The following is a 57270-nucleotide window of genomic DNA, read 5'->3' on the forward strand; positions in this document are numbered from 1 at the left end:
CCATCATCGTCTTCTCCGGCGACCACGGCGACATGCTCGGCGAGCGCGGCCTCTGGTACAAAATGCACTGGTATGAAATGGCCGCACGGGTGCCGCTGCTGATCAGCGCACCGGGGCAATTCGGTGCCGGTCGGGTCAGCGCCAGCGTTTCGACCGCCGACCTGTTGCCGACCTTCGTTGAACTGGCCGGCGGCTCGCTGGAGCCGGACTTGCCGCTGGATGGCCGTTCGCTGGTGCCGCACCTGCAAGGGCAGGGTGGTCACGACGAAGTATTCGGCGAATACATGGCCGAAGGCACCATCAGCCCGTTGATGATGATCCGCCGGGGCGCCTACAAATTTATCTATAGCGAAGACGACCCTTGCCTGCTCTTCGACGTACACAACGACCCTGGCGAACAGGAAGAACTCAGTAATTCTCCGCAACATCGCCAGCTGTTCGACGATTTTCTCGCCGAAGCGCGGGCCAAATGGAACATCCCGGCGATTCACCAGCAGGTGCTTGCCAGCCAGCGGCGCCGGCGTTTCGTGGCCGAGGCGCTAACCCTCGGCAAGCTGAAGAGCTGGGATCACCAGCCACTGGTGGACGCCAGTCAGCAATACATGCGCAACCACATCGACCTCGACGATCTGGAACGTAAAGCACGTTATCCATAACCCTGCCAAAACCAATAAAGTTAAGGGGAAGTCCATGCAAAGGTTATCCACAGTACTGACGGTCGGGCTCCTGGCTCTGGGCAGTGCATCGGCGTTTGCCGATCAGAGTTGCGAAACGGTGAAGATGGCCGACCCGGGCTGGAGCGACATTGCCGCGACCAATGCCATCACCGGGTTTCTGCTGGACGGCATGGGCTACAAGGCCAAGGTCGACACCCTCGCGGTGCCGATCACCTTTGGCGGGCTCAAGGATGGCCAGGTCGATGTGTTCCTGGGTAACTGGATGCCGGCGCAGCAGGGCTTCTACGACAAATTCGTCGCCAGCGGCGATGTCACGCAACTGGCGAAGAACCTCGACGGCACCGAATTCACCCTCGCCGTCCCGGACTACGTGTGGGACGCGGGTGTGCATGACTTTGCCGACCTGAACAAATACGCCGACAAGTTCGACCGCAAGGTCTACGGCATCGGCTCCGGGGCGCCGGCGAACATCTCGCTGCAAGAGATCATCAAGAAAAACGATTTCGACATGGGCCAGTGGAAACTGATCGAGTCCAGCGAGCAGGCAATGCTGGCGGAAGTGTCCCGCGCGGTGAAAAAACAGAAGTTCGTGACCTTCCTCGGCTGGACTCCGCACCCGATGAACGTGCAGCTGAAAATGCACTATCTGAAGGGTGGCGAGAAATACTTCGGCGACACCGGCAGCGTTCACACCCTGACCCGCAAAGGTTATGCACAGGCCTGCCCGAACGTTGGCAAACTGCTGACCAACCTGAGTTTCACCCAGGACATGGAGAACAGCATCATGGCCGAGGTGGTGAACAAGAAAGTCAGCAATGCCGACGCGGCCAAGGCATGGATCAAGGCCAACCCCGCGGTACTGGACAAGTGGCTCGATGGGGTGAAGACCGTGGATGGGCAGGATGCGTTGCCGGCGGTGAAAGCCAAGTTGTAACCAATACTTGTGGGAGCGGGCTTGCTCGCGAAGGCGGTGGGTCAGTCGACATTAATGTTGTCTGACCCACCGCCTTCGCGAGCAAGCCCGCTCCCACAGATCATGTCCTGCTACCCTTGCGCAAAATTCCCGACCGAGAGGCCCCATGGCCCTGCCAAGCCGCCATTCACTCTTCCCGTTTCTCAGCTGGCTACCCCGGCAAACCCGCGCCAGCGTCGGTCGTGACCTGATCGTCGGCCTCAGCGGCGCGATTCTGGCGTTGCCGCAATCCATTGCCTACGCACTGATTGCCGGCCTGCCGCCAGAATACGGCCTGTATGCCGCAATCATTCCGGTGCTGATCGCCTGCCTGTGGGGTTCATCATGGCATTTGATCTGCGGTCCTACGGCGGCCATCTCGATTGTCCTGTACGCCAGCGTCAGTCCTCTGGCCGTGCCGGCCTCGCAGGACTACGTCATGTTGATCCTGTTGCTGACGTTTCTTGCCGGCATCTTCCAGTGGCTGCTGGGGTTGCTGCGGTTTGGCGCGCTGGTGAATTTCGTCTCGCACTCGGTGGTACTCGGTTTCACCCTGGGGGCTGCCGTGGTGATTGCCATTGGTCAATTGCCTAACCTGCTGGGGCTCGACTTGCCCAGCCAAACCACCGCACTGGATAGTTTCATCACGTTGTTGCGCCATCTCGACGAAATGGACAAACCTTCGCTGGCGCTGGGGCTGGCGACGGTGGTGGTGGGCGTGATCCTCAAACTGCTGCTGCCACGCTGGCCGACGCTCCTGATCACTCTGGTTCTCGGCGGATTGCTGGTCTGGCTCTGGCCATCGATGTTCGGGCACGTGCAACTGGTCAGCGCCTTCACCGGCAAGCTACCGCCTTTCAGTCCGTTGCCGCTGGATCTCGATCTGATCCTGCGCCTGCTGCCCAGCGCCGTGGCAGTGGGCATGCTCGGGCTGGTCACAAGCCTGTCGATTGCCCGCTCGATCTCCGCACGTTCGCAGCAATTGCTCGACGCTAACCAGGAAGTTCGCGCCCAGGGCTTGTCGAACATCGTCGGCGCGTTTTTTTCCGGATCGTTGTCTGCCGGTTCTTTTACCCGCTCTGGACTGAGCTACGAGGCCGGAGCCTGTTCACCGCTGGCGGGAATTTTTTCGGCACTGTGGGTGGCGCTGTTCGCCATATTCGGCGCGAGCCTGATCGCGCACATCCCGATTCCGGCCATGGCCGGGAGCATTCTGTTGATCGCCTGGGGACTGGTGGACCATCGCGGCATTCGCGCGTTGTTGCGGGTCAGCCGCGCCGAATTTGTGGTCATGGCGCTGACCTGCGTCGCCACGCTGCTGCTGGAATTGCAAACAGCGATCTACGCGGGCGTGCTGGCCTCGCTGTTCTTCTACCTAAAACGCACATCGCAGCCACGGGTGCAGCATGTGCGAGATGGCGAGGAGGACATTCTGCGGGTGGGCGGTTCGATCTTTTTCGGTGCCAGCCATTACCTGCAAGTACGCCTGCAGCGCATGCACGGCACGCGCGTGGTGATCGAGGCGCAGCAGATCAACTTCATCGATTATTCAGGGGTGGAGATGCTGCATCAGGAAGCGCGGCGCCTGTTGCGTCAGGATCGCAGCCTGACCTTGCGCCGGGCACGGCCGCAGGTGGTGGAAGAACTGAGGAAGCTCGAAGGGGCGGAGAAATGCCCGATCCGGTTTGAAGACTGACCCGACTTCACTCTGATCACTGTGGGCGAGCTTGCTCGCGATAGCGGTATGTCTGGCACATCAATGCTGGATGTACCGCCGTCATCGCGAGCAAGCCCGCTCCCACATTGGTTTTGTGCATGACACAGATCCCGTGTGGGAGCGGGCTTGCTCGCGAAGCTTTTAAAGAGCCAACTGCCGCCGCAATTCAGCCAGGACTGGCGCCGTATCCGGTCGCACCCCACGCCACAGGAAGAACGCTTCCGCCGCTTGCTCGGCCAGCATCCCCAGGCCATCCATTGCCACCGCCGCGCCGTGTTCGCTGGCCCAGCGGCAAAACGAGGTCGGTTCCTTACCGTACATCATGTCGTAACACACCGTTTTGCCCGGTTCGATCAGGCTGGGTGCAATCGGCGGCACATCGCCCGTCAGGCTCGCCGACGTCGCGTTGATGATCAGGTCCACCGACTCCTGCAACCAGTCGTAACCACTGGCCGATACCGGCCCCAGATCGCCGAACAATTCCGCCAGCAGCTCGGCCTTGTCTACCGTGCGGTTGGCGATGATCACCGACGCCGGTTGCTCGGCCAGCAACGGCTCCAAAGCACCGCGCACCGCACCGCCGGCACCGAGCAGCAGGATGCGTTTGCCCTTGAGGCTGAACCCGGCGTTGACCGTCAGGTCGCGCACCAGCCCGGCACCATCGGTGTTGTCGCCCAGCAGACTGCCATCGGCCAGTTTGCTCAGGGTATTGACCGCACCCGCCCGCTGCGCCCGTGCCGTCAGGCTGTTCGCCAGCCGATAGGCCTCTTCCTTGAACGGCACCGTCACATTGGCGCCGCGTCCCTCGAGGAAAAACGTCCGGGCACAAGTGGAAAAGTCGTCGAGTGGCGCCAGCAGTGTGTTGTAGTCCAGTTTCTGCGCAGTCTGCTCTGCAAACAGGCGATGGATCAGCGGCGACTTGCTGTGGCCAATCGGGTTACCGAATACGACATAACGGTCCATCAGGATTCCTCGTTCAGGCTTCGGCCAACCAATCGCGGTCTTGCAGGAAGTACTCGGTCAGGCGCGCTTCTTCGCTGCCAGGCGTAGCCTTCCAGTCGTAACTCCAGCGCACTTGTGGTGGCAGCGACATCAAGATCGACTCGGTACGCCCGCCCGATTGCAGGCCAAACAGCGTGCCGCGGTCATAGACCAGGTTGAATTCAACGTAGCGACCACGGCGGAATTCCTGGAATTCACGCTGCTGGGCGGTGAACGCATCGTTCTTGCGGCGCTGCACGATGGGCAGGTAGGCGTCGATGTACGCATCGCCGATGGCGCGCATGAAAGCGAAGCTGGTGTCGAAATCCCACTCGTTCAGGTCGTCGAAAAACAGCCCGCCGATGCCACGCGGCTCGTGGCGATGCTTGATGTGGAAGTAGCTGTCGCACCAAGCCTTGAAACGCGGGTAAACGTCAGGACCGAACGGCGCGCAGGCCTGCTCGGCGACGCGGTGCCAGTGGATGCAATCTTCTTCGTTACCGTAATAAGGGGTCAGGTCAAAGCCACCGCCGAACCACCAGACCGGCTCTTCGCCTTCTTTTTCGGCGATGAAAAAACGCACGTTGGCGTGGGAAGTCGGCACATGCGGATTGTGCGGGTGGATCACCAGCGACACGCCCAGGGCTTCGAAGCCACGACCGGCCAGTTCCGGTCGATGGGCGCTGGCAGAGGGTGGGAGACCGCTGCCAAAGACGTGGGAAAAGTTGACGCCGCCCTTTTCAATCACCGCGCCGTTTTCAATCACGCGGGTGCGACCGCCACCGCCGGCAGGCCGGGTCCAGGCGTCTTCGACGAATTGCGTACCACCGTCTTCGGCTTCCAGGGCAGCGCAAATACGCTCTTGCAGGTCGAGCAGGTAGGCTTTTACAGCCTCGGTGCGGGTCGTCATGTCTTCACCTTGAATCGGGCAAAACTACGCGGCGCTCCATTGGAGCTCAGCCTGCGCAAATGGGCTCGTAGCATAACATCGCAAGTTACCCCTTCGCAGTTGACGACGATCAAGCTTAGGAGTCCGATAGGGCGCTTGGTAAAACGATCTATGGAGAGTTCTGATGGCAAAGCGTATCCAGTTCCGCGCCCATGGCGGTCCCGAAGTGCTCGAATATGTGGATTACCAGCCCGCCGAGCCAGGTCCGAAGGAAGTGCGCGTGACCAACAAGGCCATCGGCCTGAACTTCATCGACACCTATTACCGCAGCGGTCTGTACCCGCCGCCGTCCCTGCCATCGGGTGTCGGCTCCGAAGGCGCGGGCGTGGTCGACGCGGTGGGCAGCGACGTGACCCGCTTCAAGGTCGGTGATCGCGTGGCCTATGGCAGCGGCCCTCTGGGCGCCTACAGCGATGTTCACGTCTTGCCCGAGGCCAATCTGGTGAAACTGCCGGACGCCATCAGCTTCGAACAAGCCGCCGGCGTGATGCTCAAGGGCCTGACCGTGCAGTACCTGCTGCGTCAGACCTATGAACTCAAAGGCGGCGAAACCATCCTGTTCCACGCCGCGGCCGGTGGTGTCGGTTCCCTGGCTTGCCAATGGGCCAGGGCCTTGGGCGTGAAGCTGATCGGCACGGTCAGCTCGGCAGAGAAAGCCGCACTGGCCAAGGCCAACGGTGCCTGGGCGACCATCGACTACAGCCATGAAAACGTCGCACAACGTGTGCTGGAGTTGACTGACGGTAAAAAAGTCCCGGTGGTGTACGACGGCGTCGGCAAGGACACCTGGCTGACCTCACTCGACAGTGTGGCGCCGCGAGGGCTGGTGGTGAGCTTCGGCAATGCATCCGGCGCAGTGGACGGCGTGAACCTGGGGATTCTCGCGGGCAAAGGTTCGCTGTACGTGACCCGGCCAACCCTGGGCACTTATGCGAACAACGCCGAGAACCTGCAACGAATGGCCGACGAACTGTTCGAGATGATCATCAGCGGCAAGCTGACGGTGGACATCAGCCAGCGCTATCCACTGGCTGAAGCGGCGAAAGCGCAGACCGAGTTGTCGGCGCGGCGCACAACGGGTTCGGTTGTGCTGTTGCCCTGAATGGGTAGTTGACTGGTAGGGCCCCTTCGCGAGCAAGCCCGCTCCCACACTGGATTTGTGTCGTGTGGGAGCGGGCTTGCTCGCGAATGAGGTCAACCCGGTCTCAATCCGGGCGCACAACCTTGCCGGTCGCCAGATCGCGAATCACGCTCGGGTTCTTGCGCCCGCCCAGATTGCCACCCAGCACCAGATCCACTTGGCCACGGAAATACTGCTCGACGCGAATCCGCGTACGCGCCGCCGGACGTCCCTGCGGGTTGGCCGACGTCGACACCAGCGGCCCGACCAGCGCGCACAAGTCCCGCACCAGAGGGTGATCGCTGACCCGCAGCGCCACGGTTTCATGCACGCCGGTAATCCACTGCGGCAGCAGGTTCTGGTGCGGCACCAGCCAGGTGTTCGGTCCCGGCCAGGTACTGGCCATGCGGTCCATCCACAACTCGGGGAAGTCTTCGAAAAGGAAATCGAACTGACGGATGTTGTCGGCGACCAGGATCAGGCCCTTGTCCACAGACCGGCCCTTGATCAGCAGCAAACGTTCGACCGCTTCTTCGTCCCACGGGTCGCAACCCAGCCCCCAGACTGCTTCGGTTGGGTAGGCAATCACCGCCCCGGCGCGAATTGCTTGCGCGGCTTGTTGCACACGCCAACTGTTGACCATGAAAAACACTCCAGAATAAGGCTCTGCGCAGTTTACCGATCTTGTTTATAAAACCTAGCTCACCCGCGCAAACCAGCGCCCGCTTTCGCAAACGGCGCGACCGTCCATTTCCAGTTCCGTCAACGCCGCCAGCACTTTGGGCAAGGCCCAGCCACTTGCCTCGGCCAGCGCTTCACTGGTGTGAGGCGCGGCATGCAATAACTTCAACAGCGGGTGAGTCGTTGCAGGGGTGCAGGTTTCTGTGGATAACGACAGCCGTTGCCAGCCACGCAAGGCCTCGAGGATATGTTCGATGGTTTCCACCAGCACCGCACCGTCACGGATCAACTGATGGCAGCCCCGGGCGCCGGGATGATGGATCGAACCGGGCATCGCAAACACCTCGCGCCCCTGTTCCGCCGCGAGCCTCGCGGTGATCAGTGAACCGCTGGCGACACTGGCTTCGACCACCAGCACCCCAAGGGACAAACCACTGATAATCCGGTTACGTCGAGGGAAGTTGCCGGCGCTGGGGCCTGCATCCAGCGGAAACTCCGAAAGCACCGCGCTGCCCGAAGCAATCATGGCGTCCGCCAGGCGTCGATTGCGCTGTGGATAAAACTTCTCAAGCCCCGTGCCGAGCACACCGACCGTTTGCCCGCCGACGTCCAGCGCGGCCTGATGCGCGGCGGCGTCAATGCCCAGGGCCAGGCCGCTGGTAATGACAAAACCGGCGCCCGCCAGGCTGCGGGAAAACGCGGCAGCGGTGTCCATCCCCGGCCGGGACGCGCGACGGCTGCCGACCATCGCCAGTTGTGGTTTTTCCAGAATGCCCGGATCGCCCGCGACAAATAACAGCGGTGGCGCATCGCTGATTTGCGCCAGCAGTGCCGGATAGTCCGGCTGGTCCCACATCAATAAATGCTGGGCCGGGCGCTCCAGCCATGCCAATGCGTGGCTCGCGCCATCGCGAATGTCAGCGCAACGGCGAGCCTGCGAGCACGCCGGCGGCAGGCCCAGTGCACGCCAGGCACTGGCCGGCGCGCTGATGGCTTTGGACGCCGAACCGAAGGCCTCGAGCAACCTCTTGAAACGCACCGGGCCGAGTTCCGGCAAACGGTGCAGGCGTAAACGAGCTTCCAGTTCCGCGGGGGAAACCGGTGTAACAGCAGACAGCGACATGGATCATCCTTGATCGTTATGAGCACCCATACAAATGGGAATAAGCTGTGGATAAGTCTGTTGGTAACTTGTGAAGCACACTCAGGGATTTCGCACCTTGTCCAAGACCGCCAGCGAGCGCGATGCATTGAGCACCAGCCCGTAGCTGAGTTTGTCGTAAGTACGGAAAACCAGCAGCAGACCGGCGCGCTCATCGGGAATTTTCAACGGCTGGCCGGTGATCCGGTCCCGCACGGTTTCGCCGGTTTTCATCACCGCCAGCAGATTGCCTTCGGCCAGACCGTCGCGCCGCCCCTTGTTCAGCGTGACCACGTCCAGTGCGCCGATCTGCGTCACCCCGCGCGGCACATCGATGATCAAGCCGTTGATCTCGGTGCCCGGCGTGCTGGGCGTGAAGGTCGAATTGATCGGGCGCTCTTCGCCGCTGAACAGGCGGTCGCCGAGGCGGACCTCCTGGGTCGTGCGTTGCAGCACCAGGGTGGCGACGTCGCCTTCGGTGGCCACGACCTCGCCGCCGCCGATGTCGTCGGCGTTAATCCCCAGGAACTCTTTGCTCTGCGGATCGGTGTAGACCTTGCCCTGACGGAAGATGCCGTACGCCGTTTGCGCCGGATCGAAATGGCCGCGGGCAAAGATCCGGTCACCCGCGCCGCTGAGTACGCGTTCGGCATCGCCAGCGACGATGTAGGGCGCCGTGTCGAAATCCTCGGCCTTGTCGACGATGCGGTTGCTCAGCAAAAAACTATTGATCGTTTTCAGCGCAATGTTCGGGATGGTCTCGATCACCGGGCTGCTGCGCACCTGAGGCGACAGCTTTATGGTGGGAATATCTTCCTTGAGCGGCACTTGCCCGTGGGCCAAACCGGCCGAGGCCAGGAGTAGCAGGGCGAGTAGTGATTTCCTCATGCGGTGAATCCCTTTATTATGTACGTTCGCGTGAAACGCCAGAGCCGTCAGTGGCTCGCTCCCGGCTTGCTTATGAAGAGAAGGGAGCTACGTTTTACAACGGTGGCCTGCATCTTCGGACTCGCCAGACCACCGGCCCGACCTTACTTCACACGTGCAGTCATCAAGCTTATGGCCATTTTGAACATCCTCGAATTTCCTGACCCGCGCCTGCGTACTATCGCCAAACCAGTGGCCGTAGTGGACGACGAAGTGCGTCAGTTGGTCGATGACATGTTTGAAACAATGTATGAAGCACCGGGCATCGGCCTCGCCGCGACCCAGGTCAACGTGCACAAACGTATCGTCGTGATGGACCTCTCCGAGGACCGCACCGAACCTCGAGTGTTCATCAACCCCGAGTTCGAACCGCTGACCGACGAGATGGGTCAGTATCAGGAAGGCTGCCTGTCGGTGCCAGGCTTCTACGAAAACGTCGATCGCCCGCAACGGGTCAAGGTCAAGGCGCTGGACCGCGACGGCCAACCTTACGAACTGATCGCCGAAGATTTGCTCGCGGTGTGCATCCAGCATGAATGCGACCACCTCAACGGCAAATTGTTCGTCGATTACCTGTCCACGCTCAAACGCGACCGCATCAAGAAGAAACTGGAAAAGCTTCATCGCCAGAACGCCTGATGCCCATCTTCAAAGGCTTGCTGCGGCAAGCCTTTTTCTTTTCAGATGCTTTGCAATAGAGAATCACCCATGACTGAGCCACTGCGCATTGTCTTTGCCGGCACCCCGGAATTCGCCGCCGAACACCTCAAGGCCCTGCTGAGCAGCCCTTACGAGATTGTCGCGGTCTACACCCAACCGGATCGTCCGGCCGGTCGCGGGCAAAAACTGATGCCGAGCCCGGTCAAGCAGCTGGCGCTGGAAAACAATATCCCGGTGCTGCAACCGCCGACCCTGCGCAACGAAGATGCTCAGGCTGAACTGGCCGCACTGAAGCCGGACTTGATGGTGGTGGTCGCCTACGGCCTGATCCTGCCGCAAGTGGTGCTGGACATTCCGCGCCTGGGTTGCATCAACAGTCACGCCTCGCTACTGCCGCGCTGGCGTGGTGCGGCACCGATCCAGCGTGCCGTGGAAGCGGGCGACGCCGAAAGCGGCGTGACCGTGATGCGCATGGAAGCCGGCCTCGACACCGGGCCGATGCTGCTCAAGGTCACCACCCCGATCAGCGCCGAAGACACCGGCGGCAGCCTTCACGACCGTCTGGCCGAAATGGGTCCACCGGCCGTGATCCAAGCGATTGCCGGCCTCGCCAATGGCACGCTGGAAGGCGAAGTGCAGGACGATAGTCTGGCCACCTACGCGCACAAATTGAACAAGGACGAAGCACGCATCGACTGGAATCGCCCGGCGATTGAGCTGGAGCGTCTGGTCCGTGCCTTCAACCCGTGGCCGATCACCCACAGCACCTTGAATGGCGAAGCACTGAAGGTGCTGGCCGCCAACCTCGCCGAAGGCAAAGGCGCCCCGGGTGAAATCCTCGGCGCCAGCAAGGACGGTCTGATCGTCGCTTGCGGTGAGCAGGCCCTGTGCCTGACCCGCCTGCAATTGCCCGGCGGCAAGGCGCTGAACTTCAGCGATCTGTTCAACAGCCGTCGCGAGAAATTCGCCACCGGCACTGTCCTCGGTCAAACGGCGGACGCTCAATGAATCCGCGTCTGGCCGCCGCCAAGGCACTCGCTGCCGTCCTGAACGGAAAAGCCTCGCTGAACAGTTCGCTGCCTACGCAGATGGACAAGGTCGAGGACCGTGATCGCGGCTTCACCCAGGACCTGGCGTTCGGCACCGCACGCTGGCAGCCACGCCTGTCAGCGCTGGCGGCCAAGCTGCTGCAGAAACCGTTCAAGGCCGCCGACGCCGATGTCGAGGCGCTGCTGCTGGTCGGCCTCTATCAGTTGCTCTACACCCGCGTCCCGGCCCATGCCGCCATTGGTGAAACCGTCGGTTGCGCCGACAAGCTGAAAAAGCCTTGGGCCAAGGCGTTGCTCAACGCTGTGTTACGCAACGCACAGCGCGAAAGCGCAACGATTTTCGCCGAACTGGAACGCGATCCAGTGGTGCGAACCGCCCACCCACGCTGGTTGCAGAAATCCCTGAAGGCGTTCTGGCCAGAGCAGTGGGAAGCCATCTGCGCCGCCAACAATGCACATCCGCCGATGATTTTGCGGGTCAATCGTCGCCACCACACCCGGGATGCCTACCTCGGTCTATTGACTGACGCGGGTATCGCCGCCACGCCGTGTGTCTACAGCCGCGACGGTATCGTGCTCGAAGCCGCCGCCGACGTGCGCAGCCTGCCGGGTTTCGCCGAGGGCTGGATCAGCGTGCAGGACGAAGCCGCGCAACTGGCAGCTGATCTGCTCGACCTGGCCCCCGGTCAACGGGTTTTGGACGCCTGCTGCGCACCGGGTGGCAAGACCTGCCATATTCTCGAAGCCGAGCCAAAACTGGCCGGCGTCGTGGCGGTAGACCTCGAAGCCAAGCGGCTGGTGCGGGTGCGGGAAAACCTCGAACGTCTGAAGCTGAACGCCGAACTGATTGCCGCCGACGGCCGCGACACTCAGGCGTGGTGGGACGGCAAGCCATTCCAGCGCATCCTGCTGGACGCGCCATGCTCGGCCACCGGCGTGATTCGTCGTCACCCGGACATCAAGCTGACTCGCCAACCCGACGACATCGCCGCGCTGGCGGTGCTGCAAGGCGAGCTACTCGACGCCATGTGGAACACGCTGGAAGTGGGCGGCATCCTGCTGTACGCCACCTGTTCCACGCTGCCGACCGAGAACACCGAAGTCATTGAAGCCTTCCTCGCCCGCACGCCGGGCGCCCGTGAGCTGGACCTCGCCACAGCGGCCGGCATCAAGCAGCCCCATGGTCGCCAGTTGTTGGCCCAGGAAGGCGGCCACGACGGGTTCTACTACGCCAAGCTGATCAAGATCGCCGCCGCTCGCGGTTAAATGGATTCAATGGAGTGACTGGATGAAAATCATCATCCTCGGAGCAGGGCAGGTCGGCGGTTCGCTGGCGGAACACCTGGCCAGCGAAGCCAACGACATCACCGTAGTCGACACCGATGGCGAACGCCTGCGCGACCTTGGCGACCGCCTGGACATCCGCACGGTGCAGGGTCGCGGTTCATTCCCGACCGTGTTGCGTCAGGCCGGGGCCGATGACGCCGACATGCTGGTCGCCGTGACCAACAGCGATGAAACCAACATGGTTGCCTGCCAGGTCGCCCACACGCTGTTCCACACACCGACAAAAATCGCCCGGGTGCGCGAAGCGGCGTACCTGACTCGCGAGGAGCAGTTGTTCCAGAACGAAGCGATTCCGGTGGACGTGCTGATCAGCCCCGAGCAGGTGGTCACCAACTACATCAAGCGCCTGATCCAGCATCCCGGTGCCTTGCAGGTGATCGACTTCGCCGAAGGCAAGGCGCAACTGGTGGCCGTGCGGGCTTATTACGGCGGGCCGCTGGTGGGCCAGCAACTGCGGCAGTTACGTGAACACATGCCGAACGTGGAAACCCGCGTCGCGGCGATTTTCCGTCGTGACCGGCCGATCCTGCCCCAGGGCGACACGGTGATCGAGGCCGACGACGAGGTATTTTTCATCGCTGCCAAAGCGAATATTCGCGCAGTGATGAGCGAAATGCGCCGTCTCGACGAGACTTACAAACGCATCGTCATTGCCGGTGGCGGGCAGATCGGCGAGCGCCTGGCCGAGGCCATCGAAAGCCGTTATCAGGTAAAGGTTATCGAGATGAATCCGGCACGCTGCCGCCATCTCTCGGACCACCTCGACAGCACCGTGGTGTTGCAGGGCAGCGCCTCGGACCGTGACCTGCTGCTGGAAGAAAACATTGCCGATGCGGACCTGTTCCTCGCCCTGACCAACGACGACGAAGCCAACATCATGTCGTCGCTGCTGGCCAAGCGCCTGGGTGCGAAGAAAGTGATGACCATCATCAACAACCCGGCCTACGTCGACCTGATCCAGGGCGGCGACATCGACATCGCCATCAGCCCGCAACTGGCGACCATCGGCACCTTGCTGGCCCACGTGCGCCGCGGCGACATCGTCAGCGTGCACTCACTGCGCCGGGGCGCAGCGGAAGCCATCGAGGCGATTGCCCATGGCGATGCGAAATCGAGCAAGGTGATCGGCAGAGCCATCGAGAACATCGGCCTGCCACCGGGCACCACCATCGGCGCGATCATCCGCGATGAAGAAGTGATCATCGCCCATGACGACACCGTGATCGAAACGGGCGACCATGTGATCCTGTTCCTTGTGGATAAAAAGCATATTCGCGATGTGGAGAAGTTGTTCCATGTGGGGTTGAGCTTCTTCTGATCCGGACTTTTCGTTGATCAGACTGGCCTCTTCGCGGGCAAGCCCGCTCCCACAGGAGTTTCGGTCGTACACCAGATGTATGTTCACTTCAATTACTGTGGGAGCGGGCTTGCCCGCGAAGGCAATCTCACAACCACCACATAAGCCAAGGCACAAAAGATGATCGAATCCCTGGAAAAAATGCTCGCCAAGGGTGTGGATAACGCTTTGCTGCGCTTCGGCCTGGGCAAGGGCTATCTGGATCTGGGGGAGAACGCCAAGGCTGTGGAGCATTTTCAGCGCTGCGTCGAATTCGATCCGAAGTATTCGGCGGCGTGGAAACTACTGGGCAAGGCCCATCTGGCGCTGGCGGACTTTGCGGCCGCGCGGCTGGCTTGGGAACAAGGCCTGGAAGCTGCTCGCGGCCATGGCGACAAGCAGGCAGAGAAGGAAATGACAGTGTTCCTGAAGAAGCTTGAGCGTCAGGCGCACTGATCAGAGATAACGCAAACCGATGCCCTCGGCATCCACCAGCACCACTTCCATGCGCACCCGCGGCGCGCCTGTGGGTAAGTCCTGCACCTGCCCGTAGACCACCGCGCCCCGGGGCAGCGCCGACAGGTGCGGATGCTTGACGTAAACGCCGGTGGTCGACAGGTTGCGCGTCTGGCCCAGGCAATCGCCAATGCTTTCGTGACTGATCTTGATGCGGAATGACTTGCGGTGTTCGGACATCTTTTTGCGCCCTGATGAACGGTTGTGGATAACCCCGAATCCAGGGTTATCCACAGATCATGCCATTTGAATCAATACCAACGCTCTTCACCCGGTGGACGCTTCTTGAAGCGCTTCATGCTCCACATGTATTGGCTCGGATACGCCCGAACATAGCGCTCGACCACCTGGCTCATGGCCGCGCAGGACTGCGCGGTATCGGTGCTGTACATGGCCTCGGGCGCAGCTTCCAGGATGACCTTGTAACCGGAACCGTCGGGCAAGCGCAGTGCATGCAGGAACACGCCGACCGCTTTGCCGCCGGCAAGCATGTTCGGAACGAATTTGCTGGTCAGTGCCTGGGTGGCGAAGAATGGCACGAAGATCCCGGCGGATTCGGCCGGTTCCGGGTCAGCGGGAATACCCACTGCACCACCTTTACGCACTTCCTTGATGACACTGAGGATGCCTTCCTTGGTGGAAGCAGCGACCTTGTTGCCCAACTGCACCCGCTGCTTTTGCAGCAACTCATCCACTGCCTTCAACTTCGGTGGACGATAGAAAATGATCGGTTTGCACTGGCTGCAATAGAAGTGGTTGAGCACTTCCCAGTTGCCCAGGTGGCTGGTGATGCCGACCACGCCTTTGCCGGAGGCGAGGGCGTCTTTCAACACATCGAGGCCTTCGACCTCGCGCACCAGGTCGATGGAACGCTGGGCCGGCCAGATCCACGCGCAGGCGCTTTCGGTGAGAGACTTGCCGATGTCTTTCAGGCTCTGGCCCACCAGACGCTCACGCTCGACGGGGTCCATCTCCGGAAAGCACTTGGACAGATTGATCCGTACCACGTCGCGGGAACGGTTCGGGGTTTTCCACATGACCCAGCCAATCGCCGAGCCCACAGCCTGCACCGCCCACCACGGAAGCAGGGCAAACAGCCGCAGAGCGCCTACCAGCAAGGCGCCTTTCAACTTATCCACAGTTCACTCCTGATCTTGTGCTGTGCGCGAGGCGGCCATTCTAACCGCCGTTCGCCAACTGCGCGTAGCGGTCGCAGTCCCGGGTGTGATCCATGACCATGCCCGAGGCCTGCATCAGCGCGTAGCAAATGGTCGGCCCGACGAACGTGAAGCCGGCTTTTTTCAGGCCTTTGCTCATTTCCACGGCGGTCGGCGTGACGGCCGGCACTTCGCTGCGATCCCTGAAATGATTGATCACAGGCGTGCCACCGACAAACGACCAGAGAAATTCCACCGGGTCCTCCAGCGCCAGCCAGGCCTGGGCATTGCGCCGGGCCGCATTGAGCTTGAGGCGATTGCGGATGATGCCCGGATCGAGCATCAATTCGTCGATTTCGGCATCGCTCATCTGCGCCACGCGCTGGACCTCAAAACCGAACATCACCTGACGATAATGCTCGCGTTTGCGCAGCACGGTGATCCAGGAAAGCCCGGCCTGGAACCCTTCGAGCAAAAGCAACTCGAACAATCCCTGCGCATCGCGTAGCGGCGTGCCCCACTCCTGATCGTGATAAGCCATGTACAGCGGATCTTCGGAACACCAAAAGCAGCGTGGCATAAGGCTCCAGGGGGCGTGCGCAGCAATGAATCGGGTATACTCCCGCTCTTTAAATCGCAGCCCAAGAAACAGGTGAATTTCGTGAGCCAGCCTACGCCAGCCGTGCGTACCTTCCAAGACTTGATCCTCGCCCTCCAGCAATACTGGGCCGAGCAAGGTTGTGTGGTACTTCAGCCCTACGATATGGAAGTAGGCGCCGGCACTTTCCACACAGCAACATTCCTGCGCGCCATCGGCCCGGAAACCTGGAACGCCGCCTACGTGCAGCCAAGCCGCCGTCCGACTGACGGCCGCTACGGCGAAAACCCGAACCGTCTGCAGCATTACTACCAGTTCCAGGTCGTCCTGAAGCCGAACCCGGACAACTTCCAGGAGCTGTACCTGGGCTCGCTCAAGCACGTGGGCCTGGACCCATTGGTGCACGACATCCGTTTCGTCGAAGACAACTGGGAATCGCCGACCCTCGGCGCCTGGGGTCTGGGCTGGGAAGTCTGGCTCAACGGCATGGAAGTGACCCAGTTCACCTACTTCCAGCAAGCGGGCGGCATCGAGTGCTACCCGGTAACCGGCGAGATCACCTATGGTCTTGAGCGTCTGGCCATGTACCTGCAAGGCGTGGACTCGGTCTACGACCTGGTCTGGGCTGATGGTCCGTTCGGCAAGGTGACCTACGGCGACGTGTTCCACCAGAACGAAGTGGAGCAGTCGACCTACAACTTCGAACACGCCAACGTCGAGAAGCTGTTCGAATTGTTCGATTTCTACGAAAGCGAAGCCAAGCGCCTGATCGAGCTCGACCAGCCGCTGCCGTTGCCGAGCTACGAAATGGTGTTGAAGGCCTCCCATACCTTCAACCTGCTGGATGCGCGCCGGGCAATCTCGGTGACTGCGCGTCAGCAATACATCCTGCGTGTACGCACCCTGGCGCGTTCCGTTGCGCAAGCCTACCTGCTGGCTCGCGCCAAGCTGGGCTTCCCGATGGCGACCCCGGACCTGCGTGATGAAGTACTGGCCAAGCTGGAGGCTGCACAATGAGTGCTCTGGATTTTCTGGTTGAACTGGGCACTGAAGAACTGCCACCCAAAGCCCTGAACACCCTGGCCGAGGCGTTCCTCGCCGGTATCGACAAGGGCCTGCAAGCTGCCGGCCTGAACTACGAAACTAAAACCGTTTATGCCGCCCCGCGCCGCCTGGCCGTGCTGATCACCGCACTGGCCACCCAGCAGCCGGATCGCAGCATCAACCTTGACGGCCCGCCACGTCAGGCCGCGTTCGATGCCGAAGGCAACCCGACCCAGGCAGCCCTGGGCTTCGCCAAGAAGTGCGGCGTCGAGCTGAGCGAAATCGATCAGAGCGGCCCGAAACTGCGCTACAGCCAAAGCATCGCCGGCAAGCCTACCGCGAGCCTGCTGCCGACCATCGTCGAAGATTCCCTGAACGACTTGCCGATCCCGAAACGCATGCGTTGGGGTGCGCGCAAGGAAGAGTTCGTGCGTCCGACCCAATGGCTGGTGATGCTGCTCGGTGACCAGGTCATCGATTGCACCATCCTCGCCCAGAAGGCCGGTCGCGATTCCCGTGGTCACCGCTTCCATCACCCGGAAAGCGTGCGCATCGGTTCGCCGTCCAGCTACCTGGCCGACCTGCGTGCCGCCTACGTTTTGGCCGACGCCAATGAGCGTCGCGACATCATCAGCAAGCGCACCGAAGAACTGGCCACCCGTCAGGAAGGCACGGCAATCGTTCCGCCGGCCCTGCTCGATGAAGTGACCGCGCTGGTTGAATGGCCGGTGCCGCTGGTGTGCTCGTTCGAGGAACGCTTCCTCGACGTGCCGCAAGAAGCCCTGATCACCACCATGCAGGACAACCAGAAGTATTTCTGCCTGCTGGACGCCGACGGCAAGTTGCTGCCACGTTTCATTACCGTGGCCAACATCGAAAGCAAAGACCCGCAGCAGATCATCGCCGGTAACGAGAAAGTCGTTCGCCCACGCCTGACCGACGCCGAGTTCTTCTTCAAGCAGGACAAGAAGCAGAAACTCGAAGACTTCAACCAGCGCCTGCAAAACGTGGTGTTCCAGGAAAAACTCGGCAGCGTCTACGACAAGGCCGAGCGCGTTTCCAGACTGGCCGCGTTCATCGCTCAGCGCATCGGCGGCAACGCTGCGTGGGCCGCTCGTGCAGGCCTGCTGTCGAAGTGCGACCTGGCGACCGAAATGGTCGGCGAGTTCCCGGAGATGCAAGGTGTCGCCGGTTACTACTACGCCCTCAACGATGGCGAGCCGGAAGACGTCGCCCTGGCCCTGAACGAGCAGTACATGCCGCGCGGTGCTGGCGCTGAACTGCCGTCCACCCTGACCGGTGCGGCCGTGGCCATTGCCGACAAACTGGACACCCTCGTGGGTATCTTCGGTATCGGCATGCTGCCAACCGGCAGCAAAGACCCGTATGCCCTGCGCCGTGCCGCACTGGGCGTGTTGCGCATCCTGATCGAGAAGCAACTGGACCTGGACCTGACCGACGCCGTGGCCTTCGCCGTGGATGCGTTCGGTGCCAAGGTCAAGGCTGCCGGCCTCAACGACTCGGTGCTGGAATTCATCTTCGACCGTCTGCGTGCCCGTTACGAAGACGAAGGCGTCGACGTCGCCACCTACCTGTCGGTACGTGCCCTGAAGCCAGGCTCGGCCCTGGACTTCGACCAGCGCGTGCAAGCGGTAGAGGCCTTCCGCAAATTGCCGGAAGCCGCTGCCCTGGCCGCGGTGAACAAGCGTGTATCGAACCTGCTGAGCAAACTCGAAGGTTCGGTGCCTACCGTCGTGGAAGCCAAGTACTTCGACAATGCCAACGAGTTCTCCCTGTACTCGGCGATCCAGCAGGCTGACCAGGCTGTACAGCCAATGGCCGCCTCGCGTCAGTACAGCGAATCGCTGGCACGCCTGGCTGCCTTGCGCGAGCCGGTGGATGCGTTCTTCGAAGCCGTGATGGTCAACGCGGAGGACGCAAAAGTCCGCGCCAACCGTTATGCGTTGCTGGCGCGTCTGCGTGGGTTGTTCCTCGGCGTCGCCGACATTTCACTGCTGGGTTGAGGGATTGCTGTTGAAACTGCTGATTCTCGATCGGGACGGAGTGATCAATTACGACTCCGACGCCTACATCAAGTCGGTGGAGGAGTGGATTCCACTCCCCGGTTCGATCGAAGCCATCGCGCAGTTGAGCAAGGCCGGCTGGACGGTAGCGGTCGCTACCAACCAGTCGGGCATCGCTCGCGGCTATTACGACCTCGCCACCCTGGACGCCATGCACGAGCGCTTGCGCGCGCTGGTGGCGGAGCAGGGCGGTGAAGTCGGCCTGATCGTCTACTGCCCGCACGGGCCGGACGAAGGCTGCGACTGCCGCAAGCCGAAACCCGGGATGCTGAAAACCATCGCCGCTCATTACAACGTGTCGCTGACCAATCTATGGTTCGTCGGCGACAGCCTTGGTGACCTGGAAGCCGCCAAAGCCGTCGATTCACAACCAGTTTTGGTAAAGACCGGGAAAGGCGAAAAGACTCAGGGCTTGACCCTTCCGGTAGGCACATTGATTTTTGACGATCTGGCGGCGATTGCCGCAGAACTTGTGCACAAATGCACTTAACCAAGTGTGCGCTTCTGAAATTCCTGGCATAGGATGATAGGGAAGTGCGCTTTACATAGGCGGGTATTTCCCGCAACGGTAAACGTCACCATGTCGATACTGCAGGCCATCAGAACCTTCCTCTTTTACCTGCTGCTGGGCACCAGCTCCTTGCTGTGGTGCAGCCTGAGCTTTTTTATCGCGCCGTTTCTGCCCTTCAAGGCACGTTATCGCTTTATCAACGTGTACTGGTGCCGCTGCGCCTTATGGCTGAGCAAAGTGTTTCTGGGTATCCGCTACGAAGTGAAGGGTGCCGAGAACGTACCTGAACAGCCTTGCGTCATTCAGTCGAACCACCAGAGCACATGGGAGACGTTCTTTCTCTCTGCCTACTTCTCGCCACTGAGCCAGGTGCTCAAACGTGAATTGCTCTATGTGCCGTTCTTCGGTTGGGCCATGGCCATGCTGCGACCGATCGCTATCGATCGCGACAACCCGAAAGCCGCACTCAAGCATGTCGCGAAGAAGGGCGATGAACTGCTCAAGGACAATGTCTGGGTGCTTATCTTCCCCGAAGGCACGCGTGTTCCTTTCGGCACCGTCGGAAAGTTCTCGCGCGGCGGCAGCGCATTGGCGGTCAACGCCGAATTGCCGGTGCTGCCGATTGCGCACAACGCCGGCAAATTCTGGCCGAAAACCGGTTGGGCGAAGAAGCAGGGCGTCATCACTGTGATCATCGGCGCACCGATGTATGCCGAAGGCACAGGGCCGCGAGCCATTGCTGAATTGAACGATCGGGTTCAGGCATGGAATGAGCAAATGCAACGGGAAATGGGCTCGCTGCCTCCGGCTCCGCAAGCGCCGGTTTCAAACGATCAGTTGGCTGTCTGAGATTCTGTGGATAACCTGTGTACCGTTTCATTGAAAAGCGTTGTTTTTTGTACGTAACTTTATGATTTTTTTACATATTTAATAAAATGATAAAAGCCATAAAAACGTGCATAAGTTTTTTTTGGACGTAAAAAAACCGGCCGATATAGCCGGTTTTTTTATGCCCGGAGCAATCGCTGACTGTCGACCTGGATCGATTGCTTTCAATCTATAAGCAGTGGAAATTGCAGCCTGAATGTCGTGCCAAAACCCACTTCGCTCCGACACTCGATTCGCCCGCCATGTCGATCCACAACGGCTTTGACCATCGACAAACCCAATCCCACCCCGTCGATGCCCTGGGCGGAAGAAAAGCGCCGGTACTGGCTGAACAATTCGGGTAACTCCTCAGGGGCGATGCCTTTACCCTGATCGATGAGCTCGCAGATCAGCCAGCCGCCGCTTTGACTGACGCGCAAACGGATGCGAGTGCCTGAAACACTGTACTTGATGGCATTTTCCAACAGGTTGAACAATGCCCGGGTCAACAGTGCCTGATCCGCCATGACCAGGCTTTCCTGTGCCTCTTCTTCCACTTGATGAACCAGTTCGATCTGTTTCAACTGCGCGATGGGCACCGCCTGATCGAACACATCCAGCACCAGCATCGCAAACAGGCTCGGCTGAAACTGATAAGCCTCGGACTCGGCCCTCGCCAGTTGGGCGAAGCCATCGGTCAGCTCCAGTGCCCGGCGCACCTGCCGTTCGATTTGATCGAAGAGTTGCAGATCACCACCCACCTGATGGCGATGCACATCGAGTAGCGCGAGGATGGCCGAGTGGGGCGCCCGTAGGTCATGGGACAGAAAACGCAACAGGACAGCGCGCTGCTCTTGCGCATCACGCTCGACACTCAGGTCCGTCAGGCTCCACAACCAGCCGACGTAGGTTTCCCCGTTTACCGGTAACAACTCGGCGCGCTCCAGTCGCAGGCTGCGTTCCTTGAGGTCGCGAAACTCCATCAGTGGCAGCGTCGACAAAGGCGACCCGCGCTCGCGAGTCAAATCCGGGTAGCCAAGCTGCACCAGGCGCTGAAGCACATCATCGCCGACCAATTCTCCGCCAAACAGGTCCCGGGCCTTACGGTTGCCCAGCAAAATCTGTCCGTGAGGATCGCTGATCATCGTGGCCACCGGCAGGTACTCCAGGCCGTCGGAGATGAACCGATGTGTATCGCGAGCCCGGCTCATGGCTTGTTCGAGGGCCATGATCTGCCTTTGCAGGCGATCGCCACCGGGAAACGGAACACGACGACGCTCCGGAAAAACCTTTGGCTCACTGTCCAGGCGCGCGAGCTCCCAACCGAAATAGGTCAGCACCACACTAAGGCGACGCCAGCTCCAGATCAGATAACCGAACAGCATGCCCAACGCCGCCGGTGTTGGCGACCACCATCTCTGCAGCTCCGCGAGGCCAGCGCTGATCAGCAACGTACAAGCGATGCCAGTCAATGTCAGCCAGAGCGCCAATCGCGGGCGCCACAGCAGCAGCCCGAGAACGCACGTCAGCAAGCCAATCGACAGCAACGCGCTCAAGCCTGGCGAGGCGTCATGCAGATTGACCTGAGCGCGGTAGGACAACAGCGCAGCCAGTGGCAACAGCACCAGGCTTATCCACAACCATTCACGCACCAATTGCCGAAACAACCGCTCAACCTGGCTTGGCTCGCGACTTTCAGGGTGGCGTAGGTTATCCATGGGAAACAGGGCAAGGTGGGATAAAGGGGTTCATAGATCGCCGGCTTGAGGACGTAGACCCCAAAAAGCATAGCGGAGGTCGACCAACGGCGAGCCGCTTACTTTCACTGTGCCGATTGAGCCGCTATCGTCGATAAAGAGCTGCCCAAGCGACAAGGAATCACCGTGTATGCGCGTTGCGATTCTGGACGATGAGCCCGCCGAACTGCGCCGGGTCGAACAAACCCTGCAACAGATGGCCGAAGCCGGGGAACAGCCGTGGTCGCTGCACAGCTTCGAACGCGCCGAAGACCTGTTGCACCAACTGCGTCGTGAAACCTTCGACCTGCTGATCCTCGACTGGCAATTGCCCGAGCTCACGGGTTTGTCATTGCTGCTATGGACCCGCCAACACATGGAAGCGCCGCCTGCGGCCATCATGCTCACCAGTCGCGATGGCGAGAGCGATATCGTTCAGGCCCTGAATGCCGGCGCCGACGACTACGTCAGCAAACCGTTCCGCCCCAATGAACTCAAAGCCCGTGTGGGCGCGGTACTGCGCCGACATGGCCAGCAGCGCACGGCTGCCGAAGGGTTGAGCTTCAATGATCTGGTATTCGACGACGCCGAACTGACCGTCACTCGCGACGGCAAACCAATCGTCATGACCGAACGCGAATACCGCCTGGCGCATTGCCTGTTCAGCAACCTCGGTCGACCGCTGTCGCGGGATTACCTGTACGAACGACTCTGGCCCCATGAAGAAATGTCGTCGTCACGACCGCTGGACACGCACATCTATCGCCTGCGCAACAAACTTGGGCTGACGGCGGATCGTGGTTGGCAATTGCTGACGATTTATGGGTATGGGTATCGGTTGGAGAGTGTCACATCGGCAAGCGAGTGAATCGCAGGCAATAAAAAAGGCCAATGCAAATGCATTGGCCTTTTCGTTGGCGCCGACCGGGATCAGAAGTCCAGGTTGGACACCGCCAGGGCGTTGCTTTCGATGAAGTCACGGCGAGGTTCGACCGCATCACCCATCAGAGTGTTGAAGATCTGGTCCGCGCCAATGGCGTCTTCGATGGTTACTTTGAGCATGCGGCGCGAGCCCGGGTCCATGGTGGTTTCCCACAGCTGATCCGGGTTCATCTCGCCCAGACCTTTGTATCGCTGGATGGTGTGGCGCTTGGTGCTTTCGGCCATCAACCACTCAAGGGCTTCCTTGAACTCGGTGACCGATTTACGGCGTTCGCCACGCTGGATGTACGCGCCGTCGTCCAGCAAGGTGCTCAGTTGAGCGCCCAGGGAAACCACGGTCTTGTAATCGTTGCTGCCGAAGAAGTCGCGGTTAAAGGTGACGTAGTTCGACAGGCCGTGGGAGATCAGTTCGACCTCTGGCAACCAGACGTTACGCTCACGGTCTTCACGCAGGCTGGCCTTGTAGACCAGACCCGACTTTTCGACGGTACGCAGACGCACTTCGTACTGGGCCAGCCAATCCTGCATCGCTGCGTGATCGGACAGTTGATCCATGCTGACCGCCGGCAGGTAGATGAAGTGCTCGGTCAGCTCCTGTGGGTACAGGCGCGACAGGCGCTTGAGGGTCTTCATTACCAGACGGAAGTCATTCACCAGACGTTCAAGGGCTTCGCCGGAGATACCCGGTGCTTCCTCGTTCAGGTGCAGGCTCGCATCTTCCAGGGCCGACTGCGTCATGTACTCTTCCATGGCGTCGTCGTCTTTGATGTATTGCTCTTGCTTGCCTTTCTTCACTTTGTACAGTGGCGGCTGAGCGATGTAGATGTAGCCACGCTCGATCAGCTCCGGCAACTGACGGAAGAAGAAGGTCAGCAGCAGGGTACGGATGTGCGAACCGTCGACGTCAGCATCGGTCATGATGATGATGTTGTGATAACGCAGCTTGTCGATGTTGTACTCTTCGCGACCGATGCCGCAACCCAGCGCGGTGATCAAGGTGCCCACTTCCTGGGAAGAGATCATCTTGTCGAAGCGTGCCTTCTCGACGTTCAGGATCTTGCCCTTGAGGGGCAGAATCGCCTGGGTCTTGCGGTTACGTCCCTGCTTGGCAGAGCCGCCCGCGGAGTCACCTTCCACGAGGTACAGTTCGGACAGGGCAGGGTCCTTTTCCTGGCAGTCGGCCAGTTTGCCCGGCAGGCCGGCGATATCCAGCGCGCCTTTGCGGCGAGTCATCTCGCGGGCTTTACGTGCTGCTTCACGGGCACGGGCTGCGTCGATCATCTTGCCGACGACCAGTTTGGCTTCGTTCGGGTTTTCCAGCAGGAAGTCGGAGAAGTACTTGCCCATTTCCTGTTCGACCGCGGTCTTCACTTCGGAAGAAACCAGCTTGTCTTTGGTCTGGGAGCTGAACTTCGGATCCGGCACCTTCACCGAAATGATCGCGGTCAGGCCTTCACGGGCATCGTCACCGGTGGTGGCGACTTTGTGCTTCTTCGCCAGGCCTTCTGCTTCGATGTAGGTGTTGAGGTTACGCGTCAGTGCGGAACGGAAACCCACCAGGTGAGTACCGCCGTCGCGCTGTGGAATGTTGTTGGTGAAGCACAACAGATTCTCGTTGAAGCTGTCGTTCCACTGCAGGGCGATTTCCACGCCGATGCCGTCTTCACGCTGGATGTTGAAGTGGAACACCTGGTTGACCGGAGTCTTGTTGGTGTTCAGGTATTCAACGAACGCACGCAGGCCGCCTTCGTACTTGAACAGCTCTTCCTTGCCGCTGCGCTCGTCCTTGAGGACGATGCCGACACCGGAGTTGAGGAAGGACAGTTCACGAATCCGCTTGGCCAGGATGTCCCAGCTGAAGTGGATGTTCTTGAAGGTTTCGCTGGAAGCCTTGAAGTGAATTTGGGTACCGGTGGTTTCGGAGTCGCCAACGATTTTCATCGGCTCTTGCGGAACACCGTGGACGTAAGTCTGTTCCCAGATCTTGCCGCTACGGCGCACAGTGAGAACAAGCTGTTCCGACAGGGCGTTAACGACCGACACACCCACACCGTGCAGACCACCGGAAACCTTGTAGGAGTTGTCGTCGAATTTACCGCCGGCGTGCAGCACGGTCATGATGACCTCGGCTGCCGAAACGCCTTCTTCTTTATGCACGTCTACCGGGATGCCACGGCCGTTGTCGCGAACGGTGATGGACTCATCCGGGTGGATGATGATGCTGATGTCGTCGCAGTAGCCGGCGAGCGCTTCGTCGATCGAGTTATCGACCACCTCGAAAACCATGTGGTGCAGACCGCTGCCATCGTCGGTGTCACCAATATACATACCGGGACGTTTGCGTACGGCATCCAGGCCTTTCAGCACTTTAATGCTCGTTGAGTCGTACGTATTTTCTTCGCTCAATGCCTTCACTCCCGATGGTCGTGGGTCTGGGTGATACGGCCCTGTTCCACGTGGAACAGAGCAACTGGCGTTTCCGTCTGCCAGCCTTCCCTCAATAATTCGTGATCTACACAGGTGATAAAGACCTGGCAGCGTAAGTCTTCCAACAAGCGGCAAAGGGCGCGACGGTGGTGCTCGTCCAGCTCGGACGGCAAGTCATCCACCAGATAAATACACTGACCGCGTCGAGCCTGACTGACCAAGTGCCCTTGGGCAATCCGCAATGCGCAAACCACCAACTTCTGCTGGCCACGGGACAAGATGTCCGCAGCGTTGTGCGCGCCAAGTCTGAGACGCAAATCAGCACGTTGTGGTCCGGCCTGGGTGTGCCCCATTTGCTGGTCCCGCTGCAAAGACCCGGCGAGCACAGCACTCAGTTCACGATCCTTGTCCCAGCCGCGGTAATAGCTGAGCGTCAAGCCTTCAAGCTCAACCAGATCGCTCAAGGTTTGTTCAAAGACTGGTTTCAAGGCTTTGATATAAGCGCGGCGGTATTCATCAATTTCAGCGCTGGCCTGGCACAGTTCCCTGTCCCAAACCGCTTGCGAAACGGCGTCAAGTGTACCATGCCGCAGCCAAGAGTTTCTCTGGCGCAGGGCCTTCTGCAAGCGCTGCCAAGTTGACATGAAGCGTGGTTCCACGTGGAACACGCCCCAGTCGAGAAACTGTCGGCGAATCTTCGGCGCACCTTCCAGCAATCGAAAACTGTCCGGATTGATTAGTTGCAGCGGCAAGATTTCGGCCAGTTGCGCAGCGCTGCGGGCATTCTGGCCATCGATACGGATCTGAAATTCGCCTTGGCGATCCCGCGAAATGCCCAAGGCGCTATGCCCACCCTCCGCCAGCTCAACCTGGCCAAAGACTGTGCACGCCAGTTGTTCGTATTGAATGACCGGCAACAGGCGTGTACTGCGAAACGAACGGGCAAGCCCCAGCAGATGGATGGCTTCCAGAACACTGGTTTTGCCGCTGCCGTTGGCGCCGTAAAGAATATTGATGCGGGGGGAAGGGGAGAAGGTCACCGGGTGCAGATTGCGCACCGCGGTGACCGAGACGCGACTTAAGGACATCTAGCTTCTGCTGAACATGATTACAGACGCATCGGCATGACAACGTAGGCCGAGTCATCGTTGTCCGATTCCTGCACCAGCGCACTGCTGTTGGAGTCGGACAGGATCAGGCGAACCTGCTCGGTGGTCATCACGCCCAGCACGTCGAGCAGGTAACTCACGTTGAAACCGATTTCCAGAGAGCCACCGTTGTATTCAACGCCCACTTCTTCTTCCGCTTCTTCCTGCTCCGGGTTGTTCGCCTGGATCTTCAGCTGACCGCTAGCCAGTTGCAGACGGATACCGCGGTACTTCTCGTTGGACAGAATCGCGGTACGGCTGAATGCTTCGCGCAGCGCCTGGCGATCACCCAGAACCAGCTTGTCGCCACCTTTAGGCAGAACACGCTCGTAGTCCGGGAATTTGCCGTCGACCAGTTTCGAGGTGAAGGTGAACTCACCGGTGGTGGCGCGGATGTGGTGCTGACCCAGCACGATGCTGACATTGCCGTCTGGCTCGGTGAGCAGGCGTGCCAGCTCAAGAATGCCTTTGCGCGGCACGATGACCTGGTGACGATCCGGTTGGCCGATATCGGCCTGCATCGAGCACATGGCCAGACGGTGACCGTCGGTGGCTACGGCGCGGATCACGCCAGCGGACACTTCCAGCAGCATGCCGTTGAGGTAGTAACGCACGTCCTGCTGGGCCATGGCGAAGCTGGTGCGTTCAATCAGACGACGCAGCTTGCTTTGCTCCAGGCTGCAGGTCAGCGAGCCCGGGCCTTCTTCCACGGTAGGGAAGTCGTTGGCCGGCAGTGTGGACAGGGTAAAGCGGCTACGGCCGGCTTTGACCACAAGCTTCTGCTCATCGACCTTGATGTCGATCAGCGCATCGTTCGGCAGGCTTTTGCAGATGTCCATCAGCTTGCGTGCCGGCACGGTGATGGAACCCGGATCTGCCGGCTCTTCGAGTTGAACACGACCAACCAGCTCGACTTCCAGGTCGGTACCGGTCAGCGACAATTGCTGGCCTTCGACAACCAGCAGCACGTTGGAGAGCACCGGCAAGGTCTGGCGGCGTTCGACGACGCCTGCGACCAGTTGCAGGGGTTTCAACAGGGCTTCGCGTTGAATGGTGAAATGCATGGTCTAGTCCCTTGCCTTAATTAGCTGCGCTGGTGTTCATCAAGTGGTCAGTGTACGCAGCAGGTTCTTGTAGTCCTCGCGGATGTCCGCGTCGGATTCCTTAAGTTCGTTGATCTTGCGGCAGGCGTGCAAAACAGTCGTATGGTCGCGGCCGCCAAACACGTCGCCGATTTCCGGCAGGCTGTGGTTAGTCAACTCCTTGGACAAGGCCATTGCAACCTGACGCGGACGTGCGACCGAACGCGAACGGCGTTTGGACAGCAAGTCGGAGATCTTGATCTTGTAGTACTCGGCGACGGTGCGCTGAATGTTATCCACAGAGACCAGTTTATCCTGCAACGCCAACAAGTCCTTCAGGGATTCGCGAATCAGCTCGATGGTGATATCGCGGCCCATGAAGTGCGAGTGGGCGATCACGCGTTTGAGCGCGCCTTCCAGCTCACGGACGTTGGAGCGAATGCGCTGGGCAATGAAGAACGCGGCGTCGTGAGGCAACTCGACTTTGGCCTGATCGGCCTTCTTCATCAGGATCGCCACGCGGGTTTCCAGCTCCGGCGGCTCGACCGCTACAGTCAGGCCCCAGCCAAAGCGGGATTTGAGGCGTTCTTCAAGGCCTTCGATTTCTTTCGGGTAGCGGTCACTGGTGAGAATGACCTGCTGACCACCTTCGAGCAGGGCGTTGAAGGTGTGGAAAAACTCTTCCTGGGAACGCTCTTTGCGGGCGAAGAACTGAATGTCATCGATCAGCAACGCATCCACCGAACGGTAGAAGCGCTTGAACTCGTTGATCGCGTTCAGTTGCAGGGCCTTGACCATATCCGCCACGAAGCGCTCGGAATGCAGGTACACCACCTTGGCATTCGGGTTCTTCTTTAATAGATGGTTACCCACAGCGTGCATCAAGTGGGTTTTACCCAGGCCGACGCCACCATAAAGGAAGAGCGGGTTGTAACCGTGCTTGGGGTTGTCCGCCACCTGCCAGGCGGCGGCGCGCGCCAACTGGTTGGATTTACCTTCAACGAAGTTCTCGAAGGTAAAGGTACGGTTCAGGTAACTGGTGTGCTTGAGCGCACCTTCGACCTGCACGGTACGTTGCTCGGCACGAACCGGGGCCTGTTGCGAACTGGCGCCGGCCATTGGATCGAAGCTGTCACGGGAAGGTTCTTCCTCGGTGACCTCTGTCACTTTTTGCGTGGCACGTTTGGTCGAAGCGGCGGCTGGTGCAGACGGCGGCGGACTGGCGGGCGCTTGAGCAGCCTGAGCCTGGGAGGCCGCGGCAGCCAGGGGAGCATTTGGCGCGGCACGGGGTGCCGAGCTGCGTTTGCTGCCTATTAACAAGGAAAGCGCAGGCGCCATGCCATTGCCGTGCTCATCGAGCAATTCGAGAACACGCCCCAGGTATTTTTCGTTGACCCAGTCCAGAACAAAACGATTGGGCGCATAGACACGCAACTCGTCGCCTTCGGCTTCGACCTGTAGTGGACGGATCCAAGTGTTGAATTGTTGGGCAGGCAGCTCATCGCGCAAAAGCTCCACGCACTGCTGCCAAAGTTCCACTGACACGGATATCCCCTAAGTTGAAAGCCGGTGAGGCAAAAACAAGCGGCCATTGTAGCGACCAGACGCCGACTTATCCACACGAAGGTGGTTCATCGACCAAGAAGAATCAGCGTTTTATACGCAAAAAAGACGACCAGCGGTCTGTGCATAAGCTCTGTGGATAACCGGGCTTAAGGTCATTGCACAAGTGGGGGCGAAACTCGGTGGATAACCGGCCTGTGGATAAACCGTCTTTCCACACACAGGTTATCCGACAGCGCAGCACAGGCTGAACACTGTTTTCCACTGTAGTTGTCATTCTCTGTACATCAGGTAAAACAAGGTCTGAAGCTACTTATCCACAGAAGCTGGCGAGCCTAGCTTTTATAAGCTTTACAGAAAAGCTTTAAATACTTTCCTTTCTTATTTTTATATTTACCCGCGGTTCGCCCAGCGCAAAACGTCTGGAGATCTATTTATAAGGAAACGCTGGTTGGAAATTGACCTGAAGGCTTGCTTTCTCTAGAATCCCCGGTCTCTTAAAACGGGGGCCATTCCGGCCCGTTGTGGACGAACCAGGTAACACGACAATGAAACGTACTTTCCAACCAAGCACTATCAAACGCGCTCGTACCCACGGTTTCCGTGCTCGCATGGCTACCAAGAACGGTCGTGCCGTACTGTCGCGTCGTCGCGCCAAAGGTCGTGCGCGTCTGGCAGTTTGATAAGCCGGCACTGGAGGTGAGTCAGGACTTCAGTCGGGAAAAGCGTCTGCTTACTCCCCGGCATTTCAAGGCAGTCTTTGACTCCCCTACCGGCAAGGTTCCGGGGAAAAATCTCCTGCTCCTTGCGCGCAACAACGATCTTGATCACCCCCGTCTCGGGTTGGTTATCGGGAAAAAGAGCGTAAAGCTCTCCGTCGAGCGCAATCGCCTCAAACGTCTGATGCGCGAATCGTTTCGCCTGAACCAGGATTCACTGGTCGGCTGGGACATTGTTATCGTCGCGCGCAAAGGTTTGGGTGACGTAGAAAACCCCGAATTGATTCAGCATTTCGGCAAGCTCTGGAAACGACTGGCTCGCAGTTCGCCGGTACCAGCAGTCAAAACCGAACCTGTAGGGGTAGACAGTCCGGATGCGTAAACTGGCACTCGTTCCGATCCAGTTTTATCGCTATGCCATTAGTCCCCTGATGGCCGATCACTGTCGTTTCTACCCCAGTTGTTCCTGCTACGCGTTAGAAGCCATCGAAAATCATGGCCTTCTTCGCGGTGGCTGGCTGACCTTTCGTCGTTTAGGTCGCTGTCATCCGTGGAATCCCGGTGGTTATGACCCGGTTCCACCTATCCCTACCTCCCGTTCTTCTTCGATGGCCGAGTAATCATGGATATCAAACGCACGATCCTGATCGTCGCCCTGGCAATCGTGTCCTACGTTATGGTTCTTAAATGGAACCAGGACTATGGCCAGGCTGCCCTGCCGACTCAGAATGTTGCCACCAATACGACTGCATCGGGCCTGCCGGATACGGCATCTGGCTCCAACGCTTCCGCCAGTGACGACATTCCACGTGCTGCAAGCGACACCAGCGCACCTGCCGAAACACCGGTGGCTGTGAGCAAGGACCTCATCCAGATCAAAACGGATGTACTGGACCTGGCTGTCGACCCACAAGGTGGTGATGTTGCCCAGCTGACCCTGCCGCTGTACCCGCGTCGTCAGGATCACCCGGAAATTCCGTTCCAGCTGTTCGATAACGGTGGTGAACGTACTTATCTGGCGCAAAGCGGCCTGATCGGCACCAACGGTCCGGATGCAAATTCTGCCGGTCGTCCGGTTTATTCCTCGGAGAAGAAGGTTTATCAACTGGCTGACGGTCAGGACCAATTGGTCGTGGACCTGAAGTTCAGCAAGGACGGCGTCAACTACATCAAGCGTTTCACCCTGAAACGCGGCCTGTATGACGTAACCGTTTCCTACCTGATCGACAACCAGAGCGCCCAGCCCTGGACGGGTGCGATGTTCGCGCAATTGAAGCGTGACGCCAGCGCCGATCCATCTTCCACAACCGCCACCGGTACCGCGACTTACCTGGGCGCAGCCCTGTGGACAAGTTCCGAGCCGTACAAGAAAGTGTCCATGAAGGACATGGACAAGGCGCCGTTGAAGGAAACCGTCACTGGCGGTTGGGTTGCCTGGTTGCAGCACTACTTCGTGACCGCATGGATTCCGGCCAAGGGCGAAAACAACATCGTCCAGACCCGTAAAGACAGCAAAGGCAACTACATCATCGGCTACACCGGCCCATCGATGAGTGTTGCGCCGGGTGCCAAGGCTGAAACCAGCGCTGTTCTGTACGCCGGTCCGAAAAGCCAGGCCGTGCTGAAAGAGTTGTCCCCAGGTCTGGAATTGACCGTCGACTACGGCATTCTGTGGTTCATCGCCCAACCGATCTTCTGGTTGCTGCAACATATCCACGCCATTGTCGGTAACTGGGGCTGGTCGATCATCTTCCTGACCATGCTGATCAAAGGGATTTTCTTCCCGTTGTCGGCTGCCAGCTACAAATCCATGGCGCGCATGCGTGCGGTGGCACCGAAACTGGCTGCGCTGAAAGAGCAACATGGCGATGACCGGCAGAAAATGTCGCAAGCCATGATGGAGCTGTACAAGAAAGAGAAGATCAATCCGCTGGGTGGTTGCTTGCCAATCCTCGTGCAGATGCCGGTTTTCCTCTCGCTGTACTGGGTTCTGCTGGAAAGCGTCGAAATGCGCCAGGCGCCGTTCATGCTGTGGATTACTGACCTGTCGATCAAGGATCCGTTCTTCATTCTGCCGATCATCATGGGTGCAACCATGTTCATCCAGCAGCAGCTGAACCCGACTCCTCCGGATCCGATGCAGGCCAAGGTGATGAAGCTGATGCCGATCATCTTCACCTTCTTCTTCCTGTGGTTCCCGGCGGGTCTGGTGCTGTATTGGGTTGTGAACAACTGCCTGTCGATCGCCCAACAGTGGTACATCACACGTAAGATCGAAGCGGCTACCAAAGCAGCTGCCTGATTTACACTGTGGATAACCACTCAAGACGCCCCCTAGTGGGGCGTTTTGCTATCTGTCACTTTTGTCTGGATACCGGTTTATGAGCGCTCCTCGTGAAACCATCGCCGCCGTTGCCACCGCTCAAGGTCGCGGCGGCGTAGGCATCGTCCGTATTTCCGGGCCGTTGGCCAGCGTAGCGGCCAAGGCCTTCAGTGGTCGCGAACTCAAGCCGCGATTTGCCCATTACGGTCCGTTTTTCAGTGAAAACGACGAGGTGCTGGATCAGGGCCTCGCGCTGTATTTTCCCGGACCAAACTCGTTCACCGGCGAAGATGTCCTGGAACTCCAGGGCCATGGCGGCCCGGTCGTTCTGGATATGTTGCTCCAGCGCTGCCTTGAACTGGGTTGCCGGCTCGCCCGACCGGGGGAATTCAGTGAGCGCGCCTTCCTCAACGACAAACTTGACCTCGCGCAGGCCGAAGCCATTGCCGACCTGATTGAAGCCAGTTCCGCCCAGGCTGCGCGAAACGCGTTGCGCTCCCTGCAGGGGGCTTTCTCGTTACGTGTGCATAACCTCACCGAGCAACTGATCGGCCTGCGAATCTATGTCGAAGCGGCCATCGATTTCCCGGAAGAGGAAATCGACTTCCTCGCCGATGGCCACGTCCTGAGCATGCTCGACAAGGTGCGCGACGAGTTATCCACCGTCATGCGCGAAGCCGGGCAGGGTGCCTTGCTGCGTGACGGCATGACCGTGGTCATCGCCGGTCGTCCGAATGCCGGTAAATCCAGCCTGCTCAATGCCCTGGCCGGACGTGAAGCGGCGATCGTGACCGAAATTGCCGGCACTACCCGGGATGTGCTTCGCGAACATATCCACATCGATGGCATGCCGCTGCACGTGGTGGATACCGCCGGTCTGCGCGATACCGATGACCATGTGGAAAAAATCGGCGTCGAGCGTGCCTTGAAAGCCATCGGCGAAGCGGATCGGGTACTGCTGGTGGTCGATGCCACAGCACCGGAAGCCCTCGATCCATTCGCACTCTGGCCGGAGTTTCTGGAAATCCGGCCCGATCCCGCGAAAGTCACCCTGATCCGCAACAAGGCCGATCTCACGGGCGAAGCCATTGCCCTGGAAGTCAGCGAAGATGGCCACGTCACCATCAGCCTGAGTGCCAAGTCCGGTGGTGTCGGCCTGGAGCTGCTGCGCGATCACCTCAAGGCCTGCATGGGCTATGAACAAACGTCCGAAAGCAGCTTCAGCGCTCGCCGGCGACACCTTGAGGCGCTACGTCATGCCAGTGCTGCCCTCGAGCATGGTCGTGCCCAATTGACCCTGGCCGGTGCTGGCGAGTTGTTGGCCGAGGATTTGCGCCAGGCTCAGCAATCGCTCGGAGAAATCACCGGCGCTTTCAGTTCCGATGACCTGCTTGGGCGGATTTTTTCCAGCTTCTGTATCGGTAAATAGCCCTTCTGTTGTTCACAGACAGGCCATTCGTGCCTGTCTGCTCTCTCCTTTTCTGAATGAACCCTCGAGTGCCGAGCGAACTTTGTCTGCTTGAGCGGGATTCCTGTACCTGAATTTCGAGCAAACGGCGCTTTTCTGTGGATTAAGCCCTGTGAATAACCGCAGCTAAGGTCAGTTGATAACAGGGCTCGAAAACTGAACATAACCGCCTCTGTGGATAACCACCTCTTTCATCCACAGGCTTACACCGGTTATCCAAGGGCCTCATTGGCACATGAACACAGGGTTTTGAACCTCTGTACACATTGAAAATAAAGGCCTGTATCAATCTATCCACAGAAAGGCAGGTGCATAGAAATAAACATAAAAACAAAGATTTAATAAATTTCTCTCTTTTTAATTTCTATAACTCCGACTTTTCCACAGCTGGTTAAATTTTGTGCAAAGGGTTCTTTAGGAAGGGCGAAGTCCCTATACTTGTCGACCAGGTCCAAAAACCTGAGCTCAAACTATTCCTGAATTACCTACTTAAGCAGGCACGAGGTGCGTGGTGGATTTCCCTTCCCGTTTTGAAGTGATCGTCATCGGCGGCGGTCATGCCGGTACCGAGGCAGCACTGGCCTCAGCACGTATGGGGGTCAAAACCCTGTTGCTGACGCATAACGTGGAAACCCTCGGTGCCATGAGTTGCAACCCGGCCATTGGCGGGATTGGCAAAAGCCATCTGGTCAAGGAAATCGACGCCCTCGGCGGCGCGATGGCCATCGCTACCGATAAAGGTGGCATCCAGTTTCGCGTGTTGAACAGCCGCAAAGGCCCGGCGGTGCGAGCAACCCGCGCTCAAGCAGATCGGGTTCTGTACAAGGCCGCTGTCCGCGAAATCCTGGAAAACCAGCCGAACCTGTGGATATTTCAACAGGCTGCTGACGATCTGATCGTCGAGCAGGAACAAGTCCGTGGTGTTGTCACACAAATGGGTCTGCGTTTCTTCGCCGATTCCGTAGTGTTGACCACCGGCACCTTCCTCGGTGGACTTATCCACATCGGTTTGCAGAATTTCTCCGGTGGTCGCGCCGGTGATCCGCCATCGATCGCGCTGGCTCACCGTCTACGTGAACTGCCATTGCGTGTGGGTCGTTTGAAAACCGGTACTCCGCCGCGTATCGACGGCCGGTCTGTGGATTTCTCGGTGATGTCCGAGCAACCGGGTGATACGCCGATCCCGGTGATGTCGTTCATGGGCAACAAGGAACAGCATCCACAGCAAGTCAGCTGCTGGATTACCCACACCAACGCCCGCACCCACGAAATCATCGCGGCGAACCTCGACCGTTCGCCGATGTATTCCGCTGCCGGTGAGATCGAAGGGATCGGCCCGCGTTATTGCCCATCGATCGAAGACAAGATCCATCGCTTTGCCGACAAGGAAAGCCATCAGGTCTTCATCGAACCGGAAGGTTTGACGACAAACGAGCTGTATCCGAACGGGATATCCACAAGCTTGCCATTCGACGTGCAATTGCAGATCGTGCAATCGATCCGCGGCATGGAAAACGCGCACATCGTGCGTCCGGGTTACGCGATCGAGTACGACTACTTCGACCCGCGCGATTTGAAATACAGCCTGGAAACCAAAGTCATCGGCGGCCTGTTTTTCGCCGGGCAAATCAACGGCACCACCGGTTACGAAGAAGCCGGCGCCCAGGGTTTGCTGGCCGGGACCAACGCCGCACTGCGTGCGCAAGGCAAAGATGCCTGGTGCCCGCGTCGCGACGAGGCCTACATCGGTGTGTTGGTCGACGACCTGATTACCCTCGGTACCCAGGAACCGTACCGGATGTTCACGTCCCGTGCCGAGTACCGCCTGATCCTGCGCGAAGACAACGCCGACCTGCGTTTGACCGAAAAAGGTCGCGAACTGGGCCTGGTGGATGACGCGCGGTGGGCGGCGTTCTGCAAAAAACGCGAAAGCATCGAACTGGAAGAGCAACGCCTGAAAAGCACCTGGGTACGCCCGGGCACCGAGCAGGGCGATGCGATTGCCGAAAAATTCGGCACGCCGCTGACTCACGAATACAACCTGCTCAATCTCTTGAGTCGTCCGGAAATCGACTACGCTGGTCTGATTGCCGTGACCGGTGACGGCGCAGAAGATCCACAGGTTGCCGAACAGGTCGAAATCAAGACCAAGTACGCCGGTTACATCGATCGTCAACAGGATGAAATTGCACGCCTGCGGGCCAGCGAAGACACCAAACTGCCTGTGGATATCGATTACACGAACATTTCCGGTCTCTCCAAAGAGATCCAGAGCAAGCTCGGTGCGACCCGTCCAGAGACTTTGGGCCAGGCCTCGCGAATCCCGGGCGTAACGCCGGCAGCCATTTCGCTGTTGATGATTCATTTGAAAAAACGCGGCGCGGGCCGTCAGTTGGAGCAAAGCGCTTGAGTTCGTTGGTCACTTCGCAACACGCAGAAGAGTTATCCACAGGTGCCCGCCAACTCGGTGTCACGCTGACAGAAACCCAGCACGCACAACTGCTGGGTTACCTGGCCCTGTTGATCAAATGGAACAAGGCTTACAACCTCACCGCCGTGCGTGATCCGGACGAAATGGTTTCCCGTCACTTGCTCGATAGTCTGAGTGTGATGTCGTTCATCGAAAACGGTCGCTGGCTCGACGTTGGCAGTGGCGGCGGCATGCCAGGCATTCCCCTGGCCATCCTGTTTCCCGAGTCCCAGGTGACTTGCCTTGACAGCAACGGCAAGAAAACCCGTTTCCTGACCCAGGTCAAACTCGAACTCAAACTGGATAACCTGCAAGTTATCCACAGTCGCGTTGAAGCGTTCCAGCCTGCCCAGCCGTTCAACGGGATCATTTCCCGTGCGTTCAGCAGCATGGAAAACTTCAGCAACTGGACTCGCCACCTCGGCGATAGCGAAACACGCTGGCTGGCAATGAAGGGCGTTCATCCGGCCGATGAGCTGGTAGCATTGCCGGCAGACTTCCACCTCGATAGCGAACACGCCCTGGCCGTACCTGGTTGCCAAGGCCAACGCCATCTGCTGATACTGCGCCGCACGGCATGATTGGGAACACAAGCAAGAATGGCTAAGGTATTCGCGATAGCGAACCAAAAGGGTGGCGTGGGCAAAACCACCACCTGCATCAACCTCGCAGCATCCCTGGTCGCGACCAAGCGCCGGGTGCTGTTGATCGACCTTGATCCACAGGGCAACGCCACCATGGGTAGCGGTGTGGATAAACATGGCCTGGAAAACTCGGTCTACGACCTGTTGATCGGCGAATGTGATCTGGCCCAGGCCATGCACTTCTCTGAACACGGTGGTTACCAGTTGTTGCCGGCCAACCGCGACCTCACCGCGGCCGAAGTGGTACTGCTGGAAATGCAGATGAAGGAAAGCCGTCTGCGCAGCGCGCTGGCGCCGATCCGGGAAAACTACGATTACATCCTGATTGACTGCCCGCCGTCGCTGTCGATGCTGACTTTGAACGCACTGGTTGCCGCCGACGGGGTCATTATCCCCATGCAGTGCGAGTACTTCGCACTCGAAGGCTTGAGCGACCTTGTGGATAACATCAAGCGTATCGCTGAACTGCTGAACCCGAACCTCAAGGTCGAAGGCCTGCTGCGTACGATGTACGACCCGCGCCTGAGCCTGATGAACGATGTATCGGCGCAGCTCAAGGAACATTTCGGCGAGCAGCTCTACGACACCGTCATTCCGCGCAACATCCGTCTGGCCGAAGCGCCTAGCTACGGCATGCCGGCGCTGGCGTACGACAAATCATCGCGGGGCGCCGTTGCCTATCTGGCATTGGCGGGCGAAATGGTTCGTCGTCAACGCAAAAACTCACGCATCGCCGCCGCTCAGGCAACTTAAGGAATCCCCATGGCCGTCAAGAAACGAGGTCTCGGACGTGGACTGGATGCTCTGTTGAGTGGTCCGACTGTCAGCTCGCTGGAAGAACAAGCGGCGCAAGCCGATCAGCGTGAGCTGCAACACCTTCCCCTGGATCTGCTCCAGCGCGGCAAATACCAGCCGCGTCGTGACATGGATCCGCAGGCGCTCGAAGAACTGGCGCAGTCGATCAGGGCCCAGGGCGTCATGCAGCCCATCGTGGTTCGCCCGATCGGCAGCGGCCGCTTTGAAATCATTGCCGGCGAACGTCGCTGGCGTGCCAGTCAGCAAGCCGGGCAGGAAACCATTCCGGCGATGGTGCGCGATGTACCCGATGAAACCGCGATTGCCATCGCGCTGATCGAGAACATTCAGCGCGAAGACCTGAACCCGATTGAAGAAGCGGTGGCCCTGCAGCGTTTGCAGCAGGAGTTCCAGCTGACTCAGCAACAGGTGGCCGAGGCCGTGGGCAAGTCCCGGGTGACCGTGGCTAACCTGCTGCGCCTGATTTCCTTGCCGGAAGTCATCAAGACCATGCTGTCCCACGGCGACCTGGAAATGGGTCATGCCCGTGCTTTGCTCGGTTTGCCGGAAAATCAACAGGTTGAAGGGGCGCGACATGTTGTCGCACGCGGGCTGACCGTGCGCCAGACTGAAGCACTGGTTCGCCAGTGGTTGAGTGGCAAACCGGAGCCTGTTGAACCGGCAAAACCGGACCCGGATATCGCCCGTCTCGAACAGCGCCTGGCCGAGCGCCTAGGCTCTGCGGTGCAGATTCGCCACGGTAAGAAGGGTAAAGGGCAGTTGGTGATTGGTTACAACTCACTGGATGAGCTTCAAGGCGTACTCGCACATATCCGCTGAAACATTTCCTCATGTAGCGTGCAGAGGGAAATCACTACCTGACAGTTGAATAGGGGCAGAACCGCCCCTATACTCTGCGCGCATTTTGTCGGCACAAATTATGCCAAGTTATTGAATTTCGGCAGCCGACCATTGGAGAGCAAAAGTGATGGAAACCCGCACGCCAAACCGCTTGCCGTTCCATCGCCTGGCAGTTTTTCCGGTGTTAATGGCTCAATTTGTCGTTCTGCTCATTGCCGCTCTGGCGCTCTGGCAACGGTATGGAGTCGTTGCCGGGTACTCGGGACTTTGCGGAGGCCTGATAGCCTTGCTTCCCAATGTTTATTTCGCTCACAGGGCATTTCGGTTTTCCGGCGCCCGGGCAGCTCAAGCCATCGTCCGGTCATTTTATGCCGGCGAGGCGGGCAAACTGATTTTGACGGCGGTGCTTTTTGCATTGACGTTCGCAGGTGTGAAGCCATTGGCGCCGCTGGCTGTATTCGGCGTCTTCGTGCTGACCCAACTGGTCAGCTGGTTCGCTCCCCTGCTGATGAGAACAAGACTTTCGAGACCTTAGGGCGTTTGAGGCAACCATGGCAGAAACAACCGCTTCGGGCTATATCCAGCACCACTTGCAGAACCTGACCTTCGGTCAGCTCCCTACCGGCGGCTGGGGCTTTGCCCACACCGCAGCAGAAGCCAAGGAAATGGGCTTCTGGGCTTTCCACGTCGATACTCTCGGCTGGTCGGTCGCATTGGGTCTGTTTTTCGTTCTTCTTTTCCGCATGGCGGCCAAGAAAGCGACTACCGGTGTACCTGGTGCTTTGCAGAACTTCGTTGAAGTATTGGTCGAATTCGTCGATGGCAGCGTGAAAGACAGCTTCCATGGCCGTAGCCCGGTGGTTGCACCACTGGCACTGACCATCTTCGTCTGGGTGTTCCTGATGAACGCCATCGACCTGGTACCGGTCGACTGGATTCCTCAGCTGGCTATCCTGATCTCCGGCGACCACCACATCCCGTTCCGTGCTGTGTCGACCACCGACCCGAACGCTACTTTGGCCATGGCCTTCACAGTGTTCGCGCTGATCATTTTCTACAGCATCAAGATCAAGGGCCTCGGCGGCTTCATCGGCGAGCTGACCTTGCACCCGTTCGGCAGCAAGAACATTTTCCTTCAGGCTTTGCTGATCCCGGTGAACTTCCTGCTGGAATTCGTGACCCTGATCGCCAAGCCGATCTCCCTGGCTCTGCGTCTGTTCGGCAACATGTATGCCGGCGAGCTGGTCTTCATTCTGATCGCTGTGATGTTCGGCAGCGGCCTGCTCTGGCTGAGTGGCCTGGGCGTTGTTCTGCAGTGGGCGTGGGCTGTGTTCCACATCCTGATCATCACCCTGCAGGCGTTCATCTTCATGATGCTGACCATCGTCTACCTGTCGATGGCGCACGAAGAAAACCATTAAGGCCAGTCTCGACTAGTCTGATGTCCTTCCCGGTAAAACGGGAAGGGGCTCTTCACGGAGCCTCTGAAACGATTTGTTTTACCGCTTTAATCTAAAAAACCTAAACCATACGACGTAAAAGTCGGGAGGAAAGATGGAAACTGTAGTTGGTCTAACCGCTATCGCTGTTGCACTGTTGATCGGCCTGGGCGCACTGGGTACCGCAATTGGTTTCGGCCTGCTGGGCGGCAAGTTCCTGGAAGGCGCAGCGCGTCAGCCAGAAATGGTTCCAATGCTGCAAGTTAAAATGTTCATCGTTGCCGGTCTGCTCGACGCCGTAACCATGATCGGTGTTGGTATCGCTCTGTTCTTCACCTTTGCGAACCCGTTCGTTGGTCAAATCGCTGGCTAATTACTCGGATCTTCCGGGTAATTTGGTGTGATGGACAACGTAACTGCGAGGTGTTGGCGTGAACATTAATGCGACCCTGATTGGCCAGTCCGTTGCGTTCCTGATTTTTGTACTGTTCTGCATGAAGTTCGTATGGCCTCCGGTCATCACGGCACTGCACGAACGTCAAAAGAAGATCGCTGATGGTCTGGACGCTGCCAGCCGAGCAGCTCGCGACCTGGAGTTGGCCCAAGAGAAAGCGGGTCAGCAACTGCGCGAAGCGAAAGCTCAGGCAGCTGAAATCATCGAGCAAGCCAAGAAACGCGGTACCCAGATTGTCGACGAAGCCCGTGAACAGGCTCGCGTCGAAGCTGACCGTGTGAAGGCTCAGGCTCAGGCCGAGATCGAACAGGAACTGAACAGCGTCAAAGACGCGCTGCGCGCCCAAGTGGGTAGCCTGGCCGTTGGCGGTGCTTCGAAGATCCTGGGCAAAGCAATCGATCAAAACGCGCACGCAGAGCTGGTTAACCAACTGGCTGCTGAAATCTAAGCGAGGGCGATCATGGCAGAACTGACCACGTTGGCCCGACCTTACGCTAAGGCGGCCTTCGAGCACGCTCAGGCCCACCAGCAACTGGCCAATTGGTCAGCCATGCTCGGCCTGGCAGCAACGGTGTCGGAAGACGACACCATGCAGCGCGTGCTCAAGGCCCCGCGACTGACGAGCGCAGAAAAGGCCGCCACGTTTATTGACGTGTGCGGCGACAAGTTTGATGTAAAGGCACAGAACTTCATTCACGTCGTTGCCGAAAACGACCGTCTCCCGCTGTTGCCGGAGATCGCCGCTCTGTTCGATCTGTACAAGGCCGAGCAAGAGAAATCGGTAGACGTTGAAGTGACCAGTGCCTTCGCATTGAACCAAGAACAGCAAGACAAACTCGCCAAGGTTCTCAGTGCACGACTCAACCGGGAAGTGCGCCTGCAAGTCGAGGAAGATTCATCCCTTATTGGGGGTGTTGTCATCCGCGCCGGCGACCTGGTTATCGATGGCTCGATTCGCGGCAAAATCGCGAAACTGGCCGAAGCATTGAAATCTTGAGTTTGAAGGGGCAGCAGAGCAATGCAGCAACTCAATCCTTCCGAAATAAGTGAAATTATCAAGGGCCGCATCGACAAGCTCGATGTGACCTCCCAAGCCCGTAACGAAGGCACTGTCGTCAGCGTATCTGACGGCATCGTGCGGATTCACGGTCTGGCCGACGTAATGTACGGCGAGATGATCGAGTTTCCGGGCGGCGTCTTCGGCATGGCCCTCAACCTGGAGCAAGACTCTGTAGGTGCCGTTGTATTGGGCGCATACCAGACTCTGGCTGAAGGCATGAGCGCCAAGTGCACTGGCCGCATCCTGGAAGTTCCGGTTGGTAAGGAACTGCTGGGTCGCGTAGTCGACGCACTGGGTAACCCGGTTGACGGCAAAGGTCCGCTGAACAACACCGAGACCGACGCGGTCGAGAAAGTTGCTCCAGGCGTGATCTGGCGTAAGTCGGTAGACCAGCCTGTACAGACTGGCTACAAGGCTGTCGATGCCATGATCCCTGTCGGCCGTGGCCAGCGTGAGCTGATCATCGGTGACCGTCAGATCGGTAAAACCGCTCTGGCGATCGACGCGATCATCAATCAGAAAGACAGCGGCATTTTCTGCGTCTACGTAGCAATCGGTCAGAAGCAATCGACCATCGCCAACGTTGTTCGCAAGCTGGAAGAAAACGGTGCACTGGCTAACACCATCATCGTTGCTGCGAGCGCTTCGGAATCTGCAGCACTGCAGTTCCTGGCTCCGTACTCCGGTTGCACCATGGGCGAATACTTCCGCGACCGCGGTGAAGACGCGCTGATCGTTTATGACGATCTGTCCAAGCAAGCAGTGGCTTACCGCCAGATTTCCCTGCTGCTGCGCCGTCCACCAGGCCGTGAAGCTTACCCAGGCGACGTGTTCTATCTCCACTCCCGTCTGCTGGAGCGCGCATCCCGCGTTTCGGAAGAGTACGTAGAGAAGTTCACCAACGGCGCAGTGACCGGCAAAACCGGTTCCCTGACCGCACTGCCGATCATCGAAACCCAGGCTGGCGACGTTTCCGCGTTCGTTCCGACCAACGTGATTTCCATCACCGACGGTCAGATCTTCCTGGAATCGGCCATGTTCAACTCGGGCATCCGCCCTGCAGTGAACGCCGGTGTTTCGGTATCCCGTGTGGGTGGTGCCGCTCAGACCAAGATCATCAAGAAGCTGTCCGGTGGTATCCGTACCGCTCTGGCTCAGTACCGTGAACTGGCGGCATTCGCCCAGTTCGCTTCTGACCTGGACGAAGCGACCCGTAAGCAACTTGAGCATGGTCAGCGCGTTACCGAGCTGATGAAGCAGAAGCAATACGCGCCAATGTCGATCGCCGACATGTCGCTGTCGCTGTATGCCGCTGAGCGTGGGTTCCTGACCGACGTTGAAATCGCCAAGATCGGCAGCTTCGAACAAGCGCTGATTGCTTACTTCAACCGCGATCACGCCGACTTGATGGCGAAGATCAACGTGAAGGGTGACTTCAATGACGAAATCGATGGCGGCCTGAAAGCCGGTATCGAGAAGTTCAAGGCCACCCAAACCTGGTAAGCCGCAGCGGGAGCCTAGCGGCTCCCGCTTGCTAACCTGATAGGTGTTACATGGCAGGCGCAAAAGAGATTCGCAGTAAGATTGCGAGCATCAAAAGCACGCAAAAGATTACCAGCGCCATGGAAAAAGTGGCGGTCAGCAAAATGCGCAAGGCACAAATGCGCATGGCTGCTAGCCGTCCTTATGCGGAGCGCATCCGCCAGGTTATTGGCCATCTGGCCAACGCTAACCCGGAATATCGCCACCCGTTCATGATCGACCGTGAAGTAAAGCGCGTCGGTTATGTCGTAGTGAGCAGTGACCGTGGTCTGTGTGGTGGCTTGAACACCAACCTGTTCAAGGCTTTGGTCAAGGACATGGCGGTAAACCGCGAAAACGGCGTCGAGATCGATCTGTGTGTAGTGGGTAGCAAGGGTGCGGCTTTCTTCCGCAACTTCGGCGGTAACGTCGTTGCAGCTATCAGCCACCTGGGTGAAGAGCCGTCGATCAATGATCTGATCGGCAGCGTCAAGGTGATGCTGGATGCCTACCTGGACGGCCGTATTGACCGCCTGTCCGTGGTGTCCAACAAGTTCATCAACACCATGACGCAACAGCCTACCGTGGAGCAGTTGATTCCACTGGTGGCAACCCCGGATCAAGAACTCAAGCACCACTGGGACTATCTCTACGAACCGGATGCCAAGGAGCTGCTCGACGGCTTGATGGTCCGTTACGTGGAGTCGCAGGTCTACCAGGCGGTGGTCGAGAACAACGCGGCTGAACAAGCTGCGCGGATGATCGCGATGAAGAACGCTACCGACAACGCCGGTGATTTGATCAGCGATTTGCAGCTGGTCTACAACAAGGCGCGTCAGGCTGCGATCACCCAAGAGATCTCGGAAATCGTCGGCGGCGCTGCCGCGGTTTAACGGTTCAAATATTCAGAGGATCCAGCTATGAGTAGCGGACGTATCGTTCAAATCATCGGCGCCGTTATCGACGTGGAATTTCCACGCGACAGCGTACCGAGCATCTACGACGCCTTGAAAGTTCAAGGCGCCGAAACCACTCTGGAAGTTCAGCAGCAGCTGGGCGACGGCGTGGTTCGTACCATTGCGATGGGCTCCACCGAAGGCTTGAAGCGCGGTCTGGACGTCAACAACACTGGCGCAGCCATCTCCGTACCGGTCGGTAAAGCGACCCTGGGCCGGATCATGGACGTACTGGGCAACCCGATCGACGAAGCTGGCCCGATCGGCGAAGAAGAGCGCTGGGGCATTCACCGTCCTGCGCCAACCTTCGCTGAACAAGCCGGTGGCAACGAGCTGCTGGAAACAGGCATCAAGGTTATCGACCTGGTTTGCCCGTTCGCCAAGGGCGGTAAAGTCGGTCTGTTCGGTGGTGCCGGTGTAGGCAAGACCGTAAACATGATGGAACTGATCCGTAACATCGCCATCGAGCACAGCGGTTATTCCGTGTTCGCCGGTGTGGGTGAGCGTACTCGTGAGGGTAACGACTTCTACCACGAGATGAAGGACTCCAACGTTCTGGACAAAGTGGCACTGGTTTACGGTCAGATGAACGAGCCGCCGGGAAACCGTCTGCGCGTAGCCCTGACCGGCCTGACCATGGCCGAGAAGTTCCGTGACGAAGGTAACGACGTTCTGCTGTTCGTCGACAACATCTATCGTTACACCCTGGCCGGTACTGAAGTATCCGCACTGCTGGGCCGTATGCCTTCGGCAGTAGGTTACCAGCCGACCCTGGCTGAAGAGATGGGCGTGCTGCAAGAGCGCATCACTTCGACCAAGCAAGGTTCGATTACTTCGATCCAGGCGGTATACGTACCAGCGGACGACTTGACCGACCCGTCGCCAGCGACCACCTTCGCCCACTTGGACGCCACCGTCGTTCTGTCCCGTGACATCGCTTCCCTGGGTATCTACCCGGCGGTAGACCCACTGGACTCGACTTCGCGTCAGCTGGACCCGAACGTGATCGGCAACGACCACTACGAAACCGCTCGCGGTGTTCAGTACGTGCTGCAGCGTTACAAAGAACTGAAGGACATCATTGCGATCCTGGGTATGGACGAGCTGTCGGAAGCCGACAAGCAGTTGGTAAACCGTGCTCGTAAGATCCAGCGCTTCTTGTCGCAGCCGTTCTTCGTGGCTGAAGTCTTCACCGGTGCTTCGGGTAAATACGTTTCCCTGAAAGACACCATTGCTGGCTTCAAAGGCATCCTCAACGGTGACTACGACCACCTGCCAGAACAAGCGTTCTACATGGTTGGCGGCATCGAAGAAGCGATCGAGAAAGCCAAGAAACTGTAATCCCGGCGCCCGGCAACGGGCGCTAATTTAGGTTGAGGCAATCAGATGGCTATGACAGTCCATTGCGATATCGTCAGCGCGGAAGGAGAAATCTTTTCCGGTCTGGTCGAGATGGTGATTGCGCACGGTGCACTGGGTGATCTTGGTATCGCCCTGGGTCACGCGCCGCTGATCACTAATCTGAAGCCAGGTCCGATCCGCCTGATCAAGCAGGGCGGGGAAGCCGAGGTGTTTTACATCTCCGGTGGTTTCCTCGAGGTTCAGCCGAACATGGTCAAAGTACTTGCCGATACCGTGCAACGTGCTGCCGACCTGGATGAAGCCGCAGCTTTGGAAGCCGTTAAGGCTGCCGAGAAAGCCCTGCATGAGCGAGGCGCGGAATTCGATTACGGTTCTGCTGCCGCACGTCTGGCCGAGGCTGCAGCTCAGCTGCGCACCGTCCAGCAGATCCGCAAGAAGTTCGGCCACTAAGGCTGCACTTGTTGTGTGATTGATTAAAAAGGGTAGCCTCGGCTACCCTTTTTTCTTTTCCGATTTTTACAACCCGGTCGCAGCCGCTGACCACCCAGGATTGGTAGCCAGTTATGTCTCTTGAAATCGTTATTCTCGCTGCTGGCCAAGGCACGCGCATGCGTTCCGCTTTGCCGAAAGTTTTGCACCCGATTGCCGGCAACTCCATGCTCGGCCATGTTATCCACAGCGCCAGGCAACTTGATCCACAGCGCATCCACGTCGTGATCGGTCATGGCGCCGATGCGGTGCGTGACCGCCTGGCGGCGGATGATCTGAATTTCGTCCTGCAGGATAAACAGTTGGGTACCGGCCACGCCGTTGCTCAAGCCGTGCCGTTCATTCAGTCCGACACCGTGCTGGTGCTCTACGGTGATGTGCCGTTGATCGAGGTCGATACCCTGCAGCGCCTGCTCAAGCAGGTTGGGCCGCAGCAGTTGGGTTTGCTGACCGTCGAACTGGATGACCCGACCGGTTACGGCCGTATTGTTCGTGATGCCGCTGGCAACGTTACGGCCATCGTCGAACAGAAAGATGCCAATGAAGCCGAACGCAACATCACCGAAGGCAATACCGGCATTCTGGCGCTGCCGTTTGCCCGTCTTGGCGACTGGATGAGTCGACTCTCCAATAACAACGCCCAGGGCGAGTATTACCTGACCGACATCATCGCCATGGCAGTGAGCGATGGTCTGGTGGTGGCTACCGAGCAACCGCACGACGCCATGGAAGTGCAGGGCGCCAATGACCGCAAGCAGCTGTCCGAACTGGAACGGCATTATCAATTGCGCGCCGGTCGTCGTTTGATGGCTCAAGGTGTGACGCTGCGCGACCCGGCACGTTTCGATGTGCGCGGAGATGTGACAGTGGGCCGCGACGTGCTGATCGACATCAACGTGATCCTCGAAGGCAAGGTCGTCATTGAAGATGACGTGGTGATTGGCCCGAACTGCGTGATCAAGGACAGCACCCTGCGCAAGGGCGTGGTCATCAAGGCCAACAGCCATATCGAAGGCGCCATTCTGGGTGAAGGCAGCGATGCCGGCCCGTTCGCACGTCTGCGTCCAGGCACCGTGCTGGAAGCCCGGGCGCATGTGGGTAACTTCGTCGAGTTGAAAAATGCTCACATGGGCGAAGGCGCCAAGGCCGGTCACCTGACTTATCTGGGCGATGCCGAAGTGGGGGCGCGTACCAACATCGGTGCCGGCACCATCACCTGCAACTATGACGGCGCCAACAAGTGGAAAACCGTGTTGGGCGAAGACGTGTTCATTGGTTCCAACAACTCGTTGGTGGCGCCTGTGGATATCCTGGCGGGTGCGACCACCGCGGCCGGTTCGACGATTACCTCGACTGTGGATAAATCCCAGTTGGCTATCGGGCGTGCTCGTCAGAAGAATATCGACGGCTGGAAGCGGCCGGAGAAGATCAAGAAGGGCTGAGTTATCCACATCCCAATGATCGGCTGAAGTTATTCACAGCCTGATCCATTGCATTCGCGGGCAAGCCCACTCCCACAGCGGTATTCGCCAACCTGTGGGAGCGGGCTTGCCCGCGATGCTTTTATCCACAGATCTTTTTATCGCAACACGCTTGACGAAGTTTCGCCGATAGGTTTTGATTGCTTCCGATATCTTTCGAATCGAAACTTACCAGCTCATGTCGAAGCGCAACACACCTCAACGTCGTCACAACATCCTCGCCTTGCTCAATGAGCAGGGCGAAGTCAGTGTGGATGAGTTGGCCAAGCGCTTCGAAACCTCGGAAGTGACGATTCGCAAGGATCTGGCGGCACTTGAAAGCAATGGCCTGTTGCTGCGTCGTTACGGCGGGGCGATCACCATGCCTCAGGAGCTGGTCGCGGACCTTGGTCAGCCGGTTTCCATATACAAGAAAGCCATCGCCCGTGCCGCCGTCGCACGGATTCGCGAGCATGCGCGCATCATTATCGACAGTGGCAGTACCACCGCCTCAATGATTCCGGAACTCGGGCAGCAACCCGGTCTGGTGGTGATGACCAACTCGCTGCATGTCGCCAATGCCTTGAGCGAACTTGAGCACGAACCGGTGCTGTTGATGACCGGGGGGACCTGGGACCCGCACTCCGAGTCCTTTCAGGGGCAGGTTGCCGAGCAGGTTCTACGCTCTTACGACTTTGACCAGCTGTTTATCGGGGCCGACGGCATCGATCTGGTTCGCGGTACAACCACCTTCAACGAACTGCTCGGGCTGAGCCGGGTCATGGCCGAAGTCGCCCGCGAAGTGGTCGTGATGGTGGAGGCCGACAAGATCGGCCGCAAGATTCCCAACCTGGAGCTGCCCTGGAGCAGTGTCCATACCCTTATTACGGATGAACGCCTGCCGCTTGAGGCTCGCGATCAGATTCAGGCCCGCGGCATCAATTTGATATGCGCGGCTGTCAGTCAGGAGAAATAGCATGTGTGGAATTGTCGGCGCAGTCGCAGAACGTAATATCACCGCCATCCTCGTCGAAGGCCTGAAGCGCCTCGAGTACCGTGGGTATGACAGCGCTGGCGTGGCGGTCTACACCAACGATGAAAAACTCGAGCGCCTGCGTCGTCCGGGCAAGGTCAGTGAGCTGGAGCAGGCATTGGCCACCGAACCGTTGGTGGGTCGACTGGGTATTGCCCACACGCGCTGGGCCACCCACGGTGCGCCATGCGAGCGCAATGCTCACCCGCATTTCTCCGGCGACCTGGCGGTGGTGCACAACGGCATCATCGAAAACCATGAAGCCCTGCGTGAACAACTCAAGGCCTTGGGCTATGTGTTTACCTCGGACACCGACACCGAAGTCATCTCCCACCTGCTGAACCACAAACTCAAGGATCTGCGCGATCTGACCGTGGCCCTCAAGGCGACCGTCAAAGAGTTGCACGGTGCTTACGGCCTGGCGGTGATCAGCGCGCAGCAACCGGATCGCCTGGTTGCGGCCCGCAGTGGCAGCCCGCTCGTCATTGGCCTGGGCCTGGGGGAAAACTTCCTCGCGTCCGACCAATTGGCCCTGCGCCAGGTCACCGACCGCTTCATGTACCTGGAAGAAGGCGATATCGCCGAAATCCGCCGCGACAGTGTGCAGATCTGGGACGTTGACGGCCAGGCTGTCGAGCGCGAGACCGTGCAATACCGCGACGGTGCCGAAGCCGCTGAAAAGGGCGAGTTCCGCCACTTCATGCTCAAGGAAATCCACGAGCAACCGTCTGTGGTGCAGCGCACCCTGGAAGGTCGCCTGAGCCAGAACCAGGTACTGGTACAGGCGTTCGGCCCACAGGCTGCCGAACTGTTCGCCAAAGTGCGTAACGTACAGATCGTCGCGTGTGGCACCAGCTACCACGCCGGTATGGTCGCGCGTTACTGGCTCGAAGAGCTGGCCGGCATTCCTTGCCAGGTCGAAGTCGCCAGCGAGTTCCGCTACCGCAAGGTGGTGGTGCAGCCGGACACCTTGTTCGTGACCATTTCCCAGTCCGGTGAGACCGCCGACACCCTGGCCGCGCTGCGCAATGCCAAGGAACTGGGCTTTCTCGCCAGCCTGGCGATCTGCAACGTCGGCATCAGCTCGCTGGTGCGTGAATCCGATCTGACCCTGCTGACCCAGGCCGGTCGCGAAATCGGCGTGGCTTCGACCAAAGCCTTCACCACGCAATTGGTTGGCCTGTTGTTGCTGACGCTGTCCCTGGGCCAGGTTCGTGGCACCTTGGCTAAAGGCGTTGAAGCGACGCTGGTCGAAGAACTGCGTCGATTGCCAACCCGTCTGGGCGAAGCGCTGGCCATGGACAGCACCGTGGAAAAAATCTCCGAGCTGTTCGCCGAGAAACACCACACGCTGTTCCTCGGACGTGGCGCGCAGTTCCCGGTAGCGATGGAAGGGGCACTCAAGCTCAAGGAAATCTCCTACATCCACGCCGAAGCCTATCCAGCCGGCGAGCTGAAACACGGCCCGTTGGCGCTTGTGGATAACGACATGCCAGTGGTGACCGTGGCGCCGAACAACGAGCTGCTGGAGAAGTTGAAGTCCAACCTCCAGGAAGTCCGCGCCCGCGGTGGCCAGTTGATCGTCTTCGCTGACGAGAAGGCCGGCATGACCAACGGCGAAGGCACTCACGTGGTGCACATGCCGCACATCCACGACATCCTGTCGCCGATCCTCTACACCATCCCGCTGCAGCTGCTGTCGTACTACGTTGCCGTACTTAAAGGCACCGACGTCGACCAGCCGCGTAACCTGGCGAAGTCGGTTACTGTGGAATAAGTTATCCACAATGAAAAACCCCCTTCTCAGGGGGTTTTTCTGTTTCTAGGTGGACGTCATTCGACGTTGCCGCCGCGTGTCGAGCAGATAGACCATGGCGCAGGCATACAAGGTGACGAGAATGAACAGGCCCATGCGGATGGCGAAGGCGGTGTAGACGTCCTTGCCCGCGGCACTGTCCTGTACCGATTGGCCGAGCAGAATGATCAGGGTTGCCAGACTGTTAAGCCAGAAACTCGGTGGTTGCCGGGTCCGGGCCAGGCCGTAGAGTTTTCTGGCCACCAGCAAACCGAATAGCAACATCCACAGAAAGAACATCCACAGGTTGACGAACAGGCTCAGCGCGCACCAGAAAAGGATCGCCATCAGGCCGCCGAGCAGGGTCGAGCCGAGCAATTCCTGGCCGGCGCTGCGGGCGCTGGTTGCGCAGCTCTGTTGGCCGAGGCTGACGGCTTTCATGATGATCGGCAGGTAGCTGGCCGGGTCAATCATGGCCAGCAGGAACGTCGGCAGCACCACCAGCGTGGCCCGTAGCGCCAGCCAGCTGCTTTCGCTGGGCGTAAGGCTCGGGCCGGGTTTGGCCGGTGGGGCGCTGGCGGGGTCGGGAAACAGCCAGTGGCTGATGCTCAGCGTCGTGACGGCCAGGAACAGTCCCTTGACCAGGGCCACGATCACCTCGAGCGCCAGGGCGAATTCAGTGGTTCCGGCGGAACTGATCAAGGTCAGGCCCACCACCAGGAAAGTCGCCACCAGCGGGTTGCCACCACGCAGGCCATAACCGAAGGCCAGGAACAGACACAGTCCGACCAGCAACACGCCACTGAACGGGTAGTAGCGCAGCAGGGGAATGAGCAGCAGGCCGGTCCCGGTGGTCAACATCAGGATCAGGATCAGACCCAGGCTGGCCTTGAACGGCAATGGCCGGTTCATCGCCGCCAGCATCATCAGCGCCAGCATCGGCGCGAGGAACGGGATGGGCAGGGCCAGACCAAAGCTCGCCGCCAGGCACAGCGCCGTACCGAAGCTCAGGCGCAGGGCGCGCTGAACCCGGGCCGGGCGCTCAATACGCATAGGACATCCAGCTCATCAGGCGCAGGAACAGGCGACCGAGAATATTCAGCGGATTACCTTCACCCGGGAACGCCATGACTTCGGCCTGCCCGCCGGCCCGGATGCCTTGCGGGCTAGTCAACTCACCGGGCTCGAACTCAATGATGACCGGAAATCGCTGGGCAGGGCGCAGCCAATCGCGGCTGTTCTCCACTTTCGGCAGGCTCCCCGGCTGGGTGGTCTGGCCGACATCAACGCCATAACCGACGCTGCGCACATGGCCTTTGAAGATTCTCCCTGGCAGGGCGTCGAGGACGATGGAAACCGGCGTCCCGGGCTGGACGCTTCCCAGGTTGTTTTCGGTCATGTCGGCGCTGATCCAGACATCGTGGATGGCGATCAGGGTCATCACCGGAGCACCGGCGGCGGCGAACTGGCCGACATCGGTGCGCAAATCGGTGATCAGGCCGGCCGAACGGGCGTGGACCTTTGTATTGCTCAAATCCAGCTCGGCTTTTTCAAGGTTGCTGGCGGCGCTGAGCAACTGGGCGTTTTCTGATTCGTTACCGCCCTGTTGTTCCCGTGCCCGTTGCACTTCGGCCTTGGCTGCAGCGACCTGGCTGATGGACTCTTCGAGGGTGGCGCGGGAAATCTCCAGGCGTCGCAGCGAGATGGTGCCCGGGTCTTCGCGGTACAGCCGCTCAAGCCGCTGGCTGTCCTGGCGTGCCTTGAGTTCGTTGGCCTGGGATGCGCGCAAGGATGCTTGCTTGGAGTCGACGCCGGCGGTGTTGGCGCCCACCTGGCGACGGGTCGACTCAAGGTCGGCACGGGCGCGATCGACGGCAATCTGGTACTGCTCCGGATTGACTTCAAACAGCAATTCGCCAGCCTTGACGTCCTGGTTATTGCGTACGTGCACCTGGGTCACCCGACCGGATACTTCGGCCGCCACCGGCACCACGAAGGCCTGCACCCGCGCCTGTTGCGTGTAGGGTGTGTAGCGGTCGGCCAGCAGGTACCAGACCAGGCTCAGGATGATCAACAGCACCACCCAGTTGATCGCTTTTTTGGCCGGGTCGGCGGCGGGTGCCGAGGTGTTCTCGGCGGCCGGTTGTGGGCTGTCAGTCATGGGCACTTTCCTTCGGTTCGTCGAGCAGATCGCCCCAATCGGTCCGTTGTTGCATCTGTTGGCGGGTGGCGGGGTCGATCATCGGCCGGTCGCTGTACCAGCCACCGCCCAGGGCCTTGTACAGGGCGATCAGGCTGTTGACGGCGGTGCCACGGTTGACCAGGTAGATATCCTGCTGGGCAAACAGGGCGCGCTGGGCATCCAGCACGCGCTGGAAATCCGAGTAACCTTCGCGGTATTGGGCATTGGCCAGGGTCACCGAACGTTCGGCGGCCACCGACGCATCGCTGAGTATTTGGTCGCGCTCCAACGCCTTGATCAAGCCGGTCGCGGCATCGTCGGCCTCGCGTGCAGCCTGGCGCACGCTGTCCTGGTAGATAACGATCAATTGCTGCAAGCGGGCATCCTGCACGCGGACGTTGTTGGTGATCCGGCCATGGTCGAAGATGTCCCAGCGCAGACTGGGGCCGGCCACCAGGTCGAGGGTATTGGACGCACCATTGAGCGAGCTGGCGGACCAGACGATGCTGCCCAGCAGACTGATGGAGGGGTAGAGGTCGGTCTCGGCCACGCCGATCAATGCCGACTGCGCCGCCACTTGCAGCTCGGCAGCGCGAACATCGGGGCGCCGCACCAACAGGTTGGCAGGCACATCCTGCAAGACCGCGGTATCGAGCAGAGGCACCACCCCGGTGTAGCGATCAAGATCAGGGATCGTGCCGGGAGGCTGGCCGATCAGGGTGGACAACGCATTGCGCAAGCTCGCCACCTGGCTTTCGAAATCCGGGATGGTGCTCAGCGTGCCCAAGTACTGGGTCTTGGCTTGTTGCAGATCGAGTTCGGCTTCGGCTCCGCTTTTGAACAGGCGCTCGGTGATCTCGTAGCTGCGTTTTTGCAATGCGGCGTTACTGCGGGCGATGTGCAGGCGCGCCTCGGCGGTGCGCAAGGCGTAGTAGGTTTGTGCCAGTTGCGCGTGCAACAGCACCAGGGCATTTTCATAGTTGGCCTGGGCGGCAAACCAGGACGCGTCGGCTGATTCGATGGCACGGCTGAAGCGCCCCCAGAAATCCAGCTCCCAACCAATATCGAAACCGGCGCTGTATTGCCAGAAATGCGTGTCCTGGGGGTTGGCGCCGCCCGATTGTCGACGGTTCAGGTAGAGGCTGTCGGCGCTGGCCTGTTGCAATTGAGGGTAGCGTCCACTCAGGGCGATGCCCAATTGCGCGCGGGATTCCATGACCCGCAGGCCTGCGACCTGCAGGTCGGCGTTGTGGGCATCGGCTTCGGCGATCAAGTGGTCCAGCACCGGGTCGTCGAACACCCGCCACCATTGGCGGCTGTCCGGTTGCGGCCGTTTTTGCCCGGCGATTTCCAGGGCCGGGCTGTTCCAGTGTTCGACCCAGGGCTGGGCCGGTGACTGGAAATCCGGGCCCAGTTGCACGCAGCCACCCAGAACGACGGTGCCGCAGAGCAGCAGCCGGCTGATGCGAGCAGGGCATGGCATCAAGCGCAAACTCCTCAGAGGGGACGCTGATCGTTCATTGCCTCTACTTTGGGAGTCTCGTTCACCGCGTCGATCTGAGGAGTCTCGTTCAGTCCCTCGGCCGACGGTTGGTCCTGGACCCATTGCCAGAACAGTTGGTAACCCACCGCCAACGCTACCGGCCCGATGAACAAACCGATGAAGCCGCCGCTCACCATGCCGCCCAGGGCGCCAATCAGAATCACCGGCATCGGGACATCGACGCCACGACCCAGCATCAATGGCTTGAGGACGTTATCGGCCATCCCGGCAATCAGGCTGTAGATGCCAAACACGATGGTGGCCAGGGTGGTCCCTTCGGTGGCGAAGACATAAGCGATCACCGGAAGGGTCACCAGCAGCACCGGTAATTGCATGATCCCCATCAACAGCGCCACCATCGCCAGCAGCCCGGCACCGGGGACGCCCATGAGTACGAAGCCCACGCCTACCAGCAACATCTGAATGAACGCGATACCCACCACGCCTTGGGCGACTGCGCGGATGGTTGCCGTGCAGAGCTCGGTAATGCGTGGGCCACGCTCTGGTCCGGAAAGGCGCGAGGTGATGGCCAGGGCGCTTCTTTCGCCGTTTTCGCCATAGGCCATGAACACGCCGGCAATGATCAGGGCGCCGATGAACAACAGAAAACCCACACCAACGTCAGCCATTTTGCCCAACAAGGTCAGGCCGATGGACTTGATATAGGGCATCAGCTTCATGAACACGCTGCTCATGTTGGTGGCGGCCTGCATCCAGTAGTCGTAGAGCGGCTGGCCAATAAACGGCAGGGACGCGATTTTTTCGCTGGGTAGCGGAATCTGCAGCGAATCGGACTTAAGGATAGCCAGGGTGCCCTGGATCGACTCACTGATCGAGGTGCCCAGCAGGTAGATCGGTACCATCAGCAAGGCCAGGGCGACCACCACGATCAGGGTGGCGGCATGACCGTCCTTGTTGACCAGCTTGCGCTTGATGAGCGCATGCAGTGGATACAGGGTGATGGCCAGAATCAGTGCCCAGAGCATGAGGTTGAGGAAGGGGTGAAAGATCTGGAAGCAGAACAGTACCAGCACCGTAATGAGCCCGGCGCGAATCAGTACATCGAGCAAACCACCGGACAGTGCTCTAGCAGAAATGTTTGTGCGTAACATTTTCGAACTCCTTGCTGTGTCACACAGATTAGCCAGCCATATGAAGTTCAACTTTTCCCTACTAAGTGAACCCTTGACGCAAGATCGACGGACAGCCGTCCAAGCGTTAACAACCCATATTGCCTTACTTCTGGCAGGGAAAATTTCAACGAGGTGCCTACCTAAAACTCAGTAGGTGACAGGGTGGCTTGTAGTATAGGAGCAGTCGTGTATTCCGCCTGTTCAGGCAGACCGGAATCGCGCTGCAGTTGATGGCGCCCGCTGATGAGCCTTTACCTGGAGATTGGTTTGACGCAGTGCCAATGGCTGGTTTTTCCTGTCAGGTATTAGTCGTTGCAGCAGGCGGGTCCGGATAATTGCGAACAGTTGTACCCGTCGCAAGATAATAATCCTCAATAATTATCAATAATTCCCGGTGCGTTTGTTCGAGTGTCCGTGGGTTTGAGACTCACATTGTTTTCACGGAGTAGACGCTAGAGTTCAGTAGCCCATTGATTTACTTGATGGTCGTGTACCCCATTATGTTATTGACCGCCTGCGCAACAAATCCCGGTCAGCGGTTGCGACTTTATTGATTCGAAAGGAGGACATGCCCATGGACCGCTTCCAGGAAATGCAGGTCTTCGCTGCCGTCGCCCAGGAACAGGGTTTTTCGGCGGCGGCGCGGCGTTTGGGCCTGTCGGCGGCCAGTGTCACCCGAGCAGTGGCCGCGCTGGAGAAGCGTATTGGCACGCAACTGCTCACACGTACAACGCGCAGTGTGCATTTGAGTGAGGCCGGTCAGCGATATCTGGAGGACTGTCGGAGAATTCTCGCCGAGGTGCAGGAAGCGGAGGATTCGGCAGCAGGCAGCCATATCCATCCTCGTGGGCAACTGACCATCACCGCACCGGTTTTGTTTGGAGAGCTGTTTGTCACGCCGCTGATGGTGAGCTACCTGACGCAGTTCCCCGAGGTCTGCATCAACGCGCTGCTGGTGGACCGGGTGGTGAGCGTGGTCGAGGAGGGCGTTGATGTGGCCATCCGCATCGGCGAACTCCCTGACAGCAATCAACATGCGATCCGCGTAGGCGAGGTGCGGCGGGTGATCTGCGCTTCGCCACAGTTTCTGGCCAGCCACGGTCGGCCCAGGCATCCGCAGGAACTGGCCCAGGCGCCGATTATTGCGACATCGGCCATTGGTCAACTCAGGAGTTGGCCATTCGTTGAAGACGGCGAAACCCTGAGTGTGCGGGCTGAGCCGCGACTGGTGGTGACGGCGAATCAGGCGGCCATCACGGCAGCCAGTTTGGGGTTGGGATTCACGCGGGTACTGTCATATCAAGTCGCGAGCAAGGTGGCCGCCGGAGAGCTGGAAATCATTCTGGCCGACTTCGAGCTGCCGCCATTGCCCATCCATGTGCTCTATCAGGGCGGACGCAAAGCGCCGGCCCGGGTGCGCAGTTTTGTGGATTTCGCGGTAAAGACACTGCGCGAGCATCCGGCGCTCAACCACTGAGTTATTTCATCCACTGAAATAATGGATTGCGTTTGCTGGTGATTCTGTTGTTTTGGATGTGAGTGGAAGATACACCCCATCGGCGCTGCTCTCTCCTGAACAGCACCACTGACCCGAGGTGTCGACCATGCAAGCGATCAAACTCTACAACTTCCCACGTTCCGGCCATGCTCATCGTGTCGAGTTGATGCTGTCCCTGCTGCAATTGCCGACCGAATTGATCTTCGTTGACCTCGCCAAGGGCGAACACAAGCAACCGGCGTTCCTTGCCCTCAATGCATTCGGTCAGGTGCCGGTGATTGATGACCAGGGCGTAGTGCTGGCCGATTCCAATGCGATTCTGGTTTATCTGGCGCAAAAGTACGGCAATGGTCGCTGGTTGCCGACGGATCCGGTGGGGGCCGCCAAGGTCCAGCGCTGGTTATCGGTGGCTGCCGGTCCGATTGCCTTCGGCCCTGCCCGGGCTAGATTGATCACCGTGTTTGGCGCGCCTTATAACGCTGAAGAAGTGATTGCCTACGCCCACACCGTGCTCAAAGTGATCGATCACGAACTGGCCAATACGCCGTATCTGGTTGGTACTGAACCGACGGTTGCCGACGTCGCCGCCTACAGCTACATCGCCCACGCGCCCGAGGGCAATGTGTCGCTGGACGAGTACGCCAATATTCGCGCCTGGCTGGCTCGCATCGAAGCCTTGCCGGGTTTTGTCGGCATGCCGCGCACCGTCGCCGGTCTGCAAAAAAACGCCTGATGCTCGCGGCCCGGTGTTGCCGGGCCGCCCCGACCTGCGCCAGCGGCGCAAGGGAGAAGCCCTATGGACCGTTCACCCTGGCATGCCGGCGAGAAACAACTGCAGGCGCATGTGGGCGTT

55 protein-coding genes (2 of these 55 only partly in view) are annotated in these 57270 nt (G+C 59.1%); 38 read left to right on the plus strand and 17 right to left on the minus strand.

The window, feature by feature from the left end; genetic code table 11:
• The 3 genes from betC to ABIA48_RS14850 form a co-directional block, all read left to right on the plus strand.
• On the plus strand, window positions 1-656 hold the 3' portion of the coding sequence (gene betC, locus ABIA48_RS14840) for a choline-sulfatase (protein WP_429489586.1). Its footprint begins 841 nt before the window's first position; the window shows 656 of its 1497 coding nt (coding positions 842-1497); its start codon lies beyond the left edge, outside the window; it ends in the stop codon at window positions 654-656.
• 34 nt (window positions 657-690) lie between these two features.
• Window positions 691-1611: a choline ABC transporter substrate-binding protein gene (gene choX / locus ABIA48_RS14845; RefSeq protein WP_429489588.1), complete on the plus strand. Its 921-nt coding sequence runs from the start codon at window positions 691-693 to the stop codon at window positions 1609-1611.
• Window positions 1612-1756: 145 nt separating this feature from the next.
• Window positions 1757-3325, plus strand: coding sequence for a SulP family inorganic anion transporter (locus ABIA48_RS14850; protein ID WP_429489590.1), 1569 nt, complete (start codon window positions 1757-1759; stop codon window positions 3323-3325).
• 162 nt (window positions 3326-3487) lie between these two features.
• Here the strand turns inward: ABIA48_RS14850 and aroE are convergent, their stop codons facing one another.
• Both aroE and hemF read right to left on the minus strand, forming a co-directional pair.
• The gene (gene aroE, locus ABIA48_RS14855; RefSeq protein WP_429489592.1) at window positions 3488-4309 is read right to left on the minus strand and encodes a shikimate dehydrogenase; all 822 of its coding nucleotides are present in this window, start codon (window positions 4307-4309) and stop codon (window positions 3488-3490) included.
• Between the two features lie 13 nt (window positions 4310-4322).
• A complete protein-coding gene (hemF, locus tag ABIA48_RS14860) occupies window positions 4323-5237 on the minus strand; it encodes an oxygen-dependent coproporphyrinogen oxidase (protein WP_429489594.1) in 915 nt (304 codons plus the stop codon).
• Window positions 5238-5400: 163 nt separating this feature from the next.
• On the opposite strand from hemF, the gene ABIA48_RS14865 reads away from it, so the two are divergent.
• Window positions 5401-6378 (plus strand): NADPH:quinone reductase, encoded by a 978-nt coding sequence (locus ABIA48_RS14865; RefSeq protein WP_429489596.1) that lies wholly within the window; start codon window positions 5401-5403, stop codon window positions 6376-6378.
• Window positions 6379-6481: 103 nt separating this feature from the next.
• On the opposite strand, the gene ABIA48_RS14870 is transcribed toward ABIA48_RS14865, so the two are convergent.
• From ABIA48_RS14870 to ABIA48_RS14880, 3 genes are all read right to left on the minus strand, one after another.
• Complete coding sequence (locus ABIA48_RS14870; protein WP_007985104.1) at window positions 6482-7039, minus strand: L-threonylcarbamoyladenylate synthase; 558 nt, start codon at window positions 7037-7039, stop codon at window positions 6482-6484.
• A gap of 54 nt (window positions 7040-7093) precedes the next feature.
• Complete coding sequence (gene dprA / locus ABIA48_RS14875) at window positions 7094-8200, minus strand: DNA-processing protein DprA (RefSeq protein ID WP_429489598.1); 1107 nt, start codon at window positions 8198-8200, stop codon at window positions 7094-7096.
• Window positions 8201-8281: 81 nt separating this feature from the next.
• The gene (locus ABIA48_RS14880) at window positions 8282-9106 is read right to left on the minus strand and encodes a peptidoglycan-binding protein (protein ID WP_429489600.1); all 825 of its coding nucleotides are present in this window, start codon (window positions 9104-9106) and stop codon (window positions 8282-8284) included.
• Between the two features lie 171 nt (window positions 9107-9277).
• Between ABIA48_RS14880 and def the strand changes: the two genes are divergently transcribed.
• From def to ABIA48_RS14905, 5 genes are all read left to right on the plus strand, one after another.
• Window positions 9278-9784, plus strand: coding sequence for a peptide deformylase (def, locus tag ABIA48_RS14885; protein WP_008002295.1), 507 nt, complete (start codon window positions 9278-9280; stop codon window positions 9782-9784).
• 69 nt (window positions 9785-9853) lie between these two features.
• The gene (fmt, locus tag ABIA48_RS14890) at window positions 9854-10813 is read left to right on the plus strand and encodes a methionyl-tRNA formyltransferase (RefSeq protein WP_429489602.1); all 960 of its coding nucleotides are present in this window, start codon (window positions 9854-9856) and stop codon (window positions 10811-10813) included.
• The gene (gene rsmB, locus ABIA48_RS14895; RefSeq protein WP_429489604.1) at window positions 10810-12120 is read left to right on the plus strand and encodes a 16S rRNA (cytosine(967)-C(5))-methyltransferase RsmB; all 1311 of its coding nucleotides are present in this window, start codon (window positions 10810-10812) and stop codon (window positions 12118-12120) included. The genes fmt and rsmB overlap by 4 nt, the downstream gene beginning before the upstream one ends.
• A 22-nt stretch (window positions 12121-12142) precedes the next feature.
• A complete protein-coding gene (gene trkA, locus ABIA48_RS14900; protein WP_007985091.1) occupies window positions 12143-13519 on the plus strand; it encodes a Trk system potassium transporter TrkA in 1377 nt (458 codons plus the stop codon).
• Window positions 13520-13678: 159 nt separating this feature from the next.
• Entirely contained in the window at window positions 13679-13993 is a 315-nt protein-coding gene (locus ABIA48_RS14905) for a tetratricopeptide repeat protein (protein WP_108231839.1), read from the plus strand.
• Here the strand turns inward: ABIA48_RS14905 and ABIA48_RS14910 are convergent, their stop codons facing one another.
• The 3 genes from ABIA48_RS14910 to ABIA48_RS14920 form a co-directional block, all read right to left on the minus strand.
• Window positions 13994-14233, minus strand: coding sequence for a PilZ domain-containing protein (locus ABIA48_RS14910; RefSeq protein WP_429489606.1), 240 nt, complete (start codon window positions 14231-14233; stop codon window positions 13994-13996). It abuts the gene before it with no gap.
• A 71-nt stretch (window positions 14234-14304) separates the two neighbouring features.
• The gene (locus ABIA48_RS14915) at window positions 14305-15192 is read right to left on the minus strand and encodes a lysophospholipid acyltransferase (RefSeq protein WP_277533262.1); all 888 of its coding nucleotides are present in this window, start codon (window positions 15190-15192) and stop codon (window positions 14305-14307) included.
• A 40-nt stretch (window positions 15193-15232) separates the two neighbouring features.
• The gene (locus ABIA48_RS14920; RefSeq protein ID WP_429489609.1) at window positions 15233-15790 is read right to left on the minus strand and encodes a DNA-3-methyladenine glycosylase I; all 558 of its coding nucleotides are present in this window, start codon (window positions 15788-15790) and stop codon (window positions 15233-15235) included.
• An 81-nt stretch (window positions 15791-15871) separates the two neighbouring features.
• On the opposite strand from ABIA48_RS14920, the gene glyQ reads away from it, so the two are divergent.
• The 4 genes from glyQ to ABIA48_RS14940 all read left to right on the plus strand — a co-directional run bounded on the left by glyQ (window position 15872) and on the right by ABIA48_RS14940 (window position 20296).
• The gene (gene glyQ, locus ABIA48_RS14925) at window positions 15872-16825 is read left to right on the plus strand and encodes a glycine--tRNA ligase subunit alpha (RefSeq protein ID WP_003213601.1); all 954 of its coding nucleotides are present in this window, start codon (window positions 15872-15874) and stop codon (window positions 16823-16825) included.
• Entirely contained in the window at window positions 16822-18876 is a 2055-nt protein-coding gene (gene glyS, locus ABIA48_RS14930; RefSeq protein WP_310055343.1) for a glycine--tRNA ligase subunit beta, read from the plus strand. Before glyQ ends, glyS begins: the two co-directional genes overlap by 4 nt.
• A gap of 4 nt (window positions 18877-18880) precedes the next feature.
• Window positions 18881-19426 (plus strand): D-glycero-beta-D-manno-heptose 1,7-bisphosphate 7-phosphatase, encoded by a 546-nt coding sequence (gmhB, locus tag ABIA48_RS14935; protein WP_277533257.1) that lies wholly within the window; start codon window positions 18881-18883, stop codon window positions 19424-19426.
• Between the two features lie 90 nt (window positions 19427-19516).
• Window positions 19517-20296: a lysophospholipid acyltransferase family protein gene (locus tag ABIA48_RS14940; RefSeq protein ID WP_429489612.1), complete on the plus strand. Its 780-nt coding sequence runs from the start codon at window positions 19517-19519 to the stop codon at window positions 20294-20296.
• Between the two features lie 203 nt (window positions 20297-20499).
• Here ABIA48_RS14940 and ABIA48_RS14945 read toward each other — a convergent pair whose 3' ends face one another.
• Window positions 20500-22032, minus strand: a complete 1533-nt coding sequence (locus ABIA48_RS14945; protein ID WP_429489614.1) for a sensor histidine kinase — start codon at window positions 22030-22032, stop codon at window positions 20500-20502.
• A gap of 169 nt (window positions 22033-22201) precedes the next feature.
• On the opposite strand from ABIA48_RS14945, the gene ABIA48_RS14950 reads away from it, so the two are divergent.
• Window positions 22202-22918, plus strand: coding sequence for a response regulator transcription factor (locus ABIA48_RS14950; RefSeq protein WP_007985072.1), 717 nt, complete (start codon window positions 22202-22204; stop codon window positions 22916-22918).
• 62 nt (window positions 22919-22980) lie between these two features.
• On the opposite strand, the gene gyrB is transcribed toward ABIA48_RS14950, so the two are convergent.
• Genes gyrB through dnaA form a run of 4 tightly spaced genes read right to left on the minus strand, consistent with a single transcriptional unit; the run spans window position 22981 to window position 29194 of the window.
• Window positions 22981-25398, minus strand: a complete 2418-nt coding sequence (gene gyrB, locus ABIA48_RS14955) for a DNA topoisomerase (ATP-hydrolyzing) subunit B (protein WP_429489616.1) — start codon at window positions 25396-25398, stop codon at window positions 22981-22983.
• A 5-nt stretch (window positions 25399-25403) separates the two neighbouring features.
• Window positions 25404-26507 carry a DNA replication/repair protein RecF gene (gene recF / locus ABIA48_RS14960; protein WP_007985068.1) on the minus strand — a complete coding sequence of 368 codons (1104 nt, stop codon included), beginning with the start codon at window positions 26505-26507 and terminating at the stop codon, window positions 25404-25406.
• 20 nt (window positions 26508-26527) lie between these two features.
• Entirely contained in the window at window positions 26528-27631 is a 1104-nt protein-coding gene (gene dnaN / locus ABIA48_RS14965) for a DNA polymerase III subunit beta (protein WP_007969885.1), read from the minus strand.
• Window positions 27632-27670: 39 nt separating this feature from the next.
• The gene (gene dnaA / locus ABIA48_RS14970; RefSeq protein WP_008002312.1) at window positions 27671-29194 is read right to left on the minus strand and encodes a chromosomal replication initiator protein DnaA; all 1524 of its coding nucleotides are present in this window, start codon (window positions 29192-29194) and stop codon (window positions 27671-27673) included.
• Window positions 29195-29760: 566 nt separating this feature from the next.
• Here dnaA and rpmH point away from each other — a divergent pair.
• From rpmH to glmS, 21 genes are all read left to right on the plus strand, one after another.
• On the plus strand, window positions 29761-29895 hold the full coding sequence (rpmH, locus tag ABIA48_RS14975) for a 50S ribosomal protein L34 (RefSeq protein WP_003213577.1): 135 nt from the start codon (window positions 29761-29763) through the stop codon (window positions 29893-29895).
• Window positions 29896-29911: 16 nt separating this feature from the next.
• Entirely contained in the window at window positions 29912-30313 is a 402-nt protein-coding gene (gene rnpA, locus ABIA48_RS14980) for a ribonuclease P protein component (protein ID WP_033063215.1), read from the plus strand.
• Window positions 30306-30551 carry a membrane protein insertion efficiency factor YidD gene (gene yidD / locus ABIA48_RS14985; RefSeq protein WP_010565858.1) on the plus strand — a complete coding sequence of 82 codons (246 nt, stop codon included), beginning with the start codon at window positions 30306-30308 and terminating at the stop codon, window positions 30549-30551. Before rnpA ends, yidD begins: the two co-directional genes overlap by 8 nt.
• A 2-nt stretch (window positions 30552-30553) precedes the next feature.
• A complete protein-coding gene (gene yidC / locus ABIA48_RS14990; protein WP_007985062.1) occupies window positions 30554-32233 on the plus strand; it encodes a membrane protein insertase YidC in 1680 nt (559 codons plus the stop codon).
• Between the two features lie 79 nt (window positions 32234-32312).
• Entirely contained in the window at window positions 32313-33683 is a 1371-nt protein-coding gene (mnmE, locus tag ABIA48_RS14995) for a tRNA uridine-5-carboxymethylaminomethyl(34) synthesis GTPase MnmE (protein WP_429489620.1), read from the plus strand.
• 550 nt (window positions 33684-34233) lie between these two features.
• On the plus strand, window positions 34234-36132 hold the full coding sequence (gene mnmG / locus ABIA48_RS15000; protein WP_429489622.1) for a tRNA uridine-5-carboxymethylaminomethyl(34) synthesis enzyme MnmG: 1899 nt from the start codon (window positions 34234-34236) through the stop codon (window positions 36130-36132).
• A complete protein-coding gene (gene rsmG, locus ABIA48_RS15005) occupies window positions 36129-36773 on the plus strand; it encodes a 16S rRNA (guanine(527)-N(7))-methyltransferase RsmG (protein WP_007969895.1) in 645 nt (214 codons plus the stop codon). Before mnmG ends, rsmG begins: the two co-directional genes overlap by 4 nt.
• An 18-nt stretch (window positions 36774-36791) precedes the next feature.
• A complete protein-coding gene (locus ABIA48_RS15010) occupies window positions 36792-37589 on the plus strand; it encodes a ParA family protein (RefSeq protein WP_008002319.1) in 798 nt (265 codons plus the stop codon).
• A 9-nt stretch (window positions 37590-37598) separates the two neighbouring features.
• The gene (locus ABIA48_RS15015) at window positions 37599-38471 is read left to right on the plus strand and encodes a ParB/RepB/Spo0J family partition protein (RefSeq protein ID WP_102700984.1); all 873 of its coding nucleotides are present in this window, start codon (window positions 37599-37601) and stop codon (window positions 38469-38471) included.
• 148 nt (window positions 38472-38619) lie between these two features.
• The gene (locus ABIA48_RS15020; RefSeq protein WP_007985054.1) at window positions 38620-39027 is read left to right on the plus strand and encodes a F0F1 ATP synthase subunit I; all 408 of its coding nucleotides are present in this window, start codon (window positions 38620-38622) and stop codon (window positions 39025-39027) included.
• 16 nt (window positions 39028-39043) lie between these two features.
• Entirely contained in the window at window positions 39044-39913 is an 870-nt protein-coding gene (gene atpB / locus ABIA48_RS15025) for a F0F1 ATP synthase subunit A (protein ID WP_310055362.1), read from the plus strand.
• Window positions 39914-40046: 133 nt separating this feature from the next.
• Window positions 40047-40304 carry a F0F1 ATP synthase subunit C gene (gene atpE / locus ABIA48_RS15030; protein WP_003097235.1) on the plus strand — a complete coding sequence of 86 codons (258 nt, stop codon included), beginning with the start codon at window positions 40047-40049 and terminating at the stop codon, window positions 40302-40304.
• Between the two features lie 58 nt (window positions 40305-40362).
• The gene (locus tag ABIA48_RS15035) at window positions 40363-40833 is read left to right on the plus strand and encodes a F0F1 ATP synthase subunit B (protein WP_007969903.1); all 471 of its coding nucleotides are present in this window, start codon (window positions 40363-40365) and stop codon (window positions 40831-40833) included.
• Between the two features lie 12 nt (window positions 40834-40845).
• A complete protein-coding gene (locus tag ABIA48_RS15040; RefSeq protein ID WP_310055365.1) occupies window positions 40846-41382 on the plus strand; it encodes a F0F1 ATP synthase subunit delta in 537 nt (178 codons plus the stop codon).
• 21 nt (window positions 41383-41403) lie between these two features.
• Window positions 41404-42948 carry a F0F1 ATP synthase subunit alpha gene (gene atpA / locus ABIA48_RS15045; RefSeq protein ID WP_007969905.1) on the plus strand — a complete coding sequence of 515 codons (1545 nt, stop codon included), beginning with the start codon at window positions 41404-41406 and terminating at the stop codon, window positions 42946-42948.
• Between the two features lie 50 nt (window positions 42949-42998).
• A complete protein-coding gene (gene atpG, locus ABIA48_RS15050; RefSeq protein WP_007934344.1) occupies window positions 42999-43859 on the plus strand; it encodes a F0F1 ATP synthase subunit gamma in 861 nt (286 codons plus the stop codon).
• Window positions 43860-43886: 27 nt separating this feature from the next.
• Window positions 43887-45263, plus strand: coding sequence for a F0F1 ATP synthase subunit beta (atpD, locus tag ABIA48_RS15055; RefSeq protein WP_007969907.1), 1377 nt, complete (start codon window positions 43887-43889; stop codon window positions 45261-45263).
• Between the two features lie 45 nt (window positions 45264-45308).
• Complete coding sequence (locus ABIA48_RS15060) at window positions 45309-45734, plus strand: F0F1 ATP synthase subunit epsilon (RefSeq protein ID WP_093228338.1); 426 nt, start codon at window positions 45309-45311, stop codon at window positions 45732-45734.
• 113 nt (window positions 45735-45847) lie between these two features.
• The gene (gene glmU / locus ABIA48_RS15065) at window positions 45848-47215 is read left to right on the plus strand and encodes a bifunctional UDP-N-acetylglucosamine diphosphorylase/glucosamine-1-phosphate N-acetyltransferase GlmU (RefSeq protein ID WP_429489627.1); all 1368 of its coding nucleotides are present in this window, start codon (window positions 45848-45850) and stop codon (window positions 47213-47215) included.
• A gap of 217 nt (window positions 47216-47432) precedes the next feature.
• Entirely contained in the window at window positions 47433-48209 is a 777-nt protein-coding gene (locus tag ABIA48_RS15070) for a DeoR/GlpR family DNA-binding transcription regulator (RefSeq protein WP_429489629.1), read from the plus strand.
• A gap of 1 nt (window position 48210) precedes the next feature.
• The gene (glmS, locus tag ABIA48_RS15075; RefSeq protein WP_310055379.1) at window positions 48211-50043 is read left to right on the plus strand and encodes a glutamine--fructose-6-phosphate transaminase (isomerizing); all 1833 of its coding nucleotides are present in this window, start codon (window positions 48211-48213) and stop codon (window positions 50041-50043) included.
• A 45-nt stretch (window positions 50044-50088) separates the two neighbouring features.
• Here glmS and ABIA48_RS15080 read toward each other — a convergent pair whose 3' ends face one another.
• Genes ABIA48_RS15080 through ABIA48_RS15095 form a run of 4 tightly spaced genes read right to left on the minus strand, consistent with a single transcriptional unit; the run spans window position 50089 to window position 54898 of the window.
• The gene (locus ABIA48_RS15080) at window positions 50089-51114 is read right to left on the minus strand and encodes a DUF2955 domain-containing protein (protein WP_429489632.1); all 1026 of its coding nucleotides are present in this window, start codon (window positions 51112-51114) and stop codon (window positions 50089-50091) included.
• The gene (locus ABIA48_RS15085; RefSeq protein WP_429489634.1) at window positions 51104-52222 is read right to left on the minus strand and encodes an HlyD family secretion protein; all 1119 of its coding nucleotides are present in this window, start codon (window positions 52220-52222) and stop codon (window positions 51104-51106) included. The genes ABIA48_RS15080 and ABIA48_RS15085 overlap by 11 nt, the downstream gene beginning before the upstream one ends.
• A complete protein-coding gene (locus ABIA48_RS15090) occupies window positions 52215-53726 on the minus strand; it encodes an efflux transporter outer membrane subunit (RefSeq protein ID WP_429489636.1) in 1512 nt (503 codons plus the stop codon). The genes ABIA48_RS15085 and ABIA48_RS15090 overlap by 8 nt, the downstream gene beginning before the upstream one ends.
• A gap of 14 nt (window positions 53727-53740) precedes the next feature.
• Window positions 53741-54898 (minus strand): AI-2E family transporter, encoded by a 1158-nt coding sequence (locus ABIA48_RS15095; protein WP_429489638.1) that lies wholly within the window; start codon window positions 54896-54898, stop codon window positions 53741-53743.
• Between the two features lie 595 nt (window positions 54899-55493).
• Here ABIA48_RS15095 and ABIA48_RS15100 point away from each other — a divergent pair.
• From ABIA48_RS15100 to ABIA48_RS15110, 3 genes are all read left to right on the plus strand, one after another.
• Window positions 55494-56396, plus strand: coding sequence for a LysR family transcriptional regulator (locus tag ABIA48_RS15100; protein ID WP_429489640.1), 903 nt, complete (start codon window positions 55494-55496; stop codon window positions 56394-56396).
• Between the two features lie 127 nt (window positions 56397-56523).
• Window positions 56524-57150 carry a glutathione S-transferase family protein gene (locus ABIA48_RS15105; RefSeq protein WP_429489642.1) on the plus strand — a complete coding sequence of 209 codons (627 nt, stop codon included), beginning with the start codon at window positions 56524-56526 and terminating at the stop codon, window positions 57148-57150.
• Between the two features lie 63 nt (window positions 57151-57213).
• Window positions 57214-57270: the beginning of a pyridoxamine 5'-phosphate oxidase family protein gene (locus tag ABIA48_RS15110; RefSeq protein ID WP_429489644.1), read on the plus strand. The gene runs 1974 nt beyond the window's last position; the window shows 57 of its 2031 coding nt (coding positions 1-57); its start codon is at window positions 57214-57216; its stop codon lies beyond the right edge, outside the window.

It is taken from the genome of Pseudomonas sp. S30_BP2TU TE3576, assembly GCF_050436025.1.
GTDB lineage: Bacteria > Pseudomonadota > Gammaproteobacteria > Pseudomonadales > Pseudomonadaceae > Aquipseudomonas.

Excerpts from the sequence above, each read along its gene's own strand:
- choX (WP_429489588.1), top strand. The coding sequence starts at position 691 with ATGCAAAGGTTATCCACAGTACTGACGGTCGGGCTCCTGGCTCTGGGC.
- ABIA48_RS14850 (WP_429489590.1), top strand. The coding sequence starts at position 1,757 with ATGGCCCTGCCAAGCCGCCATTCACTCTTCCCGTTTCTCAGCTGGCTA.
- aroE (WP_429489592.1), bottom strand. The coding sequence starts at position 4,309 with ATGGACCGTTATGTCGTATTCGGTAACCCGATTGGCCACAGCAAGTCG.
- hemF (WP_429489594.1), bottom strand. The coding sequence starts at position 5,237 with ATGACGACCCGCACCGAGGCTGTAAAAGCCTACCTGCTCGACCTGCAA.
- ABIA48_RS14865 (WP_429489596.1), top strand. The coding sequence starts at position 5,401 with ATGGCAAAGCGTATCCAGTTCCGCGCCCATGGCGGTCCCGAAGTGCTC.
- ABIA48_RS14870 (WP_007985104.1), bottom strand. The coding sequence starts at position 7,039 with ATGGTCAACAGTTGGCGTGTGCAACAAGCCGCGCAAGCAATTCGCGCC.
- dprA (WP_429489598.1), bottom strand. The coding sequence starts at position 8,200 with ATGTCGCTGTCTGCTGTTACACCGGTTTCCCCCGCGGAACTGGAAGCT.
- ABIA48_RS14880 (WP_429489600.1), bottom strand. The coding sequence starts at position 9,106 with ATGAGGAAATCACTACTCGCCCTGCTACTCCTGGCCTCGGCCGGTTTG.
- def (WP_008002295.1), top strand. The coding sequence starts at position 9,278 with ATGGCCATTTTGAACATCCTCGAATTTCCTGACCCGCGCCTGCGTACT.
- fmt (WP_429489602.1), top strand. The coding sequence starts at position 9,854 with ATGACTGAGCCACTGCGCATTGTCTTTGCCGGCACCCCGGAATTCGCC.
- rsmB (WP_429489604.1), top strand. The coding sequence starts at position 10,810 with ATGAATCCGCGTCTGGCCGCCGCCAAGGCACTCGCTGCCGTCCTGAAC.
- trkA (WP_007985091.1), top strand. The coding sequence starts at position 12,143 with ATGAAAATCATCATCCTCGGAGCAGGGCAGGTCGGCGGTTCGCTGGCG.
- ABIA48_RS14905 (WP_108231839.1), top strand. The coding sequence starts at position 13,679 with ATGATCGAATCCCTGGAAAAAATGCTCGCCAAGGGTGTGGATAACGCT.
- ABIA48_RS14910 (WP_429489606.1), bottom strand. The coding sequence starts at position 14,233 with ATGTCCGAACACCGCAAGTCATTCCGCATCAAGATCAGTCACGAAAGC.
- ABIA48_RS14920 (WP_429489609.1), bottom strand. The coding sequence starts at position 15,790 with ATGCCACGCTGCTTTTGGTGTTCCGAAGATCCGCTGTACATGGCTTAT.
- glyS (WP_310055343.1), top strand. The coding sequence starts at position 16,822 with ATGAGTGCTCTGGATTTTCTGGTTGAACTGGGCACTGAAGAACTGCCA.
- ABIA48_RS14940 (WP_429489612.1), top strand. The coding sequence starts at position 19,517 with ATGTCGATACTGCAGGCCATCAGAACCTTCCTCTTTTACCTGCTGCTG.
- ABIA48_RS14945 (WP_429489614.1), bottom strand. The coding sequence starts at position 22,032 with ATGGATAACCTACGCCACCCTGAAAGTCGCGAGCCAAGCCAGGTTGAG.
- ABIA48_RS14950 (WP_007985072.1), top strand. The coding sequence starts at position 22,202 with ATGCGCGTTGCGATTCTGGACGATGAGCCCGCCGAACTGCGCCGGGTC.
- recF (WP_007985068.1), bottom strand. The coding sequence starts at position 26,507 with ATGTCCTTAAGTCGCGTCTCGGTCACCGCGGTGCGCAATCTGCACCCG.
- dnaN (WP_007969885.1), bottom strand. The coding sequence starts at position 27,631 with ATGCATTTCACCATTCAACGCGAAGCCCTGTTGAAACCCCTGCAACTG.
- rpmH (WP_003213577.1), top strand. The coding sequence starts at position 29,761 with ATGAAACGTACTTTCCAACCAAGCACTATCAAACGCGCTCGTACCCAC.
- yidD (WP_010565858.1), top strand. The coding sequence starts at position 30,306 with ATGCGTAAACTGGCACTCGTTCCGATCCAGTTTTATCGCTATGCCATT.
- yidC (WP_007985062.1), top strand. The coding sequence starts at position 30,554 with ATGGATATCAAACGCACGATCCTGATCGTCGCCCTGGCAATCGTGTCC.
- mnmE (WP_429489620.1), top strand. The coding sequence starts at position 32,313 with ATGAGCGCTCCTCGTGAAACCATCGCCGCCGTTGCCACCGCTCAAGGT.
- ABIA48_RS15010 (WP_008002319.1), top strand. The coding sequence starts at position 36,792 with ATGGCTAAGGTATTCGCGATAGCGAACCAAAAGGGTGGCGTGGGCAAA.
- ABIA48_RS15015 (WP_102700984.1), top strand. The coding sequence starts at position 37,599 with ATGGCCGTCAAGAAACGAGGTCTCGGACGTGGACTGGATGCTCTGTTG.
- ABIA48_RS15020 (WP_007985054.1), top strand. The coding sequence starts at position 38,620 with ATGGAAACCCGCACGCCAAACCGCTTGCCGTTCCATCGCCTGGCAGTT.
- atpB (WP_310055362.1), top strand. The coding sequence starts at position 39,044 with ATGGCAGAAACAACCGCTTCGGGCTATATCCAGCACCACTTGCAGAAC.
- atpE (WP_003097235.1), top strand. The coding sequence starts at position 40,047 with ATGGAAACTGTAGTTGGTCTAACCGCTATCGCTGTTGCACTGTTGATC.
- ABIA48_RS15040 (WP_310055365.1), top strand. The coding sequence starts at position 40,846 with ATGGCAGAACTGACCACGTTGGCCCGACCTTACGCTAAGGCGGCCTTC.
- atpA (WP_007969905.1), top strand. The coding sequence starts at position 41,404 with ATGCAGCAACTCAATCCTTCCGAAATAAGTGAAATTATCAAGGGCCGC.
- atpG (WP_007934344.1), top strand. The coding sequence starts at position 42,999 with ATGGCAGGCGCAAAAGAGATTCGCAGTAAGATTGCGAGCATCAAAAGC.
- atpD (WP_007969907.1), top strand. The coding sequence starts at position 43,887 with ATGAGTAGCGGACGTATCGTTCAAATCATCGGCGCCGTTATCGACGTG.
- ABIA48_RS15060 (WP_093228338.1), top strand. The coding sequence starts at position 45,309 with ATGGCTATGACAGTCCATTGCGATATCGTCAGCGCGGAAGGAGAAATC.
- glmU (WP_429489627.1), top strand. The coding sequence starts at position 45,848 with ATGTCTCTTGAAATCGTTATTCTCGCTGCTGGCCAAGGCACGCGCATG.
- ABIA48_RS15070 (WP_429489629.1), top strand. The coding sequence starts at position 47,433 with ATGTCGAAGCGCAACACACCTCAACGTCGTCACAACATCCTCGCCTTG.
- glmS (WP_310055379.1), top strand. The coding sequence starts at position 48,211 with ATGTGTGGAATTGTCGGCGCAGTCGCAGAACGTAATATCACCGCCATC.
- ABIA48_RS15080 (WP_429489632.1), bottom strand. The coding sequence starts at position 51,114 with ATGCGTATTGAGCGCCCGGCCCGGGTTCAGCGCGCCCTGCGCCTGAGC.
- ABIA48_RS15085 (WP_429489634.1), bottom strand. The coding sequence starts at position 52,222 with ATGACTGACAGCCCACAACCGGCCGCCGAGAACACCTCGGCACCCGCC.
- ABIA48_RS15090 (WP_429489636.1), bottom strand. The coding sequence starts at position 53,726 with ATGCCATGCCCTGCTCGCATCAGCCGGCTGCTGCTCTGCGGCACCGTC.
- ABIA48_RS15095 (WP_429489638.1), bottom strand. The coding sequence starts at position 54,898 with ATGTTACGCACAAACATTTCTGCTAGAGCACTGTCCGGTGGTTTGCTC.
- ABIA48_RS15100 (WP_429489640.1), top strand. The coding sequence starts at position 55,494 with ATGGACCGCTTCCAGGAAATGCAGGTCTTCGCTGCCGTCGCCCAGGAA.
- ABIA48_RS15105 (WP_429489642.1), top strand. The coding sequence starts at position 56,524 with ATGCAAGCGATCAAACTCTACAACTTCCCACGTTCCGGCCATGCTCAT.